Annotated in this window: 45 protein-coding genes, 4 pseudogenes and 1 riboswitch (2 of these 50 only partly in view); of the genes and pseudogenes, 18 read left to right on the forward strand and 31 right to left on the reverse strand. The window is 73.0% G+C overall.

Going from position 1 to position 57,022, the window contains the following annotated elements; translation table 11 throughout:
• Together ACWDX6_RS07295 and ACWDX6_RS07300 are read right to left on the reverse strand one after the other, a co-directional pair.
• Positions 1–767, reverse strand: partial view of an MBL fold metallo-hydrolase gene (locus ACWDX6_RS07295; RefSeq protein WP_451483954.1) — the 5' portion only. 52 nt of this gene lie to the left of the window's left edge; only the first 767 of its 819 coding nucleotides appear in the window; the start codon lies at positions 765–767; its stop codon lies off the left edge, out of view.
• Between the two features lie 171 nt (positions 768–938).
• The gene (locus ACWDX6_RS07300; RefSeq protein WP_451483955.1) at positions 939–3,068 is read right to left on the reverse strand and encodes an ATP-binding SpoIIE family protein phosphatase; all 2,130 of its coding nucleotides are present in this window, start codon (positions 3,066–3,068) and stop codon (positions 939–941) included.
• 136 nt (positions 3,069–3,204) lie between these two features.
• Between ACWDX6_RS07300 and aspS the strand changes: the two genes are divergently transcribed.
• Both aspS and ACWDX6_RS07310 read left to right on the forward strand, forming a co-directional pair.
• Positions 3,205–4,980: an aspartate--tRNA ligase gene (gene aspS / locus ACWDX6_RS07305; RefSeq protein WP_451483956.1), complete on the forward strand. Its 1,776-nt coding sequence runs from the start codon at positions 3,205–3,207 to the stop codon at positions 4,978–4,980.
• Between the two features lie 149 nt (positions 4,981–5,129).
• The gene (locus ACWDX6_RS07310) at positions 5,130–5,696 is read left to right on the forward strand and encodes a Uma2 family endonuclease (protein ID WP_451483957.1); all 567 of its coding nucleotides are present in this window, start codon (positions 5,130–5,132) and stop codon (positions 5,694–5,696) included.
• Positions 5,697–5,833: 137 nt separating this feature from the next.
• Here ACWDX6_RS07310 and metG read toward each other — a convergent pair whose 3' ends face one another.
• The gene (gene metG / locus ACWDX6_RS07315; protein WP_451483958.1) at positions 5,834–7,450 is read right to left on the reverse strand and encodes a methionine--tRNA ligase; all 1,617 of its coding nucleotides are present in this window, start codon (positions 7,448–7,450) and stop codon (positions 5,834–5,836) included.
• A 124-nt stretch (positions 7,451–7,574) separates the two neighbouring features.
• Between metG and ACWDX6_RS07320 the strand changes: the two genes are divergently transcribed.
• Positions 7,575–8,228: a response regulator transcription factor gene (locus tag ACWDX6_RS07320; protein WP_451483959.1), complete on the forward strand. Its 654-nt coding sequence runs from the start codon at positions 7,575–7,577 to the stop codon at positions 8,226–8,228.
• Positions 8,225–9,334: a sensor histidine kinase gene (locus ACWDX6_RS07325; protein WP_451483960.1), complete on the forward strand. Its 1,110-nt coding sequence runs from the start codon at positions 8,225–8,227 to the stop codon at positions 9,332–9,334. The genes ACWDX6_RS07320 and ACWDX6_RS07325 overlap by 4 nt, the downstream gene beginning before the upstream one ends.
• A 29-nt stretch (positions 9,335–9,363) precedes the next feature.
• On the opposite strand, the gene ACWDX6_RS07330 is transcribed toward ACWDX6_RS07325, so the two are convergent.
• A complete protein-coding gene (locus ACWDX6_RS07330) occupies positions 9,364–10,863 on the reverse strand; it encodes a VWA domain-containing protein (protein WP_451483961.1) in 1,500 nt (499 codons plus the stop codon).
• A 403-nt stretch (positions 10,864–11,266) separates the two neighbouring features.
• Here ACWDX6_RS07330 and ACWDX6_RS07335 point away from each other — a divergent pair, with 403 nt between their 5' ends.
• A complete protein-coding gene (locus ACWDX6_RS07335) occupies positions 11,267–13,318 on the forward strand; it encodes a PhoX family protein (RefSeq protein ID WP_451484024.1) in 2,052 nt (683 codons plus the stop codon).
• 51 nt (positions 13,319–13,369) lie between these two features.
• Here the strand turns inward: ACWDX6_RS07335 and ACWDX6_RS07340 are convergent, their stop codons facing one another.
• The 7 genes from ACWDX6_RS07340 to ACWDX6_RS07370 all read right to left on the reverse strand — a co-directional run bounded on the left by ACWDX6_RS07340 (position 13,370) and on the right by ACWDX6_RS07370 (position 20,146).
• A complete protein-coding gene (locus ACWDX6_RS07340) occupies positions 13,370–14,350 on the reverse strand; it encodes a hypothetical protein (protein ID WP_451483962.1) in 981 nt (326 codons plus the stop codon).
• A gap of 44 nt (positions 14,351–14,394) precedes the next feature.
• Complete coding sequence (locus ACWDX6_RS07345) at positions 14,395–15,867, reverse strand: APC family permease (protein ID WP_451484025.1); 1,473 nt, start codon at positions 15,865–15,867, stop codon at positions 14,395–14,397.
• A 207-nt stretch (positions 15,868–16,074) separates the two neighbouring features.
• Positions 16,075–18,033 carry an FUSC family protein gene (locus ACWDX6_RS07350; RefSeq protein ID WP_451483963.1) on the reverse strand — a complete coding sequence of 653 codons (1,959 nt, stop codon included), beginning with the start codon at positions 18,031–18,033 and terminating at the stop codon, positions 16,075–16,077.
• 64 nt (positions 18,034–18,097) lie between these two features.
• A complete protein-coding gene (locus ACWDX6_RS07355; protein ID WP_403292964.1) occupies positions 18,098–18,334 on the reverse strand; it encodes a DUF2630 family protein in 237 nt (78 codons plus the stop codon).
• 114 nt (positions 18,335–18,448) lie between these two features.
• Positions 18,449–18,874 carry a hypothetical protein gene (locus tag ACWDX6_RS07360; protein ID WP_451483964.1) on the reverse strand — a complete coding sequence of 142 codons (426 nt, stop codon included), beginning with the start codon at positions 18,872–18,874 and terminating at the stop codon, positions 18,449–18,451.
• Complete coding sequence (locus tag ACWDX6_RS07365) at positions 18,871–19,308, reverse strand: DUF7144 family membrane protein (RefSeq protein ID WP_451483965.1); 438 nt, start codon at positions 19,306–19,308, stop codon at positions 18,871–18,873. Before ACWDX6_RS07365 ends, ACWDX6_RS07360 begins: the two co-directional genes overlap by 4 nt.
• Before the next feature lie 37 nt (positions 19,309–19,345).
• Positions 19,346–20,146: an alpha/beta fold hydrolase gene (locus ACWDX6_RS07370; RefSeq protein WP_451483966.1), complete on the reverse strand. Its 801-nt coding sequence runs from the start codon at positions 20,144–20,146 to the stop codon at positions 19,346–19,348.
• A 93-nt stretch (positions 20,147–20,239) separates the two neighbouring features.
• Between ACWDX6_RS07370 and ACWDX6_RS07375 the strand changes: the two genes are divergently transcribed.
• Positions 20,240–21,664 carry an aminotransferase-like domain-containing protein gene (locus ACWDX6_RS07375; protein WP_451483967.1) on the forward strand — a complete coding sequence of 475 codons (1,425 nt, stop codon included), beginning with the start codon at positions 20,240–20,242 and terminating at the stop codon, positions 21,662–21,664.
• Between the two features lie 479 nt (positions 21,665–22,143).
• Here ACWDX6_RS07375 and ACWDX6_RS07380 read toward each other — a convergent pair whose 3' ends face one another.
• Positions 22,144–25,536 carry an AfsR/SARP family transcriptional regulator gene (locus tag ACWDX6_RS07380; protein WP_451483968.1) on the reverse strand — a complete coding sequence of 1,131 codons (3,393 nt, stop codon included), beginning with the start codon at positions 25,534–25,536 and terminating at the stop codon, positions 22,144–22,146.
• Positions 25,537–25,650: 114 nt separating this feature from the next.
• On the opposite strand from ACWDX6_RS07380, the gene ACWDX6_RS07385 reads away from it, so the two are divergent.
• From ACWDX6_RS07385 to ACWDX6_RS07395, 3 genes are all read left to right on the forward strand, one after another.
• Entirely contained in the window at positions 25,651–26,409 is a 759-nt protein-coding gene (locus ACWDX6_RS07385; RefSeq protein ID WP_451483969.1) for an SDR family oxidoreductase, read from the forward strand.
• Between the two features lie 236 nt (positions 26,410–26,645).
• A complete protein-coding gene (locus ACWDX6_RS07390) occupies positions 26,646–27,614 on the forward strand; it encodes an ATP-binding cassette domain-containing protein (RefSeq protein ID WP_451483970.1) in 969 nt (322 codons plus the stop codon).
• Entirely contained in the window at positions 27,611–28,477 is an 867-nt protein-coding gene (locus ACWDX6_RS07395; RefSeq protein WP_451483971.1) for an ABC transporter permease, read from the forward strand. Before ACWDX6_RS07390 ends, ACWDX6_RS07395 begins: the two co-directional genes overlap by 4 nt.
• A gap of 19 nt (positions 28,478–28,496) precedes the next feature.
• Here ACWDX6_RS07395 and ACWDX6_RS07400 read toward each other — a convergent pair whose 3' ends face one another.
• The 3 genes and pseudogenes from ACWDX6_RS07400 to ACWDX6_RS07410 form a co-directional block, all read right to left on the reverse strand.
• Positions 28,497–29,021, reverse strand: coding sequence for a DinB family protein (locus ACWDX6_RS07400; RefSeq protein ID WP_451483972.1), 525 nt, complete (start codon positions 29,019–29,021; stop codon positions 28,497–28,499).
• A 72-nt stretch (positions 29,022–29,093) separates the two neighbouring features.
• The gene (locus tag ACWDX6_RS07405) at positions 29,094–29,720 is read right to left on the reverse strand and encodes an FMN reductase (RefSeq protein WP_451483973.1); all 627 of its coding nucleotides are present in this window, start codon (positions 29,718–29,720) and stop codon (positions 29,094–29,096) included.
• Positions 29,721–29,723: 3 nt separating this feature from the next.
• Positions 29,724–30,800 (reverse strand): annotated as a pseudogene (locus ACWDX6_RS07410) (LLM class flavin-dependent oxidoreductase).
• Between the two features lie 218 nt (positions 30,801–31,018).
• Here ACWDX6_RS07410 and cbiE point away from each other — a divergent pair.
• Both cbiE and cobM read left to right on the forward strand, forming a co-directional pair.
• On the forward strand, positions 31,019–32,263 hold the full coding sequence (gene cbiE, locus ACWDX6_RS07415) for a precorrin-6y C5,15-methyltransferase (decarboxylating) subunit CbiE (RefSeq protein WP_451483974.1): 1,245 nt from the start codon (positions 31,019–31,021) through the stop codon (positions 32,261–32,263).
• Positions 32,260–33,009 (forward strand): precorrin-4 C(11)-methyltransferase, encoded by a 750-nt coding sequence (gene cobM, locus ACWDX6_RS07420; RefSeq protein ID WP_451483975.1) that lies wholly within the window; start codon positions 32,260–32,262, stop codon positions 33,007–33,009. Before cbiE ends, cobM begins: the two co-directional genes overlap by 4 nt.
• Before the next feature lie 46 nt (positions 33,010–33,055).
• Here cobM and ACWDX6_RS07425 read toward each other — a convergent pair whose 3' ends face one another.
• Positions 33,056–34,201: a cobalt-precorrin-5B (C(1))-methyltransferase gene (locus tag ACWDX6_RS07425; RefSeq protein ID WP_451483976.1), complete on the reverse strand. Its 1,146-nt coding sequence runs from the start codon at positions 34,199–34,201 to the stop codon at positions 33,056–33,058.
• A 12-nt stretch (positions 34,202–34,213) separates the two neighbouring features.
• Between ACWDX6_RS07425 and ACWDX6_RS07430 the strand changes: the two genes are divergently transcribed.
• Positions 34,214–35,017, forward strand: a complete 804-nt coding sequence (locus ACWDX6_RS07430) for a cobalt-precorrin-6A reductase (RefSeq protein WP_451483977.1) — start codon at positions 34,214–34,216, stop codon at positions 35,015–35,017.
• 173 nt (positions 35,018–35,190) lie between these two features.
• Here the strand turns inward: ACWDX6_RS07430 and cobJ are convergent, their stop codons facing one another.
• From cobJ to ACWDX6_RS07445, 3 genes are read right to left on the reverse strand one after another with little or no spacing between them, the layout of a single operon-like run.
• Positions 35,191–36,624 carry a precorrin-3B C(17)-methyltransferase gene (cobJ, locus tag ACWDX6_RS07435; RefSeq protein WP_451484026.1) on the reverse strand — a complete coding sequence of 478 codons (1,434 nt, stop codon included), beginning with the start codon at positions 36,622–36,624 and terminating at the stop codon, positions 35,191–35,193.
• A gap of 47 nt (positions 36,625–36,671) precedes the next feature.
• On the reverse strand, positions 36,672–37,307 hold the full coding sequence (locus ACWDX6_RS07440; protein WP_451484027.1) for a precorrin-8X methylmutase: 636 nt from the start codon (positions 37,305–37,307) through the stop codon (positions 36,672–36,674).
• Positions 37,308–37,321: 14 nt separating this feature from the next.
• Positions 37,322–38,584, reverse strand: coding sequence for a cobalamin biosynthesis protein CobG (locus tag ACWDX6_RS07445; protein ID WP_451484028.1), 1,263 nt, complete (start codon positions 38,582–38,584; stop codon positions 37,322–37,324).
• 65 nt (positions 38,585–38,649) lie between these two features.
• A riboswitch (cobalamin riboswitch) is annotated at positions 38,650–38,787 on the forward strand.
• A gap of 38 nt (positions 38,788–38,825) precedes the next feature.
• Here ACWDX6_RS07445 and cobN point away from each other — a divergent pair.
• Entirely contained in the window at positions 38,826–42,452 is a 3,627-nt protein-coding gene (gene cobN / locus ACWDX6_RS07450; protein WP_451483978.1) for a cobaltochelatase subunit CobN, read from the forward strand.
• 284 nt (positions 42,453–42,736) lie between these two features.
• Here cobN and ACWDX6_RS07455 read toward each other — a convergent pair.
• A pseudogene (locus tag ACWDX6_RS07455) lies at positions 42,737–42,988 on the reverse strand (tylosin resistance protein TlrC); the annotation flags it as partial.
• 29 nt (positions 42,989–43,017) lie between these two features.
• Positions 43,018–43,365, reverse strand: coding sequence for a DoxX family protein (locus tag ACWDX6_RS07460; RefSeq protein ID WP_451483979.1), 348 nt, complete (start codon positions 43,363–43,365; stop codon positions 43,018–43,020).
• A 92-nt stretch (positions 43,366–43,457) separates the two neighbouring features.
• Here ACWDX6_RS07460 and ACWDX6_RS07465 point away from each other — a divergent pair, with 92 nt between their 5' ends.
• The gene (locus tag ACWDX6_RS07465) at positions 43,458–43,901 is read left to right on the forward strand and encodes a MarR family winged helix-turn-helix transcriptional regulator (RefSeq protein WP_451483980.1); all 444 of its coding nucleotides are present in this window, start codon (positions 43,458–43,460) and stop codon (positions 43,899–43,901) included.
• A 55-nt stretch (positions 43,902–43,956) separates the two neighbouring features.
• On the opposite strand, the gene ACWDX6_RS07470 is transcribed toward ACWDX6_RS07465, so the two are convergent.
• The 9 genes and pseudogenes from ACWDX6_RS07470 to ACWDX6_RS07510 form a co-directional block, all read right to left on the reverse strand.
• Positions 43,957–44,919: a nucleoside hydrolase gene (locus ACWDX6_RS07470; protein WP_451483981.1), complete on the reverse strand. Its 963-nt coding sequence runs from the start codon at positions 44,917–44,919 to the stop codon at positions 43,957–43,959.
• Between the two features lie 226 nt (positions 44,920–45,145).
• Positions 45,146–45,889 (reverse strand): PP2C family protein-serine/threonine phosphatase, encoded by a 744-nt coding sequence (locus ACWDX6_RS07475; protein WP_451483982.1) that lies wholly within the window; start codon positions 45,887–45,889, stop codon positions 45,146–45,148.
• 112 nt (positions 45,890–46,001) lie between these two features.
• Positions 46,002–47,459 (reverse strand): hypothetical protein, encoded by a 1,458-nt coding sequence (locus ACWDX6_RS07480; RefSeq protein WP_451483983.1) that lies wholly within the window; start codon positions 47,457–47,459, stop codon positions 46,002–46,004.
• A complete protein-coding gene (locus ACWDX6_RS07485) occupies positions 47,456–48,382 on the reverse strand; it encodes a hypothetical protein (RefSeq protein WP_451483984.1) in 927 nt (308 codons plus the stop codon). The genes ACWDX6_RS07480 and ACWDX6_RS07485 overlap by 4 nt, the downstream gene beginning before the upstream one ends.
• Positions 48,383–48,521: 139 nt before the next feature.
• Positions 48,522–48,848, reverse strand: a pseudogene (locus ACWDX6_RS07490) (MerR family transcriptional regulator); the annotation flags it as partial.
• Positions 48,849–49,128: 280 nt separating this feature from the next.
• Entirely contained in the window at positions 49,129–49,440 is a 312-nt protein-coding gene (locus ACWDX6_RS07495) for an SCO5918 family protein (RefSeq protein WP_451483985.1), read from the reverse strand.
• A 50-nt stretch (positions 49,441–49,490) separates the two neighbouring features.
• On the reverse strand, positions 49,491–49,964 hold the full coding sequence (locus tag ACWDX6_RS07500) for a CBS domain-containing protein (RefSeq protein ID WP_451483986.1): 474 nt from the start codon (positions 49,962–49,964) through the stop codon (positions 49,491–49,493).
• Between the two features lie 48 nt (positions 49,965–50,012).
• Positions 50,013–51,527: a DEAD/DEAH box helicase gene (locus ACWDX6_RS07505; protein WP_451483987.1), complete on the reverse strand. Its 1,515-nt coding sequence runs from the start codon at positions 51,525–51,527 to the stop codon at positions 50,013–50,015.
• A 304-nt stretch (positions 51,528–51,831) separates the two neighbouring features.
• On the reverse strand, positions 51,832–52,035 hold the full coding sequence (locus ACWDX6_RS07510; protein ID WP_030693997.1) for a cold-shock protein: 204 nt from the start codon (positions 52,033–52,035) through the stop codon (positions 51,832–51,834).
• Between the two features lie 386 nt (positions 52,036–52,421).
• Between ACWDX6_RS07510 and ACWDX6_RS07515 the strand changes: the two genes are divergently transcribed.
• The 4 genes and pseudogenes from ACWDX6_RS07515 to ACWDX6_RS07530 all read left to right on the forward strand — a co-directional run bounded on the left by ACWDX6_RS07515 (position 52,422) and on the right by ACWDX6_RS07530 (position 54,905).
• Positions 52,422–52,832 (forward strand): VOC family protein, encoded by a 411-nt coding sequence (locus ACWDX6_RS07515; RefSeq protein ID WP_451483988.1) that lies wholly within the window; start codon positions 52,422–52,424, stop codon positions 52,830–52,832.
• A 28-nt stretch (positions 52,833–52,860) separates the two neighbouring features.
• Positions 52,861–53,182, forward strand: a pseudogene (locus tag ACWDX6_RS07520) (iron chaperone); the annotation flags it as partial.
• Positions 53,183–53,330: 148 nt separating this feature from the next.
• Positions 53,331–53,789 (forward strand): MarR family winged helix-turn-helix transcriptional regulator, encoded by a 459-nt coding sequence (locus ACWDX6_RS07525; protein WP_451483989.1) that lies wholly within the window; start codon positions 53,331–53,333, stop codon positions 53,787–53,789.
• Positions 53,790–53,987: 198 nt separating this feature from the next.
• A complete protein-coding gene (locus ACWDX6_RS07530; protein ID WP_451483990.1) occupies positions 53,988–54,905 on the forward strand; it encodes an SCO2400 family protein in 918 nt (305 codons plus the stop codon).
• A gap of 142 nt (positions 54,906–55,047) precedes the next feature.
• Here the strand turns inward: ACWDX6_RS07530 and ACWDX6_RS07535 are convergent, their stop codons facing one another.
• Positions 55,048–57,022: the 3' portion of a heavy metal translocating P-type ATPase gene (locus ACWDX6_RS07535; protein WP_451483991.1), read on the reverse strand. 212 nt of this gene lie beyond the right edge of the window; only the last 1,975 of its 2,187 coding nucleotides appear in the window; the start codon falls outside the window, past its right edge; its stop codon occupies positions 55,048–55,050.

A 57,022-nucleotide genomic window follows, 5' to 3' on the forward strand; every position in this document is an offset into this window, starting at 1 on the left:
AGCGCCGCCTGGTCCGGGCCCACGAACGGGTCCGAGTCCGGCGCCATCGAGATCGTCTCGGTCATCCTGTCCGTCATCCGCACGGCGGGCGGCAGATGCGTGCTGAGCAGGATGTCCGGGTTCATCGCGCGGATCGGATCGATCGTCGCCCGGTACTTCTCCGCGTCCACCACGTGCACCCACGGGCTGTCCAGCGTCGCCCACAGGAGCTGGGCGGCCCGCAGTTCGTCCGGCTTCAGATCGCTCGCGTGCCCGCTCTGCGCGAGCTCCGCGGTCGGCATCGGTCCGCCGAAGCAGTCGGAGCTGAAGCAGATCCGGGTCCTGTCGTCGTAGAAGCCGACGGTGGCCGGATTGTCGAAGAGCGGCGGCCTGAAGGCGTGCAGGGAACGGTCACCGACGTCCAGGGACTGGCCGGGGTTGAGGAAGTAGACGCGGTCCATGGGCAGCGGGCGTTCGGTGGTCATGATCCCGGCGCCGATGAAGGTGGTCACCACCCGCGCCCGGGGAGCGGCGACGAGCAGGTCGAAGATGCCGCCCGTGTGGTCGCGGTCGGGGTGGGTGAGCCAGATCCAGAGGATGTCGGCGGGGTCGACGACTCCGGCGACGGCGGTGACGAAGTCACGGTCGGAGAGGGAGAGTCCGGTGTCGACGACGACCGGCTCCTCGGCGGTGAGGACGTAGGCGTTGACGGGGATGTGGCCGACCCCCGGCGCTTCGAGGCTGTCGGCCAGGACGGTGGTGTCGCTCCCGACCTTGTGGATGTCCATGGCGTACTCCGTGGTCCCCCCGGCGGCCGTACGGCTCCAGTCTCCTCCCGTCCCGCGCACGGCGCGCGCCCGACCCTCGAAGCGCCCCGAAGCGGCCCGCGCCCGGCACCCGAAGCGCCCCGAAGCGCCACGCACCCCACGCCCGCGCCCGCGTCATGCCCCTGCCCCCCGCTACTCGCAGCAGCCCTTCCCCGACGGCGGCTCGTTCAGTTCGAACCAGATCGACTTGCCCTCGCCCCGCGGGTCCACGCCCCACGCGTGCGCCAGCATCTCCATCAGGACCAGGCCGCGCCCCGACGAGGCCATCTCGCCCGGCTGCCGCCGGTGCGGCAGCTCGTCGCTGGTGTCGGCGACCTCCACCCGCAGGCGGCGCGCCTCGTCGTCGCAGGTCACCTCGGCGACCAGCAGCGCGTCGCCGTCCGTGTGGATGAGTACGTTGGTGACCATCTCCGAGACCATGAGGACCGCCGAGTCGACCTGGTCCTCGTCGGTCCAGTCGTGCAGCAGCTGGCGCAGATGCCGGCGCGCGGTGGCGATGCGCTCCGGCTCGGCCTGGGCGACGGTCATCATCGTGCGGCGCGGGGCCCGGCGCACGGCGCTGCCCTGGCGGGAGACGAGCAGCAGGGCGATGTCGTCCTCGCGGCGGTCGGCGAGCGGCCCGGTGGAGTGATGGGAGCCGGGGCCGTGGACGGCTTCGACGAGCCGGTCGGCGAGGCCCTCCAGGGAGTCGCCGTCGTGCTCTTCGAGGAGCGCACGGACGCGTTCCCAGCCGCTGTCGAGGTCGTGGCCACCGGTCTCCAGGAGCCCGTCGGTGCAGATCATCAGGGTCTCGCCCGGCTCCAGGGTGAACCGGGTCGTCGGATAGTCGGTGTCCGGGACGATGCCCAGGGGCAGCCCACCGGCGGTCGGTCGCAGCAGAACCGTTCCGTCAGTCAGCCGGACCGCCGGGTCGGGGTGCCCGGCCCGGGCGATGTCCACGACACCGGTGACCGGGTCGATCTCCAGGTAGAGGCAGGTCGCGAAGCGCGGCCCGCCGTTCTCCTCGGCCCCCTGCCCGCCCCCGTCGCCGTCGGTGATCCCGTACAGGAAGCGGGAGGCGCGCGAGAGCACCGCGTCGGGCCGGTGGCCCTCGGAGGCGTACGCGCGCAGGGCGATCCGCAGCTGCCCCATCAGCCCGGCGGCCCGGACGTCATGGCCCTGGACGTCGCCGATGACGAGGGCGATCCGCCCGCCCCCGTGGCCTGCGGCGCGGGAGGTGCCGCCCGGGAGCGGGATCATGTCGTACCAGTCGCCGCCGACCTGGAGCCCGCCACCGGTGGGGACGTACCGGGCGGCGACGTGGAGGCCGGGGATGCCGGGGCCGAGGACCGGCATCATCGTGCGCTGGAGGCCGAGCGACAGCTCGCGCTCGGACTCGGCGACGCCGGCGCGGGCGAGCGCCTGCGCGAGCATGCGGGCGACGGTGGTGAGGACGGAGCGCTCGTCGGGGGTGAAGGCGACCGGGTGCTTGAACGCGGCCATCCAGGCGCCCATGGTGCGGCCGGCCACGATGAGGGGGAGGTAGGCCCAGGACTGCCTGCCGAACTGCCGTGCCAGCGGCCAGGTGACCGGGAAGCGCCGCTGGTACTCCTCCGGCGTCGGCAGATAGATCGCCCGGCCGGTCCTCGCGACCTCGGCCGCCGGATAGTCGGTGCCCAGCGACATCGAGCTGAAGGGCCCCTCGTCGCCGGCGTTGTGCCCGTGGTGGCCGATGATCGTCAGCCGGTCGCCCGCCATGCCGAAGACGGCCAGCCCGTCCGGCGAGAAGCCGGGCATGGAGAGGGAGGCGGCGACGCGCAGGACCTCGGCGGTCGACCGCGCCTCGGCGAGCGCCCGGCCGGCGTCGAGCAGGAACGCCTCGCGCGAGCGGCGCCAGTCTCCGGTGACCGGGGTGCGGGCCGCCGTGCCGGGCTGCGGCTCGGCGACCTCCTGGAGGGTGCCGACGAGCTGGTAGTCGTCGCCCTCGATGAGCGGCTTGGACCGGCTCCGTACCGTACGGATCACCCGGCCGTGCTCGTCCATGATCCGCAGCCGGGCCTCGGCGAGGGTTCCCTCCGCCACGGCCAGGTTGACCACCCCGTCGATCTCGTTCCAGTCGACGGGATGAAAGCGCGAGCGCACGGCCGCCTCGGTGAGCCGGGCGGGTTCGGCGGGCAGCCCGAGGAGCCGGGCCGCCTCGGCGTCGAGCGTGACGATCCCGGACCCGTTGTCCCAGCGCCACAGGCCGGTCGCGATCGCGGCCAGGACGTCCTCGGTGCGCATTGACCTACTTTATGAATATCGGACTCCAGGTCGCCACCGAGAGTATTCGAAAAGGGATCTCGGGTGGCCCGGTACCCTTGACGGGCCCGGATGATTCCGGGCTCCCCACCGATTTCCGAAGACTGGATGAACGACGATGCATCGGTACAGGTCCCACACCTGCGGCGAGCTCCGCGCCTCTGACGTCGGCACCGACGTCCGGCTGAGCGGCTGGCTGCACAATCGGCGCGACCTGGGCGGCATCCTCTTCATCGATCTGCGCGACCACTACGGCATCACGCAGCTCGTCGCCCGGCCCGGCACCCCGGCCGCCGAGGCCCTGGACAAGCTGACGAAGGAGACCGTCATCCGTGTGGACGGCAAGGTCGTCTCGCGTGGTGCCGAGAACGTCAACCCGGAGCTGGCGACCGGCGAGATCGAGATCGAGGTCTCCGAGGTCGAGGTCCTGGGCGCGTCCAAGCAGATCCCGTTCTCCGTCAACCACGACGACGGAGTGAACGAGGAGCGGCGCCTGGAGTACCGCTTCCTCGACCTGCGCCGTGAGCGCATGCACCGCAACATCATGCTGCGCTCGGCCGTCATCGCCGCCATCCGCTCGAAGATGGTGGCCCTGGGCTTCAACGAGATGGCGACGCCGATCCTGGCCGCGACCTCCCCCGAGGGCGCCCGCGACTTCGTCGTTCCGTCCCGTCTCAACCCGGGCAAGTTCTACGCCCTGCCGCAGGCGCCGCAGCAGTTCAAGCAGCTGCTGATGATCTCCGGTTTCGACCGCTACTTCCAGATCGCGCCCTGCTTCCGCGACGAGGACGCGCGCGCCGACCGCTCGCCGGGCGAGTTCTACCAGCTCGACGTCGAGATGAGCTTCGTCGAGCAGGAGGACGTCTTCCAGCCGATCGAGAAGCTCATGACGGAGATCTTCGAGGAGTTCGGCGGCGGCCGCCACGTCACGTCGCCGTTCCCGCGGATCCCGTTCCGCGAGGCGATGCTCAAGTACGGCTCCGACAAGCCGGACCTGCGCGCCAAGCTGGAGCTCGTCGACATCTCCGACGTCTTCGAGAACTCCGAGTTCAAGGCCTTCGCCGGCAAGCACGTGCGCGCCCTGGCGGTGCCGGACACGGGCGACCAGCCGCGCAAGTTCTTCGACGGCCTGGGCGACTACGCGGTCGAGCAGGGCGCGAAGGGCCTGGCCTGGGTGCGCGTGGGCGAGGGTTCGGCACTGACCGGCCCGATCGCCAAGTTCCTCACCGAGGAGAACGTCAAGGTCCTCACCGAGCGCCTCGGCCTGCAGCCCGGCCACGCGGTCTTCTTCGGCGCGGGCGAGTTCGACGAGGTCTCGAAGATCATGGGCGCGGTCCGCGTCGAGGCGGCGAAGCGCGCCGGGCACTTCGAGGAGGGCGTCTTCCGCTTCTGCTGGATCGTCGACTTCCCGATGTACGAGCGGGACGAGGAGACCGGCAAGATCGACTTCTCGCACAACCCGTTCTCGATGCCGCAGGGAGGCCTGGAGGCCCTGGAGACCCAGGACCCGCTGGACATCCTCGGCTGGCAGTACGACATCGTCTGCAACGGCGTCGAGCTGTCCTCGGGCGCGATCCGGAACCACGAGCCCGAGATCATGTTCAAGGCGTTCGAGATCGCCGGCTACTCCCGCGAGACGGTCGAGCACGAGTTCGCGGGCATGCTGCGCGCCTTCGAGTACGGCGCCCCGCCGCACGGCGGCATCGCCCCGGGCGTCGACCGCATCGTGATGCTCCTCGCCGACGAGCCGAACATCCGCGAGACGATCGCCTTCCCGCTCAACGGCAACGCCCAGGACCTGCTGATGGGCGCCCCCACGGAACTGGACGAGGCGCGCCTGCGGGAGCTGAACCTCCAGCTGCGCAAGCCGGTGGAGAAGTCCACGGAGAAGTAGTAATCCCCCAGAGTGAAGGGCCCGGAATCCACGGATTCCGGGCCCTTGGCATATGCCAAAGTGCCGCCATGGCAACAGCGACGAACCCGGCCGCGCGGGCCGGCGACCACGTACCGTGGAAGGCACCACCGATCCGGGAGGAGTCTGCCGTGAGCGTCCTGACTCAGGAAGGGTTCGAAGAACTCGCCCGTCTTGGCGAACGCGTGGACGAATCTCTGCGTCTGGAGTTCATCGACGGGAAGATCGGGGAGAAGGCTTTGCCGGACGGCGACCACGGGCGAATCATCGAGTGGCTGACGCGACTGTGTATCCAGACCGACGCGGGCTGGTGGCTCTACCCCGACCAAGGACTGAGGATCGAGCAGTACAGGAAGGGCAATGCCCGCCCCGACGGCTGCCTCGCGCCGAGCGGCACATTCGTCGGCCAGGGTGAGTGGGCCAGTGCCGACGGCGTCCTCATGGTCGTCGAGGTGACCTCCGGCGACTCCGACACCGGCCGCCGCGACCGCGTCGAGAAACCGCGCGCCTACGCCGAGACCGGCATCCCCGTCTACCTCCTGATCGACAGGACCACCGGCGAGGTCAAGGTCCACTCGCAGCCGGACGGGGAGCGGTACGAAATGGTGGCGACGGTGCCGTTCGGCAAGACGGTCACGCTGCCGGAGCCGGTGGGCATGGAACTGGACACCGAGCCGCTGAAGAACTGGGTGCACTGAACCATCGTCGGCGCCCGATGACGTGGATCCGGCCAGCGCTCCGATCGCACCCGTCATTCGCTCACCGGGGCCGAGAACCACCGCGGCTGCCGCCCCCGAGGGAGCGGCAGCCGCGGTGGTTCGTGCGGGGCAGGGCGTCAGTCCTTCTTCGGCTCCTCCAGGCGCGGGAAGAGCACCGCGCCCTTCGTCACCTTCGTGCCCGCCGGGAGCCGGCCCCACGTGGCGGCCGACTGGACCGGCTGGGTGGGGAGGGCGCCCAGGGAGGCTTCGGCGCCCAGGGAGTCCCAGAGGCGCTCGGAGGTCTCCGGCATGATCGGGTTCAGCAGGACCGCGACCGCGCGCAGGGACTCGGCGGCCGTGTACAGGATCGTCGCCAGGCGGGCGCGGCCCTCGGCGCTGTCGTCCTTCGCGACCTTCCACGGCTCCTGCTCCGTGATGTAACCGTTGACCTGCTTCACGAAGTCGAAGATCGCCAGGATGCCGCCCTGGAAGTCCAGCTCCTCGCCGATCTTCCGGTCGGCGTCCGCGACCGCCTTCGCCAGGCCCTCGTGGATCGCCGTCTCCGCGTCGCCCTCGGCCGCCGCGGCCGGCAGCGCGCCGTCGAAGTACTTGCCGACCATCGCCGCCACGCGCGAGGCGAGGTTGCCGTAGTCGTTGGCGAGCTCGGAGGTGTAGCGGGCGGTGAAGTCCTCCCACGAGAAGGAGCCGTCCTGGCCGAACGCGATCGCCCGCAGGAAGTACCAGCGGTACGCGTCGACACCGAAGTGCGAGGTCAGGTCCTGCGGCTTGATGCCGGTCAGGTTCGACTTCGACATCTTCTCGCCGCCGACCATCAGCCAGCCGTTGGCCGCGACCCTGCCCGGCACCGGCAGGCCCTGCGCCATCAGCATCGCGGGCCAGATGATCGCGTGGAAGCGCAGGATGTCCTTGCCGATGAGGTGCACGTTCGCCGGGAACGTCTCGTCGAACTTCGCCTGGTCGGAGCCGTAGCCGACCGCCGTGGCGTAGTTCAGGAGCGCGTCGATCCACACGTAGATGACGTGCTTGTCGTCCCACGGGACCGGAACGCCCCAGTCGAAGGTCGAGCGCGAGATCGACAGGTCCTCAAGGCCCTGCCGGACGAAGTTCACGACCTCGTTGCGGGCCGACTCCGGCTGGATGAAGCCCGGGTTCGCCTCGTAGAACTCGATCAGCTTCGGGCCGTACGCGCTCAGCTTGAAGAAGTAGTTCTCCTCCTTGAGGATCTCCACCGGCTTCTTGTGGACGGGGCACAGCTTCGTGCCGTCCTCCGCCTCGATGAGATCGCCCGGGAGCTTGTACTCCTCACAGCCCACGCAGTACGGGCCTTCGTATCCGCCCTTGTAGATCTCGCCCTTGTCGTACAGGTCCTGCACGAATTCCTGGACGCGGTCCGTGTGGCGCTTCTCCGTCGTCCGGATGAAGTCGTCGTTCGCGATGTTCAGGTGCTCCCAGAGGGGCTTCCACGCCTCCTCCACGAGCTTGTCGCACCAGGCCTGGGGCGTGACGTTGTTCGCCTCGGCCGTGCGCATGATCTTCTGACCGTGCTCGTCCGTGCCGGTGAGGTACCACACCTTCTCGCCGCGCTGACGGTGCCAGCGCGTGAGCACGTCGCCTGCGACGGTCGTGTAGGCGTGGCCCAGGTGAGGAGCGTCGTTGACGTAATAGATGGGGGTCGAGACGTAGTAGGACTTCACGTCGCTCGCCCCCTGCTTCTCGGATCCAGTGGCCGCCATGGTCGAAATCCTAACGGCCCGTTCAAGATCCACTCACATCGATAAAGGGCCCCCGGGAGACGGAGAGGTCCGCGAAACGTTTCCCGGCGTAGAAAGCACCGTGCACAGCAGCGAGGAAGAGAGCATGCGAGTACTGGTCGCCGAGGACGAGGAGGTCCTCGCGGAGCTGGTCGCCACCGGACTGCGGCGGGCCGGCTTCGCCGTCGACACCGTCTACAGCGGCGACGCCGCCCTCGCCTACCTCGGGCTGCACGACTACGACGTCGTCGTCCTCGACCGCGACCTGCCCCGCGTCCACGGCGACGACGTGGCGCGGGCCCTCGTCGCCGGGGCCGCCAGGACCCGGATCCTGATGCTGACCGCGGCCGCCACCCTGGAGGACCGCGTCGAGGGGCTCGACCTGGGGGCCGACGACTACCTCGCCAAGCCCTTCGAGTTCCCCGAGCTCGTCTCCCGGGTGCGCGCCCTGCGGCGGCGCAGCGCCCGTCCCGTACCGCCGCTCCTCGAACGGAACGGGCTGTGCATGGACACCGTCCGGCGGACCGTGACACGCGACGGGCGGGACCTCGACCTCTCCCCGAAGGAGTTCTCCGTGCTGCAGATCCTGCTGGAGGCGGACGGCGCGGCCGTCTCCGCCGAGGAGCTCCTGGAGCGGGCCTGGGACGCGCACACCGACCCCTTCACCGGCGCGGTACGGGTCTGCATGAGCAAGCTGCGGGGCAAGCTCGGCGAGCCGCCGCTGATCCGTACGGTGCAGGGCGTGGGGTACGCGCTGTGAACGGCGGTCCGATCGGTTCGGGCTCCACGATCCGGACGCGCGTCGCGCTCGTGTACGGAGCGGTCTTCGTCGTCCTCGGCGGGTGCCTGCTGGGGGTCGTGAACCTGCTCTCCCGCGCCGGTACGGAGGGCGAGGCGGAGGCCATAGCGGCGCGCGTGCGGGTCGCGGAGCCGTTCGAGACGGTCACCGTCCACCGGCTGAGCGACGACGTCAGCAGGGCCGCCGGCGAGCAGATGCTCATGTGGTCCTGCCTGGCGCTCGTCGTCATGGCCTTCGTCGCGGTCGTGGTGGGCTGGTGGACGGCGGGGCGGGTGCTGCGGCCGGTCCACGAGATGACGGCGCGGGCACGGAGGCTGTCCGAGCGGAACCTGCACGAGAGGATCGCGGCGAGCGGGCCCGACGACGAGCTGAAGGAGCTCGGCGACACGATCGACGCGCTGCTCGGCCGGCTGGAGACCGCGTTCGACAGCCAGCGGCGGTTCATCGCGAACGCCTCCCACGAGCTGCGGACGCCGCTCGCCACCCAGCGTGCGGCCATCCAGATCGGGATCGACGACTCCTCGGAGGTCAAGCAGGTCCTCCTCGACAGCAACCGGCGCAGTGAGCGGCTCATCGAGGGGCTGCTGATGCTGGCCCGGAGCGAGCGGGGGCTGGAGGAGCGGGAGGACGTGGACCTCGGGGCGGTGGTGGCGGAGGAGTGCGAGCGGTACGGGGTCGTGATGACGGGCGTAGGCGGCGGGGTGCGCGGAAACCGGGTGCTGCTCGCCCAGGCGGTACGGAACCTGCTCGCGAACGCCGTCGCCCACAACGTGCCCGGCGGCACCGTGGAGGTGACGGTGGCCGGCGGCGCGGTGACCGTCGTCAACACCGGGCCGGTGGTGGCCGCCGGGGATGTGCCGGGGCTCTTCGAACCGTTCCGGCGGGGCGAGGGGCGGGACCGGATGGGGCCGGGGGCGGGGCTCGGTCTGTCGATCGTGCGCTCGATCGCCGACGCGCACGGGGGGAGCGTGGAGGCGGTGGCGCGCGGGGCCGGGGACGGGGGCGGCCTGGTCGTGACCGTGACGTTGCCCGTCACGGTCACCGACCAGGCCGTGGCCCGGCGTTAGAACGGCGGCGGTGGAGCCGCCGCCCGGGGTCAGATCCGCCAGTCGGCGAGCAGCCCGCGGAAGAAGGCGGGGTGCGCGGTCTCGGCGGGGGCCGGTCCGGCGAGGAAGGTGCCGGTACGGGGGGCGGTGAGCTTACGGAGGTAGTCGAAGGCCTTGTTGTCCTCGTCGCCCCAGGCCACGAACTGCCAGTGGATCGGGCGCTCGGCGGCCTGGGCCAGGGCCTGGGTCGCGGCGGTCTTCGACTCGGGGGCGCCGTCGGTCTGGAAGACGACCAGCGCGGGGCGGGTGGGGTCGGTCTTCTCGTGGTGGGCGAGGACCTCTTCGACGGCGCGGTGGTAGTTGGTACGGCCCAGGCGGCCGAGGCCCGCGTTGATCTCGTCGATGCGGCCCTCGATGCCCTGGGGGCGGAGTTCGGCGGTGCCGTCGATGTCCGTGGAGAAGAAGACGGCGGTGACGGTGGCGCCCTCGTCGAGGTGGGCGGCGAGGGCGACGGTCTGCTCGGCGAGGCGCTGGACGGAGCCGTCCTTGAAGTACCCGCGCATCGACCCGGACCGGTCGACGACCAGGTACACGGCGGCCCGCGCCCCGAGAAGCCCCTGCTTCTTGAGCACGGCCCCGGCGGCCTTGTACGCCTCGGCGAGCTGGGGCGCGTCCGCCTTGACCTTCGCGAGCGGCGTGGCGGACCCGGCACCGGCGTCTGCGGGGGTGGGGGCGGGGGTGGCGTCGGTCTCGGGCGACTCGGCCTCGGTGGCGTCGGCCTCGGGGGCGGTGGCGTCGGGCTTGGGTGCCTCCGACTCGGTGGCGTCGGCCTCCGGTGCGTCGGCCTCGGCGGCCAGGGCCTCGGGTGCCTGCGCGTCGGTGGCGGCGGCCTGGGGCGCCTCCGCCTCGGGTGCCTCAGCCTGGGTGGCGACGGCCTCCGGCTCGGTGGCCTGCGGGTCGGCCTCCGACTCGGTGGCGTCGGCCTCCGGTGCGTCGGCTTCCGTGGCGGGCGCCACGGCCTCGTCCGGCTCCTCCTCGGCGGCGGCTTCCGCCTCCGCCGGGGCCTCGGGCTCGTCCACGACAGGCTCGTCCACGACAGGCTCCGCCTCCGCCGGGGCCTCGGGCTCGTCCGTGACGGGCTCCGCCTCCGGTGCGGGCGCCTCGGTGGTGGCGCCGGCCCCGGCAGGTGCCTGCGGCTCCGCCGCGACCTCGTCGTTGTCCGGCGCGGCAGTGGAGGCGTCCGCCTCCGGCTCGTCCACGACGAGCACCGCCTCCGCGTCAGGCGTGGGCGCCTTCGGCGCGTCCGGCTCGGCGGTCTTGTCAGCGGCCGCCGTCACGTTCTCCGCGGGAGTCTGCTCAACCTCGTCCCGACCGGCGCCCCGCGCCGGAGTCGAGGCCCTCGCTCGCGTCTCCCCGGCCGTCGGTACCTCCGCCAGGGTCTTCGACGTGCGGGCCTGGGGGACCTTCGGGTTGTCGAAGGCCGCTGCCACCAAGTCGTCCGCCGCGCGCTTCGCCGCGTCGTCGCCCGACGTCGGGGACGGGACCGTCACCGACCGGGGCTCCTGAGGCGTGGTCGCGCGTTCCGGCGCCGACTGGGGCGGGACGGAGGTTGCCGGAGTTTCGTCGTGCTGGTCCGCACGGTCGCGTCCGAACACCTTACGCAGCAAGCTCCGAATGCCCATGGGCGAGGCCTTTCGCATGAGTTGGGTGCGGTGAATGTCCGTACTGGGAGGATCATCCCTGGCCAGGGCGGACACGTAAGGTTAGCGGCCCCCGGTGTGTCGCCTTCGGCGCCCCGACACGCGGTGTCGGCGGCACCTGTCACCCCCGGTCGCCGCGCATTCATCCATCGTTCACCCCGACGCCTCCCCTCTGCACAGAGGCACACATAGCGTCGCCGCCGAACGTATTCCCGACAGCATGTCGGCGCAGGCTGCGCCGGAGGAGGACGAAGTGCGCAAACTGCTGCCGCTGCTGAGCACCAACCCGCACGGAGGCGGCCGTTCCGCCCTCACCTGCCGGTTCCGCTGTGGTGACGCCTGCTTCCACGAGGTGCCCAACACCAGCGACAACGAGTACGTCGGCGACGTCATAGCCGGCGCCCTCTCGCGCCGCTCCATGATGCGCGCCGCCGCCGTCGTGACCGTCGCCACCGCCGCCGGGACCGGCGTCGCCGTCGGCAGCGCCCCCGTCGCCGAGGCCCTTCCGCAGGGGCGTCCGCAGGCGCCCGGTCGTGCCGACGGCGCTCGTGGACTGCGCTTCGCGCCGGTTGCGCCCAACACCGCGGACCGGGTGACCGTTCCCACCGGCTACTCCCAGAACGTGGTCATCCGCTGGGGCGAGCCGATCCTCCGCGGCGCCCCGGCCTTCGACGCCGGCAAGCAGACCGCCAAGGCGCAGGCCGGCCAGTTCGGGTACAACAACGACTTCCTCTCCCTGCTGCCGCTGCGCGGGGAGCCGGGGCGGCAACTGCTCGTCGCCAACCACGAGTACACCGACGAGATCCTCATGTTCAAGGGGTACGACTCCGAGAACCCGACCCGCGAGCAGGTCGAGATCGCCTGGGCCGCCCACGGTCTGTCCGTCGTCGTGGTCCAGGAGGAGCACCGCTCCGGCAGGCTCACACCGGTCACCCGCCACCCGCTCAACCGCCGCCTCCACACCACCACCGAGTTCGAGCTGAGCGGCCCCGCCGCCGGCTCCCCCCTCCTGCGCACCTCCGCCGACCCCGCCGGCCGCACCGTGCTCGGCACCCTCAACAACTGCGCCGGCGGCACCACCCCGTGGGGCACGACGCTGCACGGCGAGGAGAACTTCAACCAGTACTTCGCCTACGGCTCCAGCGCCACCGACAAGCGGTACGGCATCGGCACGGGCGCCTCCGAGCGCAAGTGGGAGCGGTTCGACAAGCGCTTCGACCTGCGCCAGGAGCCCAACGAGGCGCACCGCCAGGGCTGGGTCGTCGAGCTCGACCCGTACGATCCCGACTCCACGCCCCGCAAGCGCACCGCGCTCGGCCGCTTCAAGCACGAGGCCGCGCAGCCCCGTCTGACCGAGGACGGCCGTCCCGTCGTCTACATGGGGGACGACGAGCGTTTCGACTACTTCTACAAGTTCGTGTCGTCGAAGCGGATGAAGAAGGGCAGTTCGCGGGCCGCCCGCGAGCACAACCTCACCCTGCTCGACGAGGGCACGCTGTACGTCGCCAAGCTGACCGGCGACAGCCCCCAGGACATCGACGGGACCGGGAAGCTTCCCAGCGACGGCGAGTTCGACGGCTCCGGCGTCTGGATCCCGCTCGCCACCGGCGACGTCTCGCACGTGCCCGGCATGACCGCCGACGAGGTGTACGTCTTCACCCGCCTCGCCGGTGACAAGGTCGGGGCGACGAAGATGGACCGCCCCGAGGACGTCGAGCCGTCCCCGCGCTCCGGCCGCGTCTACGTCGCGCTCACCAACAACTCCAACCGCGGCAAGGGCGCCAACCCGGGCGCCGACGAGGCCAACCCGCGCAACCTCAACAAGCACGGGCAGGTCCTGGAGCTCGCCGAGCACTGGGACGACCCGGCCTCGGACGGCTTCGCCTGGCGTCTCTTCCTCGTCGCCGGCGACCCGAACGACCCGGCCACGTACTACGCGGGCTACCCGAAGGAGAAGGTCAGCCCCATCTCCTGCCCGGACAACATCGCCTTCGACCCGTACGGCAACCTGTGGCTCTCCACCGACGGCAACGCGCTCGGTTCGCACGACGGCCTGTTCGGTGTCGCCACGCACGGCGAGCGGCGCGGTGAGCTCAAGCAGTTCCTGACCGTCCCGAAGGGTGCCGAGACCTGCGGCCCGATCATCCAGGACCGGCGGGTCGTCGTCGCCGTCCAGCACCCGGGCGAGGTCGACGGCGCGTCCGTCGAGAAGCCCGCCTCGGCCTGGCCCGACGGGCCCGGCAAAATCGTCCGCCCGGCCGTCGTCGCCGTGTGGCGCGAGGACGGTCGCGACATCGGCGTCTGATCCGGCGTACGACCGATGAGCCGGTGGTGTGAGGGGCCCGGGGGGTGCCCCTCACACCACCCCGAAGCCCTCCCGGAACCGTACGAACTGCTCGGCCGGCTCTCCCGTGTACGACCACGGCACCCACGAGGCGCGTGGGCCGAGCATGCCGAGGAGTTCCCGTGCCATCTCCGCCTGACCCGCGTAGCAGGCCGCGTGGGCGAGGTGGTTGAGGTCGGGGACCTCCTCGGGCGCCACCGGCCGGCCCGGCTCGCGGCCGCCGATCCAGCGGGCGTACGTGCGGCGCAGCTCGGTCACCGCCAGCTCGTGTTTCCAGTGCTGGTCGAAGCCGCGCACCGGGCCCCGGCCGAGCGCTCCGTCCGCGATGTAGCGGTACTCCTCCACGCGCGCCACCTGGACCAGGATCGGCAGCGGGGAGCCCGGCGGCGCCACGCCGGCGGCGTCCCGCGCGAAGTCGTACATCGCCCCGTGCGTGCCGTGCCACCGCGCCGACAGGTAGCGCAGCAGTTGCGCGTGCGCCTCCGTGTTGTACGGGTCGCGCCGCCGCACCTCGTCGAACCACCGGCGCAGTTCGCGGCGCGGCACCCCGCCCTCGTAGAGGCGGGCCACCGACAGCAGGGAGACCCAGGGCATCGGGTCGGCGGGCGCGGCGTCCGCAGCGCGCAGGCAGGCGTCGACGGTCGTGTCGAGCCTGCCCCGGTCCACGGCGTTGCCCCGGCCGGCCGCGATGGCCGTGTCGAAGACCCGTACCACCTCGGTCGCAGCCCGCAGCACCGCCGCGTCCGGGCTGTCCGGCTCGGCGGCCCGCCAGGCCTCGACCGCGGAGCTGCCCGCGGCGGCGTGCGCGAGGAGCCGCAGCCGGTGCGTGCGGCGGGTCCAGTCGTCGCCGGTGGCTGCCAGGAGATCCCGTACGCCCTGCCAGCGTCCGATGACGATGTCGTGCCGGGCCTCGGTGAGTGCGCGGTCCCCGAAGTCCGGGTCGAAGTCGGGCGTGAAGCGGGCCGATCGGGACGCGCGGCGGCGGACGGCCATCAGTCTCCCTCCTTCGGGTCGGCGCTCGGGCGTATCGGGTGACCTCAGAAGTCGGTGGCGAGCGACTCGTCCGGGCGGCGGGCGCGCGGTGTGCTGGGCGCGAAACGCTCCGCCGCCGCCAGGGCGCGTACGGCGTCGAGCCGGGCGGGGCGGTAGTACGCGCTCCCCTTGCGCCAGTACACGATCATCGGGACCAGGCCGACGAGGAGCCCGCCGATGCCGATCGTCAGCGCGGTCCTCGACAGTTCGGTGAGGGACTCGACGAACGCCCAGAGCATGAACACGGCGCCGAACAGCGGCCACACCCCGCCGAGCAGGAAGTTCCGTACGGAGGTCAGCAGCAGCGACTTGTACGCGACGACGGCGGCGATGCCCGCCAGCCCGTAGTAGAACGCGATCTGCAGGCCGATCGCGGCCACTCCGTCGCTGAGGACGCGCCCCACCGAACCGGCGGTCGCCGCCGCGCCGAACATCAGCAGCGCGGCAAGACCGACGGCGGCGATCGCCACCCACGGGGTGTTCCAGCGGCGGTGGACGGTTCCGAGGGCGGCCGGCATGGTGCGGTCGCGGCCCATCGCGAACAGGGAGCGGGTGACCTGGATGAGGGTGGTCTCCAGGGTCGCGACCGTGGACAGCAGCACCGCGACGATCAGCAGTTTGCCGCCGACGCCCGGCCAGATCTCCTGGCCGAGCACCGCGAGGACGTTGGCGCCGGCGGACTCGATCTGCCCGGCGCTCAGCAGCACGTTGACCGAGATCGTGAACGCCTCGAAGAAGAGGAAGACGACACCGACACCGACGAGCGCGGCGAGCCCGGCGGTGCGGCGGCTGTCGCGGGTCTCCTCGCTGAGGTTGCTGGTGACGTCCCAGCCCCAGTAGTAGAACGCGGCGATCAGCGCGCCCGACGCGAAGCCGGCCGGCCCGTCGAAGTGGCCGAAGCCGAGCCAGGACCAGTCGAAGGCGGTGGCGTGGCCGCGGTGCGCGAGGGCGGCCAGGACGAAGACGACGAGGATGGCGATCTCGACACCCGACATGAGGAGTTGGGCCCGTACGGTGAGCCGGGCGCCGCCCAGGACCACCAGCAGCATCATCAGGAACCAGCCCGCGCCGACGGCGGCGGCCAGCGGGGTGTTCTCGGCGAGCGCGGGGTCGATCAGGGAGAGCGTCAGCGCGCCCGCCGGGAGGGATCCGGCGACCATGAAGACGGTCGCGGAGACGACGAGGGCCCAGCCGGAGAGGAAGCCGAGGAACGGGTGGAGGGTGCGGCCCACCCAGGAGTATCCGGCGCCCGCGTTGACGTCGATCCGGCCGAGCCGGGCGTAGGCCAGGACGATGCCGAGCATCGGCACCGCGCAGTAGAGCAGCGCGGCGGGTCCGGCCAGGCCGACCGCGCCGAAGAGCACGGCGGTGGTGGCGGCGAGCGAGTAGGCGGGGGCGCTGCCGGCCACGGCCATGACGATGGTGTCGAAGGTCCCGAGGACATTGGGCTGGAGCCCTCTGCCGGTGGTGGTGCGCATGGCGATGTCCTTGGGTGGCACGGGGAGATGGCGCAGGACGAGGCGACCGTGCCGGTCGGGTCGGATCTCCCCGGTGGAAGCACGGGTCAAGGTGAATCGAGCGCATCGTAGTCGCACGAGTGGGTTCCGGTAACGGCGGTATGGAAGGTTCCACTCGGTGACCGCCGGTAAGTGCGACCGGGTGACTCGGGGCGGTGGGGCGCGGGTTCAGCCCGGGTCCTTCCGGGGCGTGGCGATCGCGCGGGCGGCCCGTACCTCCTGGCGCAGCGGTGCGAGGACGCCGTCCTCGTCCCCGGTGAGTTCCGTCCCGACCTCCACCAGGACGTCGCTGCGCCGCAGTCCGTCCGCGAGCTCGCGCAACTCCCGTGCCAGGGTCTCCGCTTCTTCCGCTTCCGGGGCGGGCGCTCCGTGGTCGACCCGGACCCGGGCGGCGGTCGTCGCGTCCACGATCCGCTCCACGGCGACGACCAGCGGCCACCAGGCGGCGGCCCGGGTGCCGGCCGGCGGCGGCTCGGTCAGCGCCCGCTGGAACTCCGAGCGCACGGTGGACAGGTCCCGGTAGAGCGCGCGCCGGGCCCGCACCCGGGCCGCCTGGTCCTCCGCTTCCGGCGGGCCGAACGCCCGCGCCACGTACGCCGCGGTGTCCGCGACCGCGTCCGCGAGCCGGTCGCCGATCCGGGTGTGCCAGGACTCCGGCCACAGCAGGTACCCGGCGACGAGGGCGATCCCGCAGCCGATGAGCGAGTCGTACAGCCGGGGCAGCACCAGGTCGAAGCCCTGCCGGTTGAGCAGGTCGGAGAGCAGCATGATGACGGGCGTGATCGCCGCGGTCTGGAAGGCGTACCCCTTGGCCGAGAAGGCGGGGATGAGCGCGGCGAGCAGCACCATCACCGGCACGTCCCACCAGCCGCGGGGCACCTGGGCGAGGACGAGCGCGGCGACGACGAGCCCGGCGGCGGTGCCGAACGCGCGCAGCACGGCGCGGGAGAAGACCGATCCGAAGTCGGGCTTCATCACGAACGTGACGGTGAGGGCGACCCAGTACGAGCGGGGTACGGCGATGAGCGAGACGAGCGTCTGGGCGAGTCCGATGCAGAGCGCGAGCCGCAGCCCGTACCGCCAGGACGCCCCGGAGAACAGCACGGCGCGGGCGGAGCGGCGGGCCCGGACGCGCAGCGCGGCGGGGCGGCCGAGCCGGTCGTCGGCGGCGAACGGCTTGGGCTCGGGTTCGTGGACGACGGCCGCGGCGTGGCGCAGGGCGTGGTCCACGGCCTTCTCGGAGGGACGGGACGGCTCGGGCAGGCGGGGGAGAGCGGCGTCCGTCCGGCCCTCGTCGACGGCGTCGGCCAGCGCGCGCACGGCCGCCGGGACCTCGGCGGGCAGCGGCCGGTGGAACCGTACCGCCGCCAGATGGGCGGCCGGGGCGGCCTCCACCAGCGGGATGACGACGTTCAGCTGGGCCAGCAGCCGCACGAGGGCGGGGGTGCGGCCGTGGTGGCGGGCGCGGCGGGCCAGGACGAGGTCGTACGCCTGGTTGAGGGAGGTGGTGACGGCCTGGCGTTTCTCGTCGTACGCGGGTGAACCGGCGGCTTCGAGGAGGTCGGCGACGGCCCGGTAGGTGCCGGCCACGGCCGCGCGTTCGGGCACCCCGCCGCGCAGGGGCCAGCCGAGCAGGGTCAGGACGAGGACGACGGCCCCGCCGAGGGTGAGCAGGGCGGGCGCCTTCCACCAGGGTTCGGGCATGGGCAGGCCCGCGCCGACGACGGCGTTGAGGAGGAGCAGGAGACCGGAGACGGAGGCGACGGCGCCGATCGACGAGATCATCCCGGAGGCGAGCGCGACCAGTGTGAGGGCGGCGACGGCGAGCCAGCCCTGGCCGAAGACGAGGCTGCCGAGGGTGACCCCGAGCGCGCCGAAGAGCTGGGGGACGGCGATGTTGTAGAACCGCATGCGGTACGCGTCGGCCGTGTCGCCGATGACCCCGGACAGGGCGCCCATGGAGACCAGGGCGCCGTGGACGGGCCGGTCGACGGCGAGGCCGACGGCGAGCGGCGCGGAGAGCGCGACCGACGCGCGGACGACGGCGGCCCAGGGCACGGGCGCGGCCTGCGGCCGGAGCCCGGCGGTGAGCCAGGGGGGCGGGGAGAGCCGTGAGGTGCGCGCCATGCGACCAACGTACGGGGGAAGGCGTGGCGCACGGGGAGCCGGCAGGTCCTTCGGCCCGGTCGCCTCAGCTGCGGTAGTTCTCCACCTCGGCCGCCGGGCGGACGGCGGCGGTGTCGGGATCCTCGCCGAATTCGGCCTTGGCGCGGCGCTGGCGCAACAGGTCCCAGCACTGGTCCAGTTGCACCTCGAGTTCGGCGAGCCGGGAGCGTTCCTCGGGGAGCAGCCCGCCCGTGCGTTGCCGCAGGGCGCGTTCCTCCTCGACGAGGGAGCTGATGCTCTCCAGGATCTGGTCGTCGTCCATGCGGTCCATGTGGTCCATGACATCCAGCGTGGCCGATCGGCGGCTCTCGTGCAGGTCGAGCGGGAGTGGCCCGGTCCGAAGCGGCCCTCTCGCACGGGCCGGCTCCGGCTGGTGTCAGTGGCGCAGGGCCTGGCCGATCTCGGCCTTCGTCGCGCCCGAGAGCGTCCGGTTGCTGCGTGCCGTGGCCGTCTTGGACGTACCCGGGGCGACGCCGCCGATGTTCACGACGACCGAGTCGAGCAGGCCACCGCCGTCGTCGCGGAAGTCGACCATGACCGTGTAGTCGGCGTTCCCGCCCTCGGGGTTGGTCGCCGTCACGTCGGCGGCGGTCCGGTTCCCCTCCGCCCTCACCGGCCCGGCCTCGACGTCGGCGGTGGCGTTCACGCCGTCCGTGATCTCGCCCATCCTCGACGCCGCCGCGGCGGTGGCGGACGAGACGGCGTCCCCGACCTTCGCCCTGTCCTCCTCCGTGCAGGCGGTGGAGGACAGGGCGAGGAGAGCGGTGACGGTCACGAGGGCCCGGGCCGGGGCACGGCTCATCGGGCCGCCGCGGGGCCGTAGCCGTCGTCCGTGGCGAGCGCCCAGATCACGAAGACGGAGACGGCCATGGAGAACAGCGCCCACCACGGGTGGTAGGGCAGGAAGAGGAACTGGGCGACGACGTTCAGCGCGGCGAGCGCGATACCGGCGACCCGGCCCCACTCGGCGCCCTTGAGGATTCCGTAACCGGTGATGGCGACGACGACGCCCAGGACGAGGTGGATCCATCCCCAGGCGGTCAGGTTGAACCTGAAGACGTAGTCGCCGACGTGGGCGTAGATGTCGTCCTCGGCGATTCCGGCGATGCCCTGGAGGATGTCCATGACGCCGGTGACCAGCATCAGGACGCCGGCGAAGAGGGTGCCGCCGGCGGCCCAGCCCGCCTTGGGACCGGTGTCGCGCTTCGGGGGTGGCGTTGCGGTGTTCTGGCTCATGGGCCCATCGTCCGGGCGGCGGTCCGGAAGCGATCGTTCAGCGGGGCCGAACGAGTGAGCGGAGGAACTGCGCGAGGGCCGCGTCGAACTCCTCCGGCCGCTCCAGGTTGGGCAGGTGGGCGGCCCGTTCGACGACCACCAGCGTGGAGTCGGGCAGGGCGGCGTGCATCGCCTCCGCGTCCGCGACCGGGGTGTACGTGTCGTCGCGGCCGACGACCACGAGTGCCGGCACGGACACCGTGGTGAGGAGCGCGCGGTAGTCCGGGCGCTCGGCGCGGCCGCGCAGGGCGGCGGCCGCGCCCGCCGGGTCGGTCGCGCACATCATCCGGTGCACATGGGCGGCGGCGTGGGTGTTGTACGGGGCGACCATCCGGTCGAGCACCTCGTCGGCGTACCGGCGCATGCCCGCCGCGCCCTCCGCGAGCAGCCGGTCGGCGAGGGCGTTGCGGCCCGCCTTCCCCTCCTCGGTCTCGGCGGCCGGGAAGGTGTCGGCGAGGACGAGGCCGAGGATCCGCTCGGGGAAGAGGCGGTAGCACTCCATGGCGATCTGGCCGCCCATCGAGAGCCCGGCGAGGACGAACTCCTCGATGCCGAGCCGGTCGAGGAGGGCGGCGAGGTCCCCGGCGAAGGCGGAGAGCGGGGTGGTGCCGGGGACGACGTCGCTCGCTCCGTAACCCCGGAGGTCGGGGGCGACGACCCGGTGCGTGGCGGAGAACCGGTCGATCTGGGGCTGCCACATGGTGCGGTCGAAGGGATGGCCGTGGACCAGGACGAGCGCGGGGCCGGTGCCCTTGTCCTCGTAGCCGATGACGACTCCGTCGAGCTCTGCGGAAAGCATGCCTGGAGGCTAGGCAGCCCCTCGGCATCGGTGCAATAAAATCTTTGCTCTCGGTGCAATCGTGGTCTCGGTGCAATCGTGGAGGTGGCCGACGTGGGCGAGGACTATCGCGGGCTCGCCGACCGGGTGGCGGAGGCGATCGCCGACGGGCGGCTGCGGCCCGGTGACCGGCTGCCTCCGCAGCGGGTCTTCGCCCGTCGCCACCGGATCGCGGGTTCCACCGCGATCCGGGTGTACGGCGAGCTGCGCCGGCGTGGCCTGGTCGTGGGCGAGGTGGGGCGCGGCACGTTCGTACGGGCGGCTCCGCCGCTGCCCGGCCCCGCGCTCGCCGAGGCGACGGGGGCCGCGCCCGTCGATCTCCAGCTCAACTACCCGGTGGTGGAAGGACAGCCGGAGCTGATGGCCCGCGCGCTCGCGTCGCTGGCCAGGCCCGATGTGCTGGCCGAGGCGACCCGGCGGCCCACGGCGGCGGTGGGGACCGCGGAGGCGAGGGCGGCGGCCGTGGGCGTCCTCGCGCGGGGCGGCTGGAAGCCGGACCCCGAGGCGGTGCTCTTCGCGGGCAACAGCCGCCAGGCCATCGCGGCCGCGGTCTCCGCGCTCGTACCGCCCGGTGGCCGGCTTGGTGTCGAGTCTCTGACGTATCCGCTGGTCAAGGCGGTGGCGGAGCGGCTCGGCGTCCAGCTGGTGCCGATCGCGCTCGACGCGGAGGGGATGCGGCCCGACGCGCTGGCGGCGGCCCACCGGGCAGCCCCGCTCGGCGCGGTGTACGTCCAGCCGACCCTGCACAATCCGCTTTCCGTGACGATGGGTTCGCGGCGGCGGGCCGAACTCGCGGCCGCGCTGCGGGAGTCCGGCCTGACGGCGATCGAGGACACGACCTGGGCGTTCCTGCTCCCGGACGGGCCGGACGGGTCAGATGAGTCGGGCTGGGCGGGTGGGTGGCCTTTGGCAGGCGGGTCGGGTGGGTCGGCCTCGCCGGACGGGGCAGGCGCTCCGGCGCCGTTGGCCGCGTACGCTCCCGAGCGCGTGGTCCTCGTGGACAGCCTCTCCAAGCGGCTCGCTCCCGGTCTCACGGTCGGTTATCTCGTCGCTCCGGAGGCGCGACGGGCGGATCTCGCGGACGCCTTGCGCTCCGGGGCGTGGACGGCGGGCGGTCTGGCGCTGGCCGCCGCCACGCGGTGGGCGGGCGACGGCACGGTCGCGGCGGTGGTGGCGGCCAAGCGGGCGGACCTCGCGGCCCGGGGCGACGTGGTGCGGCGCCGGCTGGGCGGGTACGCGATCCGTACCTCGCCGCTCTCCGCCTACTGCTGGTGGGACCTGCCCGCTCCGTGGCGGGCGGAGACCTTCGTCGCGGCGGCCGCCGAGCGCGCCGGGGTGGCGGTGACGCCGGGCAGCGCCTTCGCGGTCGGGCCCGGATCGGCTCCCGACGCGGTACGGGTGGGGCTGGCCTCACCGGCCCTGCCGGTCCTGGACGAGGCCCTGGGCGCGCTGTCGTCGCTCGCCGCCGGAGGACCCTGAGCGGGGCACGCATGTTCGGCAAGGCGCTGCGCGCGGCCTTCGGGGACGGCGTTCTACCTCCTCTACACCCACGAGGACGCGGCGGGCGGCCGTTGCCACGCCCGTAGCGGCCGGCGCGGCGGCGGTGGTACGCGACCGCCACGGTCGCGAGCAGCGGGCCCCAGGCGAGCAGCGGCAGGTAGCGGACGTACAGCAAGGACCTGCTGGGCCGGGCCGTCGGTGTGGGTACCGAGAGTTCTCACCGAGCCCCGCGTGAGGGAACCAGCCCACCAGCGCGAAGAGCGCGACCGCCCCCGGCGAGCGCGGCGGAGGTCGCGGCCGCCGCGCCGACCGGGTTTCCGCCGACGACCGGGCGTCCGCCGACGAACGGCGGTCGGCGCGGGAGCACCTCACCCCCGGAGGTAGGCGAGAGACGTGCGTCAGCGGGAGAGCGCGGAAGGCCGTTCCCCGCCACATGCGAGGCCGGAGAGAGGCGTGCGTCAGCGGGAGAGCGCGGAAGGCCGTTCCCCGCCACCGGCGAGGGAGGAGAGACGGGCCTCGATACGGGCGACGTCCCGTCGCTCCGCCGGGGCCAGCGGCGCCCCCGCCCCCGCCCGCAGACCGGCCGCCGCCGCCAGCAACCAGACCGCCCGGGAGACGCCCCCGGCGAGCGACTCGGCTCCCGCGAGGCCCTCCAGCGCGAGGGCGCGGGCGCGCGGGTCGCGGGTGGCGCGCGCCGCCGTGAGGGCGCGCAGATGCCAGGTGCGGGCGGTCGCCGCGTCGCCGCGGAGTTCGGAGACGAAGCCCAGCTCGGCGAGGATCAGGTGGTTGCCCTCCTCCGAGGAGACCTCCCGGTACCACTCCCGGATCCGCAGCAGCCGCTCCTCCGCCTCGTCCAGGCGCCCGGCGCGCCGCGCCCCCAGCGCGAGCCCCATCTCCGCGTAGATCTCGCCGAACTTGTAACCGTGCTCGGCGGCCCCCTGCCGCGCCCGCTCGTGCAGCTCCGCCGCCTTGTCCACGTCACCCGCGAGCAGCGCGAGCCGGCCGAGGCCCGAGAGGCGGGCGGACCGCTCGGCCGCGAGGCCCAGCTCCTCGGCGAGCCGCAGCCCCTCCTCGTGGAGCCGGGCGGCCCGCGCGTAGTCGCCGTCGATCTCGGCGAGCGCCGCCAGCGGGGAGACGGACTGCGACTCGCCCCACCGGTCGCCCAGCGCGCGGAACAGCGCCCTCCCCTCCCGCCCGTGCCTGCCCTGCGCCGCCAGGTCGCCCCGCAGCAGCGCCTGCGCCGCCCGCAGCGCGTGGACGGCGGCCCGCGCCCACGGATCCGCGGCGCCGACCTCCGCCACGAGCCGCTCGCTCTCGGCCAGGTCACCGGTGTTGAAGTGACCGTAGGCGACGAGCCAGCGGGCCCGGGCGCGGGCGCCCGGGTCGCCGATCGAGCCGTACGGCAGCTCCGACGTCCCGGCCTTCTCGCCGCACAGCAACGCGAAGGCGGCCGCGAGGACCCGTGCTTCGGGGCTTCGCGCCGCCGCCAGCTGCCGGCGGCCCTCCCGCAGCCGCCCCGACAGCAGCCAGTACCACGCCAGGGCGACCGCGAACCGGTCCGGGGCGGCGTCGAACGCGGCCCGCAGATTGGCGTGTTCGGCGTCGAGCCGCCGCAGCCACTCCCGCTGCGCGGGGCCGCGCAGCAGGGGAGCGGCGCGCTCGGCGAGGTCCAGGTAGTAGGCGCGGTGCCGTTCCCGTACCGCGTCGCCGTCGCCCATCTCCTCCAGGCGCTCGGTGGCGTACGCGGCGATCGACTCCAGCATCCGGTACCGCTCCCCGTCGCGGATCACGAGCGAGCGGTCCACGAGCCGGCCGAGCAGCTCCACCACGTCCAGGGTGGTGCCGCCGCCGCAGACGGCTTCCGCCGCGTCGAGGGTGCAGCCGTCCCGGTGCACGGAGAGGCGGCGCAGCACGATCCGCTCGGGGGCGGAGAGCAGTTCCCAGCTCCAGTCGATCACCGCGCGCAGCGTCTGCTGGCGGGCCGGAACGCCCCGGCGGCCGGTTGCCAGGACACGGAACCGGTCACCGAGCCGCTGCGCCAACTCCCCCGTACTCAGGGCGCGGAGGCGGGTGGCGGCCAGCTCCAGGGCGAGCGGGATGCCGTCGAGGCGGGCGCAGATCTCGGCGACGTCGGCGCGGTTGGCGTCGGTGAGGGCGAAGGAGGGGGTGGCGGCGGAGGCCCGGTCGGCGAAGAGGCGTACGGCGTCGGCGGGCGGGAGAGGGCCCAGCGGGCGTACGACCTCGCCGGGGACGGCGAGCGGTTCCCGGCTGGTGGCGAGGATCCGCAGGCCCGGCACGGCACGCAGCAGGCCGCTCGCCAACTCGGCGACGGCGTCGACGACATGCTCGCAGTTGTCGAGGACGAGGAGGGCGGGCCGGTCGCGCAGTGCGGCGGCCAGGCGCTCGATGGCGTCGCCCTGGGCGGCGTAGGCAGCATGGCGCGGGAGGGTGGCGGCGGTGTCCTCCCGGATGCCGAGGGCCGCGGTCACGGCTTCCGCCAGTTCGGCGGCGTCTCCGCGGTGACCGGCGAGCTCGACGAACCAGCCGTCACCCGCCACCTCCTGCGCGAGCCGGGTCTTGCCCACTCCGCCGGGCCCGGTCAGGGTCACCAGCCGGCCGGTGCGGAGGAGTCCGCCCAGCTCCCGCACCTCCCCGGCGCGCCCCACGAGCCCACCGAGCGGGCTCGGCGGGGACGCGGAGAGACGGGCGGTCCCACGCCCGAGCCAGGGACCCGCGCCGGCGTGCGCGCCACCGGCCGCGTCCGGGCTGGGGACGGCATCCGCACCGCCCACCGGGTCCGCGCCGCTCGCCGAGTCCGCACCGCCCACCGCGTCCGCGTCGCTCGCCGCGTCCGCACCGCCCACCGGGTCCGCGTCGCTCGCCGAGTCCGCACCGCCCACCGCGTCCGCGTCGCTCGCCGCGTCGTCGGCATCCGCTTCGGCGCCCGCCACCGCGCCCGCCACCGCGACCGCGTCCGCGTCGCCCGAAGGCGGCCGCGAGGCCGTGCCGCCGACCGCCGGTATGCCCGTGTCCGGGCCGGGACCGCGGCCCGCTCCCGGCCCGGAAGCCGGGGCGCCCGTCCTCGCCCCGCCGATGTGCTCCGGGGGCGTCACCGAAGGGTCCTGGCGGAGGATCGCGGTGTGGAGCGCGGCGAGTTCGGGGCTCGGGTCGACGCCCAGCTCCTCCGCGAGGCGCAGCCGCAGGGCCTCGTAGGAGGCGAGGGCCTCGCTCTGCCGGCCAGCGCCGTACAGGGCTCTCAACTGTGCCGCGCGCAGCCGCTCGCGCAGGGGGTGCGCGGTGACGAGCGGGGCGAGGTCCGCCGCCAGGGCGCCCAGGGCCGTGCGGTCACCCGACTCCCATCGCGCCTCGGCCCTTTCCTCCTCCGCGACGAGCCGTTCCTCCCCCAGCCGGTCCGCCTCCTCCCGTACGACGGGGTGGTCGGCGACGTCCGCGTACGCCTCGGTCCCCCGCCACAGGCCGAGCGCCTCGTCGAGCAGCGCCGCCCGCTCCCGGGGCCCCGGCGTACGCCCGGCGCGGGCGACGAGCGCGCGGAACCGGGCGGCGTCCGGTTCCCCCTCGTCCAGGACGAGCAGATAGCCGGCCGGCCGGTGCACGATCCGGTCGCGGCCGAGGGCGCGGCGGAGCACGGAGACCTTGACCTGGAGGGCGTTCGCGGCGCGGGCCGGCGGGCGGTCGCCCCAGAGCGCGTCGATCAGCAGACCCGTGGCGACGGGCCGCCCGGCCCGGGCCAGCAGACAGCCCAGCAGGACGCGTGCCTTCGCCTCCGGAACGCTGACGGGCCGGCCGGCTCCGTCCCGTACGGACAGTGGACCCAGCACCCCGAACCGCATGCCGGAACCGTAACCCACCGCCTGGCCCTCAGCGTTCCCTCAGCGGACCGTCAGCGGCCCCGCGCAGAGTCGTTCCTGTCACCCGGAGTACCGAACACAGGGAGCTGTGCGCACATGAGCAAGTACGCAGGACAGAAGGCCGTGATCATCGGCGGCACCATGGGCATGGGGCTCGCCATCGCCAAGCGTCTCGTCGAGGGCGGCGCGGAGGTGCTGCTCACCGGCCGCAACCCGAGGAACCTCAAGGAGGCCGCCGGCGAACTCGGCCCGGCCGCCCACGTCATCTCCTCGGACCTGGCCGACCTCGACGCCGTATGGGCCCTGCCGGCGATCGTCGATGAGCGGCTGGGCGGCGTGGACCTGCTCTTCGTCAACGCGGGCATCTCGGAGCTGGGCCCGATCGAGAAGATGACCGAGGACCAGTACGACCGGATGTTCGCGGTGAACCTCAAAGGGCCGTACTTCACCGTGCAGGGGCTGCTGCCGCTGCTGCGGGACGGCGGTGCGGTCGTCTTCACGACCTCGGTCGCCGATGTCACGGGCACGCCCGGCATGAGCGTCTACGCGGCGACGAAGGCCGGGCTGTGGTCCTTCGCGCAGGGGCTCGCCGCCGAGCTGGTCGGGCGCGGGATCCGGGTCAACGCGGTCTCGCCGGGCTACATCGACACCCCCGGGGGCGGGGTCCAGGGGCTCACGGAGGAGGAGCACCGGGCGTTCAAGGCGGCGGGTGACGCGGCCACGCCGATGCACCGGCACGGCACGGCCGACGAGGTGGCGAAGGCGGCGCTGTTCCTGGCCGTCGACGCGACGTTCACGACCGGGGTCAAGCTGGCCGTCGACGGAGGCCTGGTGCAGCAGATCGTGTCCGTGTAGACCGGGGCGCGCCGCCGTCGCAGACTGGTGAAAGCGGTTGAAACGGCACACGTCGGAAACGGCGGCACGCGTCGGAAACGGCGGCACGCGTCGGAATCGGCACGCGTCGGAGAAGGGCGCCCGCGTCCGGCAGGGTCGGCGGCCGGCAGGGCCCGCGTCGGGCACGGCCCGCGTCGGCACGGCGCACGCGTCCGACGCGGCCCACGGCACACGTCCCCGGACCCCGGAGGAATCGCATGACCGACCTCGCCATCGAGACCGAGAGCCTGGTCAAGGTCTTCGGCAAGAACCGTGCCGTGGACGGCATCGACCTCCGGGTTCCGGCCGGGACCGTCTACGGCGTCCTCGGCCCCAACGGCGCCGGCAAGACCACCGCCGTGAAGATGCTCGCCACCCTGCTCCGCCCGGACGGCGGCCGGGCCCGGGTCTTCGGCCTCGACGTGGTCGGGGACGCCGACGCGGTACGGGGCCGGGTCAGCCTCACCGGGCAGTACGCCTCCGTGGACGAGGACCTGACCGGCACCGAGAACCTGGTCCTGCTGGCCCGGCTCCTCGGCCACTCGCGGCCGGCCGCCCGTGACCGCTCCGCGCAGCTGCTCGCCGCGTTCGGGCTCGCGGAGGCCGCCGACAAGCAGGTCAAGCACTACTCGGGCGGGATGCGGCGCCGTATCGACATCGCCGCGTCCATCCTCAACACCCCCGACCTGCTCTTCCTCGACGAACCGACCACCGGCCTCGACCCGCGCAGCCGCAACCAGGTCTGGGACATCGTCCGCGCGGTCGTCGCCCAGGGCACCACCGTCCTGCTCACCACCCAGTACCTGGACGAGGCGGACCGGTTGGCCTCCCGTATCGCCGTGATCGACCACGGGAAGGTGATCGCCGAGGGCACGAAGGGCGAGCTGAAGGCGTCGGTGGGCTCGGGTTCGGTCCACGTACGGCTGCGCGACCCCGAGCAGCGCCCGGCCGCCGAACGGGTCCTCGCGACCGCCCTGAACGCCTCCGTGCAGCTCGACCCGGACCCGGTCGCCCTCACCGCCACCGTCAACGGGCACGGCACGGACCTCGGCGCCGCCGAACAGGCCGCCCGGGCGCTCGCGGAGCTGGCTGCGGAAGGGATCACGGTCGACAGCTTCGGTCTCGGACAGCCCAGCCTCGACGAGGTCTTCCTCGCCCTCACCGACCGGAAGGGATCGACGGCATGAGCACCGTCACCACCGGCAAGGACACGCGGCAGAGCGACGCCCTGGCCTTCGAGGCCCCGAAGGCCGAGGAGCTGGCCGCGCTCCTCGTCGGCCAGGAGCGGCCGACCCGGCCCGGCGCGCTGTCGGCGTCGCTGACCTTCGGCTGGCGCGCCATGCTGAAGATCAAGCACGTGCCGGAGCAGCTCTTCGACGTGACGGCGTTCCCGATCATGATGGTGCTGATGTACACGTACCTCTTCGGGGGCGCGCTGGCCGGTTCGGTCTCGGCGTACGTCCAGTTCCTGCTGCCCGGCATCCTGGTGCTGAGCGTCGTGATGATCACCATGTACACGGGGGTCTCGGTCAACACCGACATCGAGAAGGGTGTCTTCGACCGCTTCCGCACGCTGCCGATCTGGCGGCCGGCTCCGATGGTCGGTTATCTCCTCGGGGACGTGGTGCGCTATCTGATCGCCTCGGCGGTGATGCTCACCGTCGGCCTGATCATCGGCTACCGCCCGGGCGGCGGGGTCCTCGGCGTCCTAGCGGGTGTGGCGCTGCTGCTGGTGTTCTCGTTCGCCTTCTCGTGGATCTGGACGATGTTCGGTCTGCTGCTGCGCAGCGAGAAGTCCGTCATGGGCGTCTCGATGATGGTGATCTTCCCGCTGACGTTCCTGAGCAATGTCTTCGTGGACCCGAGGACGATGCCGGGCTGGCTCCAGGCCTTCGTCAACAACAACCCGGTGACGCATCTGGCGACGGCGATACGGGAGTTGATGGAGGGGCGCTGGCCGGCAACCGACATCGGCTGGTCGCTGGGGTGGTCGGCGGTGTTCGTGGTGGTCTTCGGCGCGGTGACGATGCGGCTCTACAACCGCAAGTGATCCGGCGTGATCAATACACCTAGCGCTGGGCGGTGGAGCTCGCGCCGTCCAACGCCTCGCGGATGACGTCCGCGTGACCGGCGTGCTGGGCCGTCTCTTTGATCAGGTGCAGCAGGATGCGGCGCGCGGACCAGCGAACGGGCTCCGTGTCCCAGGGAGTGACGGGGAGGGGGACGGTCCGTTCCAGGTCCGGCAGCGCCGCTACGGCGTCGTCCGTCGCCCTGGCCGCGGAGGCGTACCGCTCGAGCAGTCCGGCGAGCGTGTCGCCGGCGGCCATCCGGTACTGGTCCATGTCCAGCATGCCCTCGGGGAGTGCGCCGTCCCCCGCGGACAGGATGCGGGTCCACACCCGCTCCCCGGTCGCCAGGTGCTTGAGGATGCCCCCGAGGGTCAGCTCGCTGACGGTGGTGCGCTGTGCGGCCTGGCCGTCGGTGAGCCCGCGGAGCGTGATCAGGAACAGCTCGCGCTGTTCCGCCAGCGCGTGGAGGACCTCCCCGCGCTCACCGGGAAGCGGACGGCCCTGGCTCTCCGAAGAAGTGGTCATGACGCGGACCCTAGGCGGGATATAGGACGGGTTGTGTCCTAGTGCAGCCTGTGTCCTGGTGCGACCTGGGTCCTAGTCCAGGCGCAGATCGGCGAGCTGCTGCTCGAACGGCACGACCTCGGCCTCGTCCGCGTTCCCGGCCGGGCCCCGCGCCGCAACCGCGTCCGCCAGCTCGCGGCCCGCGCGGGTGATCCGGGCCGGCAGGCCGTCGGTGTACTCGTCGCCGCCCGAGCCCCAGTCCTCCGAGGCGGCGTAGACGGCCGTCGGCAGGACGAGCGCCCGCAGGTAGGCGAAGAGCGGCCGCAGGGCGTGGTCGAGCGCGAGCGAGTGGCGGGCGGTGCCGCCGGTCGCGCCGATCAGCACCGGCGTGCCGGTCAGCGCGTCGGGGTCGACCAGGTCGAAGAAGGACTTGAACAGGCCGCTGTACGAGGCGGTGAAGACGGGGGTCACCGCGATGACCCCGTCCGCGCCGGCCACCGCGTCGATCGCGGCCCGGAGCCGCGCCGAGGGGAAGCCGCTGACGAGGTTCTTCGCGATGTCGACGGCGAGGTCGCGCAACTCGACGACCTGGACCTCGACGGCGTACTCCCGCTCGGTCAGCCGCTCCTCGGCGGCCTTGGCCAGCCGGTCGGCGAGCAGCCGGGTCGATGAGGGCCGGCTGAGCCCTGCCGACACGGCTACCAGCTTGAGCGTCCGCATGGCTCACGCCTCCTGAGTGCGTACGGCGGGGTGGAGCGGGGCGGTGGCCGGGACGCCGGCCGGCCGCAGGTTGGCGAACTCCTTGCGCAGCACCGGAATCACTTCCTCGCCGAGCAGATCGAGCTGTTCCAGGACCGTCTTCAGCGGCAGGCCCGCGTGGTCCACCAGGAAGAGCTGACGCTGGTAGTCGCCGGCGTATTCCCGGAACGACAGCGTGCGTTCGATGACTTCCTGGGGCGAGCCGACGGTCAGCGGGGTCTCCCGGGTGAACTCCTCCAGGGACGGACCGTGGCCGTAGACGGGGGCGTTGTCGAAGTAGGGGCGGAACTCCCGTACGGCGTCCTGGGAGTTCTTGCGCAGGAAGACCTGGCCGCCGAGGCCGACGATGGCCTGTTCGGGGGTGCCGTGGCCGTAGTGCGCGTACCGCTGGCGGTAGAGGCGGACCATCTTCTCGGTGTGCTCCTTGGGTCAGAAGATGTGGTTGGCGAAGAATCCGTCGCCGTAGTACGCGGCCTGTTCGGCGATCTCGGGGGAGCGGATCGAGCCGTGCCAGACGAACGGCGGTACGCCGTCCAGCGGGCGGGGGGTCGAGGTGAAGCCCTGGAGTGCCGTACGGAAGCGGCCTTCCCAGTCGACGACGTCCTCCCTCCACAGCCTGTGGAGGAGTGCGTAGTGCTCGATGGCGAGCGGGATGCCCTGACGGATGTCCTGGCCGAACCAGGGGTAGACGGGGCCGGTGTTGCCGCGTCCCAACATCAGGTCGACGCGCCCGTCCGCGAGGTGCTGGAGGGTGGCGTAGTCCTCGGCGATCTTCACCGGGTCGTTGGTGGTGATCAGCGTGGTGGACGTGGAGAGGAGCAGCTTCTCCGTCCGGGCGGCGATGTGTCCGAGGAGCGTGGTCGGGGAGGACGGCACGAACGGCGGGTTGTGGTGCTCGCCGGTCGCGAACACGTCGAGCCCGACCTCCTCCGCCTTGAGCGCGATGGCGACGGTGTTCTTGATCCGCTCGTGCTCGGTGGGGGTGCGGCCGGTGGTGGGGTCGGTCGTGACGTCACCGACGGTGAAGATCCCGAACTGCATCGTGCTCACCTCTCGCGGGGGCCGGCCCGCTCGGCCGGTGTGGTCGAAGCCTGACGTCGAAGCCTGATGGTCGAAGCCTGGCGTCGAGGTCTGATGATCGAAGCCTGATGGTTGAAGTTTAAATCACCGCGTTCAACGGCGCACCCCTTCGTCCTATTCCGCCCTCTCAGAAGAGGTCCCGGGGTTCGCCCATCAGGGCTCCCGTAGAGTTCGCGGACGTGAGCACCGTTCCCCTGCCTGCGATATCGGTCGTCGGAATCGGCGCGGACGGCTGGGACGGACTCCCCGAGAACTCCCGCCGGAGCCTGCGTACCGCCGACGTCCTGATCGGCGGCCCCCGCCAGCTGCACCTGCTGCCCGCGCCCGACGTCTGCCCCGGCGAGCGCGTCGCCTGGCCGTCCCCGCTGCGTCCCGCCGTTCCCGGTCTGCTCGCCGCGTACGAGGGCCGCCGGATCGCGGTCCTCGCCAGCGGCGACCCGACGTTCTACGGGATCGGCCGCACCCTCGCCGAGACGGTCGGCGCGGACCGGCTGCGCGTCCTGCCCCACCCGTCCTCCGTCTCGTACGCCTGCGCCCGCCTCGGCTGGGCCCTGGAGGCCGTCGAGACGGTCACCCTGGTCGGCAGGCCGCTCGCCTCCCTCACCGCGGCCCTCCACCACGGCCGGCGGCTGCTGGTCCTCAGCGCGAACCGCCACACACCGTCGCGGGTGGCCGCACTGCTCCGCGAGAAGGGGTACGGCGGCAGCCGCATGCGGGTCCTCGAACAGCTCGGCGGGCCCTCCGAGCGGCTGGTCGACGGCACCGCCGCCACCTGGTCCGAGTCCGAACGGCTCGACGACCTGAACGTTCTCGCCCTCGACTGCGTCCGCGCCCCCGACACGCCCCGTCTCGGCGCCGTACCCGGCCTGCCGGACGAGGCGTACGAGCACGACGGTCAGCTCACCAAGCGGTACGTCCGCGCCGCCACCCTCGCCGCCCTCGCGCCCGCGCCCGGGGAGCTGCTGTGGGACATCGGCGGCGGGTCGGGCTCGATCGGCATCGAATGGATGCGGACGCACCGCACCTGCCAGGCGGTCTCCGTCGAGAAGGACCCGGAGCGCGCCGCCCGGATCGGGCGCAACGCCGTCGCCCTCGGCGTACCGGCCCTGCGGATCGTCACCGGCCCGGCGCCCGGCGCCCTCGACGGGCTGCCCGCCCCCGACGCGATCTTCATCGGCGGCGGGCTGACCGCCCCCGGCCTGCTCGACGCCTGCTGGGCGGCGCTGCCCGCCGGCGGCCGGCTGGTCGCCAACACCGTGACCCTGGAGTCCGAGGCGCTGCTCGCCGACCGGTACCGCCGGCACGGTGGCGAACTGGTCCGGCTCGCCGTCGCCGCCGCCGTCCCCGTCGGCGGCTTCACCGGCTGGCGGCAGGCGATGCCGGTCACACAGTGGTCCGTAACGAAAGGTTCTGAAGAGGGATGACCGTCTACTTCATCGGCGCGGGCCCCGGGGCCGCCGACCTGATCACCGTGCGCGGCGCGCGGACGCTCGCCGCGTGCGGGGTGTGCCTGTACGCGGGCTCCCTGGTCCCCCGCGAGCTGCTGGCCGAGTGCCCGCCGGACGCCCGTCTCGTCGACACCGCCGATCTCGACCTGGACCGGATCGTCGCCGAGATCGTCCGCGCGCACGAGGAGGGGCACGACGTGGCCAGGCTGCACTCGGGCGACCCGTCCGTGTTCAGCGCGGTCGCCGAGCAGATGCGCCGCCTGGACGCGGTGGGCATCCCGTACGAGGTCGTACCGGGCGTCCCGGCGTTCGCGGCGGCCGCGGCGGCCCTGAAGCGGGAACTGACCGTCCCCACCGTGGGCCAGACGGTCATCCTCACCCGCATCGCCCAGCAGGCCACCCCGATGCCGGAGGGCGAGGACCTGGCGACCCTCGGCCGCAGCGGCGCGCTGCTGGTGCTGCACCTGGCGGCCCGTTACGTCGACCGGGTCGTCGACGAACTCCTCCCGCACTACGGCGCCGACTGCCCGGCCGCCGTCGTGGCGATGGCCAGCCGACCGGACGAGGTGATCCTGCGGGGCACGCTGGACGACATCGCGTCCCAGGTGAAGGCGGCGGGGATCACGAAGACGGCCGTCATCCTCGTGGGCCGCACCCTGGCGGCCACGCAGTTCCGCGACAGCCACCTCTACGACCCGGACAGGGACAGGCACGTCTGCTGAGGACGCCCGGGGACGGCTCCTCGCGCGGCGGGCCGCAAACGGCCGGCTATCCGCCCCCCGGCCCCCCCGGCCCCCCCGGCCCCCGCGGCGCCGAGCGGCCCACCACCGTGCCCGCGCGGTCGACGCAGACGACGTCGACCACGACCGGAGCGCCCCTCAGGACGGCCAGGGCCTCGTCACGGGCCGTCGCGGCGACCAGGTCCCCGAGGGGGACGCCGGCCGCCTCGCACAGCCGGAGGGCCTCCAGGCCCGTGTTGGCGCCGGCGACCCGCGCGGCCAGGTCCTCGGACGCGCCGCCCGAGCGGGCCAGGCCGGCGAGGAAACCCTTGTCGACCTGGGAACGGGCGGAGTGGAGGTCGAGATGCCCGGCCGCCAGCTTGGAGAGCTTGGCGAAGCCGCCGCAGACGGTCAGGCGGTCCACGGGATGGCGGCGGACGTACTTCAGGACGGCGCCCGCGAAGTCGCCCATGTCGAGCAGGGCGATCTCGGGCAGGTCGTAGAGCGTCGTCACGGTCCGCTCGGACGTGGAGCCGGTGCAGCCCGCCACATGGGTCAGGCCGGCCGCCCGCGCGACGTCCACACCCCGGCGGATGGAGTCGATCCAGGCCGAGCAGGAGTACGGGACGACGATCCCGGTCGTGCCGAGGACGGACAGGCCGCCGAGGATGCCGATGCGGGGGTTCCAGGTGGAGCGGGCGATCTCCTCGCCGTGGTCGATCGAGACCGTGATCTCCACGTCGCCGGGGGCGCCGTGCGCGGCGGCCACCTCGGCGACGTGCTCGCGCATCATCCGGCGCGGCACCGGGTTGATCGCCGGTTCGCCGACGTCCAGGGGCAGGCCGGGCAGGGTGACCGTGCCGACGCCGGGCCCGGCACGGAAGACGACGCCGGAACCGGCAGGGAGGATCCGTACCGTCGAGCGGACCAGCGCGCCGTGGGTCACGTCCGGGTCGTCGCCCGCGTCCTTCACGATCCCCGCCATGGCGTGGTCGCCGGTCCGCTCCTCGGCCGCGAGCGCGAACGCCGGCCGGTCCCCCTTCGGGAGGGTGATCGTCACGGGGTCCGGGAACTCGCCCGTGAGCAGGGCCGTGTACGCCGCCGTGGTCGCGGCCGTCGCACAGGCGCCGGTCGTCCACCCGGGCCGAAGACCCGTGTGCTTGAGTTGGGCCTCGCGCCCGCCGCCGGAACTCATGAACGGACTCCCATGCACGTACTCATCCTCGGGGGCACGACCGAGGCCCGCGCGCTGGCCGAGGCGCTCCACCCCGGCACGCGGGTCACCAGCTCCCTCGCCGGGCGGGTCGCACGGCCCCGGCTGCCGGTGGGCGAGGTCCGCATCGGCGGGTTCGGCGGGGCGGAGGGCCTCGCGGACTGGCTGCGCGCGCACCACGTGGACGCGGTCATCGATGCCACCCATCCCTTCGCACGGACCATGAGCTTCAACGCGGCCCGGGCGGCCGCCACGGCCCATGTTCCCCTGCTGGCCCTGCGCCGCCCCGGCTGGGTCCCGGTCGAAGGCGACCGCTGGCACTCGGTCGCCTCGCTGGAGGAGGCCGCGGCCGCCCTGTCCGGCCTGGGGGCGGAGCGCGTGTTCCTGACGACCGGCCGGATGGGGCTCGCGGCCTTCGCCGCCTGCCCGCAGTGGTTCCTCGTCCGCTCGGTGGACGCCCCGGCCCCACCGATGCCGGCGCGCACCGAAGTCCTCCTGGACCGAGGCCCGTTCACCCTCCCCGGCGAACGCGCCCTGCTGAGCCGCCACCGCGTCGACCTGCTGGTGACGAAGGACAGCGGCGGCGCCGCGACGGCCCCCAAACTCCACGCGGCCCGCGAGGCGGGCATCCCGGTCCTCATCGTCCGCCGCCCACCCGTACCGGAGGGCGTCCCGGTGGCCACGACCCCGGAGGAGGCGGCCGCGTGGGTGGGTTCTCACTGTCCCGGCGGGAGAGCGGCGCCTGTACCAGAAAGGATCGCACCTCTTTCAGGGCTGCCCGGCTTCCCGAGGGGCTGAACGCGGCTGCGCCAGGCCCCCGGGTCCCGGCGCCGATGCCCCCTCCCACCATGCCGGACCCTGCCGCATCGCGGGGCCGGTTCGCGGGAGCCGGGCCCTGACCAGGCGGACCCGCCCGCCCCGGGTGCGGCTGCTGGCCAGAGCCGCCGGCAGCCGCACCCGCTGCGGGACGGTCAGCCGTACCGCCGCGGTGTCCAGGTGATCGTGCCGCCGTCGGGGCGGTCCACCGCGCGGGTCTGGGACGAGCCGATCAGGAGCAGGGTGCGCATGTCGACCTCCGACGGCTCCAGCGTCTTCAGGGTCACCACGCGGACCGACTGCTCAGGGCCGCCGACGTCCCGGGCCACCACCACCGGGGTCTCCGGGGAGCGCAGTTCGAGCAGCAGGTCGCGGGCGGCCGCCACCTGGTGGGTGCGGGACTTCGAGCCCGGGTTGTAGAGCGCGAGGACCAGGTCCGCCTCCGCCGCCGCCCGCAGGCGCCCGGCGATCACGTCCCAGGGCTTGAGGCGGTCCGAGAGGGAGATCGTGGCGTAGTCGTGGCCCAGGGGCGCGCCCGCCGCCGCGGCGGCCGCGTTGGCCGCGGTGACACCGGGCAGGACGCGCACGGGCACGTCCGCGTACGCCGGATCGGACGCCACCTCCAGTACCGCCGTCGCCATCGCGAACACCCCCGGGTCGCCGCCCGAGACGACCGCGACCCGCCGGCCGCGCCGCGCCAGGTCCAGGGCGAACTCGGCCCGCTCGGACTCCACCTTGTTGTCGGAGCCGTGCCGCCGCTGGCCGGGTCGCAGGGCCGGCACCCGGTCGAGGTAGGTGGTGTAGCCGACCAGGTCGTCGGCGTTGACCAGGGCGCCGCGCGACTCCGGCGTCAGCCAGGGCGCGCCCGCCGGTCCGGTGCCGACGACGACGACCTCGCCCCGCTCCCGTACGGGGGGCTGCTGGTCGATACGGGAGGGCAGCACGGCCACCGAGAAGTACGGGACGGACTCCGGGTCGACCTCGGACAGGGCCTCCGTACGCTCGCCCGCCATGAACGCCCGCTCCACATAGCGCGCGTCCTCGAGACGGCCCGCCCGCTCCAGGGCGCGCCGCACGGCCGGGAACGTCCGGCCCAGCTTCATCACGACCGCCGAGTCCGTACCCGCGAGCCGGGCCGTCAGCTCGTCCTCCGGCAGCGTGCCGGGGATGATCGTCAGGACCTCCTCGGCCTCGCACAGCGGCTCGCCGAGCCGCGCGGCGGCCGCGCTGACGGAGGTGACACCGGGGATGACGGTGGTGTCGTAGCGGTGTGCCAGACGCTTGTGCATGTGCTGGTACGAGCCGTAGAAGAGTGGGTCGCCCTCGGCGAGGACGGCGACCGTGCGGCCCGCGTCCAGGTGGGCGGCGAGCCGCGCCGACGCCTCCTCGTAGAAGTCGTCGAGCGCGCCGCGGTAGCCGCCGGGGTGGTCGGTCGTCTCCACCGTGAGCGGGTACATCAGCCGCTCCTCGATGTGGTCCTCGCGAATGTGCTCCGCCGCGATGGACCGGGCGATGGACCGGCCGTGCCGGGCCGAGTGGTACGCGATCACGTCCGCTGCGGCGATGGCCTTCACCGCCGCCACCGTCATCAGGTTCGGGTCGCCGGGCCCGAGGCCCACGCCGTACAGCTTTCCGGTCACTGCTGGATCTCCGCTTCGTGAGCGATCGCGTTGATCGCGGCGGCCGCCATCGCGCTGCCGCCGCGCCGGCCCCGTACGACGAGGTGGTCGAGGCCGAGCTCCTGGGCGGCGAGGGCGTCCTTGGACTCGGCGGCGCCGATGAAGCCGACCGGTATGCCGAGGACGGCCGCGGGGCGGGGGGCGCCCTTGGCGATCATCTCCAGGAGGTGGAAGAGGGCGGTGGGGGCGTTGCCGATGGCGACGACGGAGCCTTCGAGGCGGTCGCGCCAGAGTTCGAGGGCGGCGGCGCTGCGGGTGGTGCCGAGCTCGGCGGCGAGCGCGGGCACGGAGGGGTCGGAGAGGGTGCAGATCACCTCGTTGTCGGCGGGCAGCCGCTTACGGGTCACGCCGCTGGCGACCATCTGCGCGTCGCAGAGGATCGGTGCCCCGGCGCGCAGGGCGGCGCGGGCGCGGGAGACGACCTGCGGCGAGTAGGCGATATCGCGTACGAGGTCGGTCATGCCGCAGGCGTGGATCATGCGGACCGCGACCTGGGCGACATCGGCGGGCAGACCCGCGAGGTCCGCCTCGGCGCGGATCGTGGCAAAGGACTGGCGGTAGATCTCCGCGCCGTCCTTCTCGTAGGCGAACATCGTGTCGTTCTCGCTCATCTCGTTGTGCGGGCGGTGGTGCGGGCCGTTGCGACTGCTTCGGTGAGGCGTGTACGGGGCGTGGGGACGCCGTCGACCAGGTAGGCGCCCTCGGCGGTCGCGACGACGTCCACCCAGGTGCCGTGGGGGCCCTGGGGGTGGCCGCAGCGGCGGGCGCACCCGGAGAAGTGGACGGGGAGGCCGCGGGAGCGCCCGGGTACGGCGTCGGCGCGGACGTCGGCCAGGGACTTGGCGCAGCCGGGGCGTCCGGTGCAGGCGCCCACCCCGGCCCAGGGGGAGTCGGGGTCCGTGATCAGCCCGTACGCGTCGAGCTCGCGCAGCCGCCGCGCTGCGGCCGGCCGGTCCGGGAAGCCGGTGACGACGGCGCCGCGCCAGGGGGTGAGCCGTACCTCTCCGCCGGTGGCGGCCAGGGCCCGCAGCTGTTCGGCCGTCAGCCGGCCGAGGGGCGCGAGGACGGAGACGGCGCTCTCGCCGAGCACTCCGGGGGCGGGGGGTTCCCCGTGCGGGAGTTCTGGTGCCGGTACGGGTTCCGCCGCGATCCCGGCCCGGGCGAGCGCCCCCGCCAGGTCCGGCTCGTGCCCCTCGGGCAGCTCACGGACCCGCCAGGCGCCGTTCCCCGCGGCTCGGGCGGCGGCCAGGAAGGCCTCCGCGGCGGTGAGCGCGGCGCCGGGCGCGTCCGCGGCGCCCAGCTGGAAGACCTGGTCGCCGACCCGGAGCCGTACCGTCGGCCCTTCTGCGATCAAGGTCACATCTCCGCCGAGCCCGGCCACATCCCCGCGCCCGTCGTCCAGGACGAAGAGGAAACGGCCAGAAAGGGCTGCCGTCCCTTCCCGGGCGCACAGCAGCGCGTCGAGTTCGCGGGCCCACAACTGCACGTCACCGCAGCCGAGTCCGTCCAACCCGGCCGCCGGTGAGGCCACCACGTTCCGGACGCGTTCATGGGTCGGGGACGGCAGCAGACCGGCTGGTGCCAGCAGCTCCGCCAGCTCCGCGCCGCAGCTCTCTCCGAGGCCCCGCAGCTCCACGTTTCCCCGGGAGGTGACACTGACCCGTCCGTCGCCCAGAACCTCTGCCGCGGTGGCCAGAACCTCGACCTGACGTGTCGTCAACAAGCCTGCGGGCACGCGCAGTCGGGCCAGGCGGCCGTCGTCGGCGGGGTGCAGCCGTAGCGCCCCGGGGCAGGCGTCGCCACGGTCCCGTATGACGGATTCGCCCGGGTTGGGCGGGGTGGGTGGGGTGGGCGGCATGGCGGCGAGCATACCCACGGGAATCCTCGCGACCACCGGCTGTGATCCGGCCAACCCCCCAGCCCGGCGGGGGCAGGATCTACTATGCACAACGGCATGGGGTCCCAGGGCCCCGGGGAGGAAGCCCGGTGAGAATCCGGCGCGGTCCCGCCACTGTGAGCCAGGTCGCACCAGCGTCCCGGTGAGTCAGGAACTCCCGCCGTCCACACGACCACCCGGGGCGCGGACAACCCCGAGGAAGGCCTGCGCTCGCATGCGAATTCTGTTGCTGTCGCACTCCGACACCGACCTGCTCAGCGCCCGCGCGGCCGGCGGCCCGGTGGCGTACCGGTTCGCCAACCCCTCGCGCCTCGCGCTCGACGACCTCCCCGGTCTCCTGGACGGTGCGGACCTCGTCGTCGTACGCCTCCTCGGCGGCCTGCGGGCCTGGGAGGACGGGCTCCAGACGCTGCGCGCCGCCGGCAAGCCGCTGGTCGTGCTCTCCGGCGAACAGGCCCCGGACGCGCAGCTCATGGAGACCTCCACGGTCCCGATCGGCGTCGCCACCGAGGCTCACGCCTATCTCGCGCACGGCGGGCCCGGCAACCTGGAGCAGCTCGCCCGGTTCCTCGCCGACACCGTGCTGCTCACCGGCCACGGCTTCGAGGCCCCGGCCCCGGCCCCCACCTGGGGTCCGCTGGAGCGCACCCCCCGGAGGACCGACGGCCCGACCGTCGCGGTGCTCTACTACCGCGCCCACCACATGAGCGGGAACACCGCCTTCGTCGGCACCCTCTGCGACGCCGTCGAGGACGCCGGAGCCCAGGCCCTGCCGCTCTACGTGGCCTCCCTGCGCGCCCCCGAACCCGAACTGCTGGCGCGGCTGCGCGGCGTCGACGCGATCGTCACCACCGTCCTGGCCGCCGGCGGCACCAAGCCCGCCGAGGCCCAGGCCGGCGGCGACGAGGAGGCGTGGGACGCGGGCGCGCTCGCCGCCCTCGACGTACCGATCCTGCAGGCGCTCTGCCTCACCGGTTCACGTACGGCCTGGGAGGAGAACGACGAGGGTCTCTCCCCGCTCGACGCCGCCAGCCAGGTCGCCGTCCCCGAGTTCGACGGCCGGCTCATCACCGTCCCGTTCTCCTTCAAGGAGATCGACGAGGACGGGCTCCCGGCCTACGTCGCCGACGCCGAGCGCGCGGCCCGCGTCGCCGGGATCGCCGTCCGCCACGCCCGCCTGCGGCACATCCCGAACGCCGAGAAGCGTCTGGCCCTGGTCCTCTCCGCGTACCCGACGAAGCACTCCCGGATCGGAAACGCCGTCGGCCTCGACACCCCCGCCTCCGCCGTGGCGCTGCTGCGCCGGCTGCGGGAGGAGGGCTACGACTTCGGGCCCGAGGACGAGATCCCCGGCCTGGTCTCCGGCGACGGCGACGAGCTGATCTACGCGCTCATCGAGGCCGGCGGCCACGACCAGGACTGGCTCACCGAGGAGCAGCTGGCCCGCAACCCCGTCCGTATCCCGGCCGCCGACTACAAGCGCTGGTACGCGACGCTGCCGGAGGAGCTCCGCGAGCAGGTCGAGGAGCACTGGGGGCCGCCGCCGGGCGAGATGTTCCTGGACCGTTCCCGCAACCCCGAGGGTGACATCGTCCTCGCGGCGCTGCGCCGCGGGAACCTGCTGATCCTCATCCAGCCGCCGCGCGGCTTCGGCGAGAACCCGATCGCGATCTACCACGACCCCGATCTTCCGCCGTCCCACCACTATCTGGCCGCCTACCGCTGGATCGCGGCCTCCCGGGCCGACGGCGGTTTCGGGGCGGACGCCATGGTCCACCTCGGCAAGCACGGCAATCTGGAGTGGCTGCCCGGCAAGAACGCCGGTCTGTCCGCCGCCTGCGGCCCGGACGCGGCGCTCGGCGATCTGCCGCTCGTCTACCCGTTCCTGGTCAACGACCCGGGCGAGGGCACCCAGGCCAAGCGGCGCGTCCACGCGACGCTCGTCGACCACCTGGTGCCGCCGATGGCCCGCGCCGACTCCTACGGCGACATCGCGCGCCTGGAGCAGCTCCTCGACGAGTACGCGCAGATCTCCTCCATGGACCCGTCGAAGCTGCCGGCGATCCGCGCCCAGATCTGGACGCTGATCCAGGCCGCCAAGCTCGACCACGACCTGGGGCTGGAGGACCGGCCCGACGACGACGGCTTCGACGACTTCCTGCTGCATGTCGACGGCTGGCTCTGCGAGGTCAAGGACGCGCAGATCAGGGACGGTCTGCATGTGCTCGGCGGGGCGCCGGAGGGCGAGGCGCGGGTCAACCTCGTCCTGTCGATCCTGCGCGCCCGGCAGATCTGGGGCGGCACGCAGGCGCTGCCGGGCCTCCGCGAGGCCCTGGGCCTCGACGAGTCGGCGGCGACGCTGCGGACCGCCGACGAGGCGGAGGCGAAGGCGCGCGAGCTGGTCGAGGCGATGGAGGCCGCGGGCTGGTCCGTGGACGCCGTCCCGGCGGTCGCCGACGCGTACGGCCCCGATGTCGTGGCCGTCCTGCGCTTCGCGTGCGAGCAGGTGGTGCCGCGGCTCGCCGGGACGACCGACGAACTCACCCACGCCGTCCACGCGTTGAACGGCGGCTTCGTGCCGGCGGGTCCCTCGGGTTCCCCGCTGCGCGGCCTGGTCAACGTCCTGCCGACCGGCCGCAACTTCTACTCCGTCGACCCCAAGGCCGTGCCGTCCCGCCTCGCCTGGGAGACCGGCCAGGCGCTCGCCGACTCCCTCCTGGAGCGCTACCGCGCCGACAACGGCGAGTGGCCGACCTCCGTCGGGCTCTCCCTGTGGGGGACGAGCGCGATGCGCACGGCGGGCGACGACGTGGCGGAGGCGCTGGCCCTGCTCGGTGTCCGCCCGCTGTGGGACGACGCCTCGCGCCGGGTCAACGGCCTGGAGCCGGTGCCGCTGGAGGAGCTCGGCCGCCCGCGCATCGACGTCACGCTGCGCATCTCGGGCTTCTTCCGTGACGCGTTCCCGCACGTCATCGGGCTCCTCGACGACGCGGTACGGCTCGCGGCCTCGCTCGACGAGCCGGCCGACGCCAACTTCGTACGGGCGCACGCGCAGGCCGACCTGGCCGAGCACGGCGACGAGCGGCGCGCCACGACCCGGATCTTCGGCTCGCGGCCGGGCACGTACGGCGCCGGCATCCTCCAGCTGATCGACTCGCGTGACTGGCGCACGGACGCGGACCTGGCCGAGGTCTACACCGTGTGGGGCGGGTACGCCTACGGCCGCGGTCTCGAAGGCCGGCCGGCCCGGGCGGAGATGGAGACGGCGTACAAGCGGATCGCCGTAGCGGCGAAGAACACGGACACGCGCGAGCACGACATCGCCGACTCCGACGACTACTTCCAGTACCACGGCGGGATGGTGGCGACCGTCCGCGCGCTGAAGGGCACGGCCCCCGAGGCGTACATCGGTGACTCGACCCGTCCGGAGACGGTCCGTACGCGCACCCTGGTCGAGGAGACCTCCCGTGTCTTCCGGGCCCGTGTGGTCAACCCGAAGTGGATCGAGGCGATGCGCCGCCACGGCTACAAGGGCGCGTTCGAGCTCGCGGCGACGGTCGACTACCTCTTCGGCTACGACGCCACGACCGGCGTGGTCGCCGACTGGATGTACGACAAGCTGACGGAGACCTACGTCCTGGACCCGGAGAACCGCGCCTTCCTCCAGGAGGCCAACCCCTGGGCGCTGCACGGCATCGCGGAGCGTCTGCTGGAAGCCGAGTCCCGGGGCATGTGGGAGAAGCCGGACCCGCAGACCCTGGCGGCCCTGCGGGAGGTCTTCCTCCAGACGGAGGGCGACCTGGAGGGCGGCGCGGACGACGGCGAGGGCGACGAGGGCTGAGCCGCCGTCCACAGGGACCGCTGGTGACGATCCCGGTCCGCCGCAGGCGTGTGCGGGCCGGGACGTGGTCGGGGACGTGGTGGGGGACGGGTCCGGGGCGTGGTCCGGGGTGTGGTGCGGGGTGCAGCATCGGGGGCGGACGTCGTCGTGGTTCCGATGCCCGCCTTCGCCCGGCCGCCGTTCATGCCGGGCACCGTGCGGCAGCCCACGGGGCCAGTCCCAGGCCGTGGCCCCGGAAGCCGTTCCGGATACGGCGGTCGTGGGTGACGATCACCAGGGTGCCGCAGCGTGGTCTTCCCCGCGCCGTTCGGGCCGGTGACCAGGAGCCGCTCGCCTTCGTCCAGCCGCAGCGAGTCCAGCCGCAGCGAGTCCAGGCGCAGCCGCCCTTCCACCCGTACGTCGGTCAGGACGACCGGCCCTGCCGCGCCCTCCATCCGTGCCGTGAAGCGCAGCGGTTCGGGGGGCGCCGCGACCGGGTGCTCTGTGAGCCGCTGGAGCCGCTCCCGTGCCGCCCGGATATGTAGCCCTTTGCGCCGATCGTCGCAAGACGTTGCGTCTCGCCAGTTCAGGCGGAGGCTATGCGCAGGATGAGGGCGGCCGCCGCGACCAAGGTCAGGGCCACCGCCGGCGCCATCGCGTAGTCCTTCGCCCGTATGTGGGTGATCACGGCGCCCACGAAGTAGAGCGCCACGCCGGTCGCCGCCGCGACACCGAGGGGTGCCACGACCAGTCCGGCGAGCAGGCCGATGGCGCCCGCCGCCTTTGCCGTACCGAGCCATGGGAGCCATGAATCAGGGACTCCCACCTTGGTCATGCTCTCGACCACCTGGGGATTGCGGGTGAAGGACAGGAAGGCGGAGGCGGAGATCGTGAGGGCCAGGATCGTGGCGACGACGGCATGGGCGATGAACATGGAGAGACTCCGATAGTAGACTCGGCGGAACCATTGAACTGTATCAACGATTTCCTGCGCTCCACAATAGAGTCACTGTTACGGTGAGTGGCATGGCAGCTTCACCCTCCGACAGCCTCGGCTTCCTCCTCTCCTTCCGCGGTGAACTCACCGGTGCTCGCATCCGGGCCGCCCTCGGCGTCTCCGGGCTGCACCCCCGCCACGCGATGACGCTGATGCAGCTCGCGCCGGGCGCGATGAGCCAGCGGGAACTGGCCGCGGCGATGGAGATCGATCCGAGCCAGCTCGTCGCGGTCCTCAACGAGCTGGAGGGCGAGGGGCTGGCCGAGCGACGCCGCGACCCCGCCGACCGCCGCCGGCACATCGTGAAGATCACGGACGCGGGCGCGGCGGCGCTCCAGCGCGTCGAGGCGGCGGTGAGCGAGGCGGAACGAGAGCTGTTCGCGGATCTCTCCGAGGCCGAGAAGGCGCTGCTGCGCGGCCTGTTGGACCGGGTCAGCGTGGAGAAGGGCGACCACGACTGCTCGGCGGACTGAACGGCGCAGCGACCGGGCGCCCTGCGCCCGGAAGAGAGCCGGGGGGGAAGGGCCGCTAGGGGGCGGTGGGTTCCGCGCGAGCGCCCAGTACCCGCACCGCCTCGACGATCAGGTCCCAGAACGCCGGGACATCGACCTCCATCCCCACCTCCGCGTTGGCCGGGCGGCCCGTCACCCCGTCGAGGTCCACGACCGTCGCGCCCCGCGTGTACGTCCCCGCCAGTTCGACCGTCACCGCCGCCCGCACGAGGCTGACCAGCGACGGGTCGATCAGGTGCGCCACGGTCAGCGGATCGTGCAGGGGCGGGGCGTCGAAGCCGTACACCTCGCGGTAGGCGGTGGTGAAGTAGGTCAGCAGCTGGACGCAGAGCCGGGAGAGCGGCGTGCCGAGCGCCGCGATCCGGGAGACGACATCGGGTGTCGCGCGGACCTGGTGGGTGGCGTTCAGGCCGAACATCGTCACCGGCCGCCCGCTGCTGAAGACGATGTCCGCGGCCTCCGGGTCGCAGAGGATGTTGAACTCCGCGGCGGGAGTGGTGTTCCCGCGCCCGGTCGAGCCGCCCATCAGCACGATCCGCTCGATGCGATGGCCCAGCTCCGGATGCGCGAGGAGAAACGTCGCGACGTTCGTCAGCGGGCCCGTCGGAACGAGGGTCACCGGAGCGGGATGGGCGAGCAGGGTGTCCCGGATGAGGGTGAGGGCGTCGCGCGGATCCTGCGGCACGTCGGGTTCCCCCTCGCCGAAGCCGGGCCCGTCGAGCCCGGAACCGCCGTGGATGTTCTCGCCGGCCAAGGGCGCTCCGTGCAGCGGCCGGCTGCGGCCGGCCGCGATCGGCACGCCCTCGATCCCGGCGACGGCACAGACGCGGCGGGCGTTGAGGGTGGTCTTCTCGACCGTCTGATTGCCCGCCACAGTGGTGATGGCCAGCAGGTCGACGGCCGGATGGGCGGCGGCCAGCAGGATGTTGAAGGCGTCATCGTGACCGGGATCGCAGTCGAGGATCACGGGTACGGCCATGTCTCCACCGTCCCACACGACCGCCGGGGCCGTCACTCACCGCGGCCGTGACGGGTACCGGTCCGTCGCCTGTACGGCAGTCACTCGTGCCGGTCCGTCACCCGCACCGGCTGTCCCTCGTGCCGGTCGCCCGCACCGGCAGCCCCTCGTGCCGGTCCGTCGCCCGCACCGGCCGTGACCGGTGCCGATCGTCACCTGTACCGGCTGAGACCGACCCAGGCTCGGCCTACTCCTCGGCGACGCGTACCAGCGCCAGCGTGATGTTGTCCGGGCCTCCGGCGTCGATGGCGGCCTTCCACAGTTCGAAGGCGGCCCTGCCGTCGTCGTACACCCGTAGCAGACCGGCGATCTCCTCGTCCGGTACGGCGTCGGTCAGCCCGTCGCTGCACACCAGGCGCCGATCACCGACGGACAGGCCGGCGGCCGTCACGTGCGGCGTGACGGCGCTGAAGGCGGGCCCGCCACCGAGGGTCTGCGTCACCGCCGACGTCGTCCGCCGCCCCGGCGGCGGGGGCGGGCTGTCGTCCACGCTCACCTGGCGGAGCCCGTCACCGGTGGCGTCGTACACCTTGCTGTCGCCGACGTTGAACGCCAGCATCGATTCCTCCGTGACGACCACGCCCGCGACCGTGGTCCCCATCGTGAACAGCTCCGGGTCGTCGTCGGCGGCCGCGTACACCGCGCGGTTGCACAGGTCGAGGGCGTCACGGACCGCGTCCTCGCCGTCCAGCGAAGGGCCGAGCCAGGAGAGCCGCCGCGCCACCAGCCCGCTGGCGACCTCCCCTGCGGGCTGCCCGCCGAGTCCGTCGGCGACGGCGACGAGGAGCGGTCTGCTGAGCGGGAACACGAGGGTCTGCGGGTTCTCGGTGACGGTGCCGCACAGCATCCACGGCCCGACGACCAGACTGTCCTCGTTGTGCTCGCGCACGAGCCCGACATGGCTCAGCGCGGTCACGGCTATATAGGCCACGCCTCCATTGTCCCGCCTCCGTCCTCCCGCCGCGCCCGCCGGCCGGCCGGCCGCTCGAGTTCAGCCGCTCTCGCGGCCGCGCTTCCGGGCGTTGCCGCCCGGCAGGGTGCGGTCACCAGTTGGGGTCGAGGACAAGTGGGGCGTCGTCGGCCGTCATCCAGGTGTGGAACTCCTCCGGGGTCGTGAAGATCGGGCGGCCCGCGACCGCGTCGGTCAGGGTCGCGAGAGCGGTCGGGGCGGTCGTGGGGTCGTGCTCGGCCAGGCTCTTGCGTACGGCGGCCAGGCGCGGCAGCACCACGGCGGTGGAATGGGTGGCCGGGCCCAGGGAAGCGGTGGCCGAGTCCAGCAGGCCGGTGGTCAGAGCCGCGGTGAGCAGTTCCCGTTCGAGGAGCTCCGCACCCGTGCCGGTGTCCCTGCCCGCTCCGCCGTGCCCGCGCACCGCCACCAGCGCGGTCTGCAGGCCGTGGGTGATCAGCGTGCCCACCGCCTGGCCCACGAGGCCACCGACCAGCCCTCCGACCACCGGCACCGGGATCACGGTCTGGGCGAACGCGCCGCACGCCCACGCCAGGCCCACGCCGAGCGTCGCGGCGCTGCTTCGTGCGGCGAACTCTCCGGGGTCGATCCGCCCCAGCGCCAGCTCGAATCCGGCTTCCGCGACCGCGTAGGCGGCCCCCGCGGTGGCGAAGGAAAGGTCCCCGCCGCCCAGTACTCCCGGCAGTTTCCCGGCCCTGGCCGCGTTACGGACGAGGGATCCGAGGCCCGCCACGCTCCCCGAGCGCACCGCGCCCCGGGCCGCGGCGGCGGTGGCCGTGAGAGCGGCCGCGGCGGCCGAGGTCTCACCGGCTCGGACCCGGGCCAGTTGCTCGCCGGCGGCCCAGGCCCCGGCGACGAGACCACCCACCGCCGCACCGGTGGCCCCGGCGGCCAGCGCCTCGGCGCCCGCGGCGCGCGCCGCCTCGCCACGTACCCAGCGCATCGGGTCGCGGGCCGAGCGGTGCGCCTCGTCGAGATCCACCGGGGAGGAGGAGATGCGGCCGTGCTGGAGCCGGTCGGTGAGATGCGCCCGGGCGTCGGAGTAATCGGCGTACCGTACGCCTTCGGGAGTCATCGTCAGACGGCGTTCCAGCAGGTCGTCCACCGCCGCTACCCGGTCGCCCGCCACGAGCCGCGCCATCCGGCCGTAGCGGGGATGGGCGACGGCGTGGGCGGTCGCCGTGGCACGGCCCATCAGCTTCGCCTGCGCGCGGCCCACCACCCGCCCTCCGTCGACCAGATGGAGATCGGCGGCGGCGGTCTGCGAACCTCCCTCGGCCCATTCGGTGACCACGGCCCGGACCGTCGCCCCGGTACGGATCGCCCGCTGGTTGAAGGAGAGCGCGTGCTGGAGCTCGAAGAGATGGCCGGCGCGCTGGGGGTTGCCGTGGTTGGCGTACCGCAGGGCCAGCCGCTCGACCGTCTCCAGGGTGTTCAGCGTCTCCACGGTGGCGGCGGCCAGCCGCCGGGTCGTGGCGTCGGCCAGCGTCCAGGCGGCGTGGTCGGCGGCGCCGGGGACGTCCGCGCGCTTCACGCGGCGGGCGCCAGGTCGCCCAGCCGGGCCCGGGCATCCGCGAGCACGCGCGCGGACAGCTCGCCCGCCCGGCCGTCCTCCCCGGCGGGCGGCGTGCTCATGACGGCGACGGTGGTGCAGGCCAGCTCGAACATCTCCCTGACCTGAGCGCGCCGGCGCTCGTCGTACGAGCCGTAGTCGTCGGACGCGTCGACCAGGGCGACGAAGGCGGGGAGCCGCTGCTCCATCGCCGCGGTGAGTTCCTTCAGGACGAGCCGGATCTCTCTGCTGCGCTGGAACACCTCGGAGAGGATCCGGCGGGCCTCGGTCAGCTGGGTGTCGGCCTGCTCCAGCCGCGTGGCGAGTTCCCGCTGGTCCTGCCGGGCGCTGCGGCCGCGCCATTCGAGGAGAGCGGCGGCCGCGGCGATCGCGGGGAGCGCGAAGGCCAGGGCCAGTACGGTCGTCCCGGCGGCGACCCCGCCGCCGCCCGCCGCGAGGGAACCCCCGCCCAGCCAGGCGAGGGTGGCGCTGCTGGCGGCAGCGCCGGAGAGGCCGGAGATGGCGGTTCCCGTGGAGGCGGTGGCGAGGGCACCGACCGTCAGATAGGTGGCCGCCGTGACACCGGCACCGGTGGCGGCGCCTCCGGCCAGCGCCCCGACGGAGGAGACGGCGATGTGCCGCAACTCCCGCAGTTCGACATCGGCCAGGGCGGGCCCGGCGGGTTCGACCGGGGCCAGCTCGGCGAGATCCACACGCTTGAGGAGCCGGAAACTGTCACGGAAGGGAATGAGCGCCCGCTCGTAGACCGCGCGTCTTCGTTCCTCCTGCCAGGCGGTCTCCTGAGCGATATGCCGTTCGAGCTTCCTTCTGCGGCCGCGAAGGCGCTCGCAGTGCCGCTCGTTCTTCCTCGCGAGCATGATGGCGCCGTACATGGCGACGGCCATGGTCCCCTCCCCGCAGCCCGGTTGGGCTGATCGACGGTCAGGCTAGCGCGCGCGGCGAAGGACGCGGTCAGGCCGGAGGTCGCCCTTCGGCCGGCGGTGACGGTTCGGCCGCCGGCGGTTCGGTCGACGGAGACGGTTCGGCCGCCGGCGGGTCGGCCGCCGCGCGGCGGTACTCGGCGTTGATGCGCTGGGCTTCCTCGAGCTGGTCCTCAAGGATGATGATGCGGCACGCGGCCTCGATGGGGGTCCCCTGGTCGACGAGTTCCCGCGCCCGGGCCGCGATGCGGAGCTGGTAGCGGGAGTAGCGCCGGTGGCCGCCCTCGGAGCGGAGCGGGGTGATCAGCCGGGCCTCCCCGATGGCGCGCAGGAAGCCTGGAGTCGTCCCGAGCATCTCGGCGGCCCGGCCCATGGTGTAGGCCGGGTAATCGTCGTCTTCGAGACGGCCGATCGGATCATCTGCTGTCATTCTCACCTCTCCGTGGGACGCGTGCGGCCCTGGCGTCGTACGGCACCAAGGCCCCGAGGCACGTGCCCACGTGTACCGCCGGCCGGCGGTCCATCTCCGCCTGCCGATTCTCGCGTGTCCAGCGATCAGGTTACGACTCCGGCCCGCGGGCGCCCGAGGGGATCCCCGTGCGAACGGCATACGCGAAGGGCCCGGCCGGTGCGTACCGGTCGGGCCCTTCGCGTTTTTCGGGCTGTTCAGCTGTTCGAATGCGGTGTACGGCGAGGGTCGCCGTCGCCGGTCACACCGGCACGGGAACCCCGAGCATGGCGGACGCGTGCTGGAGCGGGGTGAGAGCGGGCGCCGGGGCGGCGGCCATCGGGAGGGCGCGGCAGGTGAAGCCGAGCCGGGTCATGGCCCGGAGGACCTCACCGGCGGTGAAGTCGCGCCGGTCCTGGCGGGTGACGATCTCACCGACCTGCTTGACGGGGTAGGAACGACGACCGATGATCACGGACTCGCCGGTGATCGGCTCGGGCTTGACGCCCTTCATCGTTTCCAGCACGCCGCTCTTGGTGAGTTCGAACGGGAAGCGGGCGATGACGCAGCGCATGGGACCTCACAGGGAGAAGAGGGAGGAGCGGTCCGACCGGGTGAGGCGGATCAGCGGGAGGGGTGCAGTACGCCCAGGGCGCGGCCGTGCTCGTCGACCAAGGGCAGCGCTCCCCCTGGGCGGTGGCGCATGGCCCGCTCGGCTTCGGCCATCGTGGTGACGGGCGAGGTGAACGGTCCGTGTGCGCCTGTGATCTCGCGCAGGCGGAGACGGTCGGTGTAGGCGGAGCTGCCGTGGACAGCGGCGAGCTGGGCCCGGGTGACGAGTCCGGTGCACCGGCCGTCGTTGTCGCGGACGACCAGGTGCGCCGCGCGGGCGCTCGCCATGACGGAGAGGGCCACCTCGACGGTCATGTCGTCCCAGACCTGCGGCACGGTCTCACCCATGGCGTGGTGCATGGCGTCTTCCATGGCGTGGTGCATGGCGGCCTCCATGGTCCCCTCCATGGCGTCGGCCATGGCCACCGTCCTGACCGTGGTGGAGGCGGTGCTCATGGGGCGGGGATGCGTCTGAACCGGTGTCACACGTGCCTCCTGCGGAAGTGGGCGGGCCATGACCTGCGAGCGGATGTTCTAGGCCGCCGGGTCGTAGGCGGACCGCCGCTGGGCGGCACGGCGCATCGCCTGCGAGGGGCGGTTGCGCCGGGAGCGGGCGCCGGCCTCGCGCTTGGGGCGCTCGGTCACGGGGGCCGTGATGACGACCGGTACGCCCGAAGGGGCCTGCGCGCCGGTGATGCGGTTCAGTTCCGCCTCGCCGGAGCGGACCTGCGTGACCCTCGGACTGATCCCCGCGTCCGTCATGAGACGGGCCATGCCGCGGCGCTGGTTCGGGGTGACGAGGGTGACGACGCTGCCGGACTCGCCCGCGCGGGCGGTACGGCCCCCGCGGTGCAGGTAGTCCTTGTGGTCGGTCGGCGGGTCGACGTTGACGACGAGGTCGAGGCTGTCGACGTGGATGCCGCGGGCGGCGACGTTCGTGGCGACGAGCACGGTGACGTGCCCGGTCTTGAACTGCGTCAGCGTGCGGGTGCGCTGCGGCTGGGACTTGCCGCCGTGCAGCGCGGCCGCCCGTACACCGCTGGCCAGCAGGTCCTTGGTCAGCCGGTCGACGGCGTGCTTGGTGTCCAGGAACATGATCACCCGGCCCTCGCGCGCGGCGATCTCGGTCGTGGTGGCGTGCTTGTCGGCCGTGTGGACGTGGAGCACGTGGTGCTCCATCGTCGTGACGGCGCCCGCCGAAGGGTCGACCGAGTGCACGACGGGGTCGGTCAGGTAACGGCGGACCAGCAGGTCGACGTTGCGGTCCAGGGTGGCGGAGAACAGCATCCGCTGGCCCTCGGGGCGTACCTGGTCGAGCAGCGCGGTGACCTGCGGCATGAAGCCCATGTCGGCCATCTGGTCGGCCTCGTCGAGCACCGTGATGGCCACCTGGTTCAGCCGGCAGTCGCCGCGCTCGATGAGGTCCTTGAGCCGTCCGGGGGTGGCGACGACGACCTCCGCCCCGGCGCGCAGCGCCCCGGCCTGCCTGCCGATCGACATGCCGCCGACGACCGTGGTCACCCGCAGCCTGACGGCGCGGGCGTACGGGGTGAGCGCGTCGGTCACCTGCTGGGCCAGCTCACGGGTGGGGACGAGGACCAGGGCGAGCGGCTGCCGGGGCTCGGCGCGCTGCCCGGCGGTACGGGCGAGCAGCGCCAGTCCGAAGGCCAGCGTCTTGCCGGAGCCGGTGCGGCCGCGGCCCATGACGTCACGGCCGGCCAGCGTGTTCGGCAGGGTCGCACCCTGGATCGGGAACGGCACGGTCACGCCCTCGGCGACGAGCGCGGCGAGCAGTTGCCCGGGCATCTCGAGGTCGGCGAAGGCCTGGACGGCGGGCAGCGCGGGAGTGATCGTCCGGGGGAGCGTGAACTCACCCTGCACCGCGGCGGGACGGCGGCCGTAACCGCCGGAACGGCTGGGCGCGCCGGAGCGGCCGGGAGCGGCGGAGCGGCTCGGGGCCGAAGAGCCGAACCTGCTGCCCCGTCCGGCGCCGCCGCCGGAGCGGGTACGGGTGTCGGAAGAGCGGTCGTTCGTGCGTGTGCGGTTCATACGGAACCTTCCTCGATGCGGCGCATATCAAGGAATTCCCGCAGCGGATGTGCAGCACGGAGAATTGCAAGAATGGCCGATATGGAACGCGAAAAGCGAAACTGGCCGGCGTGATCATGCGGGCGCAGATGCTGAATGTGGCGGTGCGGCTCTGAAAAGGAGTGCATGGCCGGAAGGGTGCCCGCGTGCGTCGATGCAGCGGGGCCCGGTAGTCATCCGCAGGAGAAACCACTGCGGGAAACACGTGCAGCTGGGGCCCGCACCCCGAAGGATGCGGGCCCCAGCTACGTAGTACGCGTCAGCGTCAGGCGGGAACGATGTTCTCGGCCGTCGGGCCCTTCTGGCCCTGCGCGATGTCGAAGTTCACCTTCTGGCCTTCCTGCAGCTCGCGGAAGCCCTGGGCGGCGATGTTCGAGTAGTGGGCGAACACGTCGGGGCCGCCACCATCCTGCTCGATGAAGCCGAAGCCCTTTTCCGCGTTGAACCACTTGACGGTGCCAGATGCCATGTCATATCTCCTTCGGGGCAAACCGGCATCCACACTGCGCGGATGCCGTGTCGCCGTGATGATTACCCCACCCGGAAATGACCGGAAATACATAAGCACTCTCAGCGGCGTGAAACCGGCCGAGGGCACTCGAAGTTTTTGGGAACCACAACTGCAACTGAGATCGACAGTAGCACGCCGTGGCGGCGAGTGCGCGTGAAATGAGCCCGCTATGTCGTTGCGGCAAAAACTCTCACCGGGTGGTCCGGCAAACTCTCATCTCGCGGACACAGATATTTATTCGTGCGGAAGGAAGTCCGGGCGCGAGTCCCTCCGTGCCCCAGGGCCTGGAACCCGGTCAGGAATGGAGAAGCGCCGGCCCGTGAGCCCCGACTAGCGTGACGGCCATGGACATCACCATTCACGCGAGCGCCCTCCCGCACGACGACCCGGACGCCGCCCTGGTCTTCTACCGGGACATCCTCGGCTTCGAGGTCCGCAGCGACGTCGGCCAGGGCGAGATGCGCTGGATCACCGTCGGGCCCGCGGGCCGGCCCGACACGTCCATCCTCCTGGCGCCGCCGGCCGTCGACCCCGGCATCACCGAGGACGAGCGCCGCACCATCACCGAGATGATGGCCAAGGGCACCTACGGCTGGATCCTCCTGGCCACCCCGGATCTCGACGCCACGTTCGAGAAGGTGCGGGCCGCCGGCGCCGAGGTCGCCCAGGAGCCGACCGAGCAGCCGTACGGAATCCGCGACTGCGCCTTCCGCGACCCCGCGGGCAACCTCGTCCGCATCCAGCAGCTTCGCTGACCCGCCCGCCCACACCGGGGCGGACAAGGAGGGCGAGGTGCTCGCGAAGATCGCCGAGATGCCGGAGGCGGACCGCGTCCTCGCCGAGCGGATCCACGCCATCGTCACGACGCGGGCGCCGTCCCTCGCACCGAAGCTCTGGTACGGCATGCCCGCGTACGCCGGACGGCAAGGTCGTCTGCTTCTTCCAGAGCGCGCAGAAGTTCAAGTCGCGGTACGCCACCCTCGGCTTCAGCGACCTGGCGCACCTCGACGAGGGCACCATGTGGCCGGCCGCCTACGCCCTGACGGACCTGACCGCCGCCGACGAGGACCGGATCGCCGCCCTCGTCGAGAAGGCGGTGAGCTGACCCCGGCCCGCCCGACGGCCGGGGCCGGTCGACCCCGGGCGGATGCGCCCGGGCCGGTCGCCCGGTCGAAGTGGCTTGACCTCAAGTCCGGTTGACTTTCTACGGTCGCTCCCGTCGAACCAGCTACCGCACAGACGGAGGACCGGCCATGGAGTACTCGCACAGCGACGCCGAACTGATCCAGCAGCCCATCGGTTACTGGAGTTGGGCGGCCTACGACGCCGTCGTCACACGCACCCGGAGCGCCCTCGCCGGGATCGGCGTCAGCCAGCCGCAGTGGTGGGTCCTCGCACAGGTGGCGCGCAGCGAGGCCGTCAGGACCCGCGAGGAGGTGACTCGCCTCCTGCGGAACTACCTTGACACGGGCGCGCAGACCATGGACGCGGAGATCGACGACGCCATCGTCCAGGGCTGGATCACCGAGGACGCCGAGGGGCGTCTGGGCCTCACGGCGGAGGGCACGGCGCTCTACGGCAAGGCGGCGGCGCTCCAGGACGAGCTGTGGGCGGAGCGCCACGCGGGTATCTCCGACGAGGAGTACGTGATGACCCTCAAGGTGCTCCAGCGATTCATCCACAACACGGGCGGGCGCGCCTGGCACCACTAGGTCTTCCGTTCGGATCGGGCCGGAGGAGTGGCGTTCACGTTCGCCGCAGCACCCACGCAAACCTTTGCAGCGGCATCACAAGGGCTGCGCACCGCCGTCCTTGTGTGCCGCTAGCGTTACTGGCCGTTCGATCCCGCGTGCGAACTCGAGAAGGTCGCCGGCGTCCTTGGCGGCGCAGTCACCACAGGAAGATCGCAGATGGACTACTGCTCCTCGTGCCGTCGGACCCTCAACGGGGCTCTCGTGTGTCCGGGTTGCGGGGCCTACGCTCCGGACATCGCCCCGCCCGACCACCGCGTGCACAGCACGGTGCCGTCCGCCGCGACGACGCACGAGGTATGGCCGACGACGGAGGTGCTCGCTCCCGGGCCCTCCGCCGGCGCCCGTCACTCCGCCGCCGCGGCGATCGCCGACGCCGCTTCCGACGCCGCTTCCGGCGCCGCTTCCGAAGGCGCGGTGGCGACCGCCTCGGACGGTGACGCCTCGGCTGAGCTCGAAGGAAGCGCCCGTACGGGGCAGGGCCGGGCGGCTCGGCGGCGGCAGCTGGCGCGCTGGAAGAAGCACCGGCGCCGGGCGGTGGCCGCGACGGCCGTCGCCCTGGTCGGTGGCGGCCTCACCATCGCCGCGATGCCGTCCACCCGGCCCTCCACCAGCCACGCGCTCGCCGCCCCGCCGCCGGAGCCGGTCACCAAGCCGGCCGCGCCGCAGACGGCGGCTGCCGTCCCGCCGCAGGAGCGGCCCGACAGGCCGGGGTCGCAAGAGCCCGCCGCCCCTTCCCGTACGACCGCACAGGAGCGGAACACGGCCGTCGCGACGCCGGCCGCTTCGACGACGGTCCGGCAGCCGGGAACGGTCGCCGCGGCCGAGCCGTCCGCGCCCGGGGGTGCGGCGCCGCGCACCGGACCCGCGTCGGGCGCGAGGACGGGAGCGGCGACGGGCGCGGGGACGGACACCGGGACCGTCGACGCCCCGGCCCCGGAGACGACGGCGCCGGTCACCGCCGAGGAGCGCCCCGCCGGCTCCGGATCATCGCTGCTGGGCCTCGTGCCGACCACCTCGGGGACGGACCCGGCATCGCCGACGCAGGTCTGCCTGATCGGTGTGTGCCTCGGCTGACCGCCCCGCCGCTGACGCGCTGACGCGCTGACGCGCTGACGCCGTGACATGGTGATCTGAACGACGACGAAGGCCCAGGTTCGTGACCTGGGCCTTCTCGCGTGGATCAGCTTGATCGGCTTGATCGACTTGATCGGCTGGATCAGCGCACCCGGTGGTCGTCCAAGGGCGCCGCCCGCAGGATGTCGTCGCCCACCCGGGGCAGGTGCGGGGTGTGGTTGACCAGGCGGGCGGAGTTCCCGACGACCGCGATGCTGCTGGTGTTGTGCAGCAGGGCCGCGAGCACCGGGTTCATGGATCCGCCGGCTCCCGCGACCAGGCCGAGCAGGTTGACGCCGATCGCGAGGCCGTAGTTCTGCCGTACGACGCGCAGCGTGTGCCGGCTGAGTTCGACGACGGCGGCCACCTGGCGCAGGTCGTTGCCGGCCAGGGCGATGTCGGCGGTCTCCAGGGCCACGTGGGAGGAGTGTTCGCCCATGGTGATGCCGACGTCGGCGAGCGCGAGGGCGGGGGCGTCGTTGGTGCCGTCGCCGACCATGGCCACGGTGTGCCCCTCCGCCTGGAGGTCCCGGATCAGCTGGAGCTTGGCCTCCGGGAGGGCGTGCGCGTGGACCTCGGTGATGCCGAGGGCGTCCGCGACGACCTGTGCGGTCTCCGGTGCGTCTCCGGTGAGCAGGATCAGGCGGGAGACGCCGAGTCGGCGCAGCTGCTGGATGACGGTTTCGGCCCCGGCGCGCACGGCGTCGGAGACACCGAGCATGCCGATCAGGTCCTCGTCGTGGGCCAGGCAGATGACGGTCTCCCCGCCGCCGCGCAGCCGTTCCGTCCAGCCCTGGGCCTCCTCGGTCAGGCCGACGCCGTGCTGCCGCAGCAGTGCGGGGCTGCCGACCAGGAGGCGGGTGCCGTCGAGTTCGGCGCGCATGCCCATGCCGAGGACGACCTCGCACGCCTGGTGGATGGGGATGTGGAGGTGCTGTTCCTCGGTGCGGGCCACGATGGCCTGGGCGAGCGGGTGGCGGGCGTGCAGCTCGCCCGAGGCGGCCAGGCTGAGCACCTCGTCGGCGGTGACGCTGTCGGTGAGGGTGACGACGCTGGTGACGAGGGGGCGGCCGAAGGTGAGGGTGCCGGTCTTGTCGAAGACGACGGCGGTGACCCGGCCGACGCCCTCCAGGTGCGTACCGCCCTTGATGAGCGTGCCGCGGCGGGCGCCGTTGCCGATGGCGGCGCTGATGGCGGTGGGGGTGGCGAGCCCGGCCGCGCAGGGGCAGGCGATCAGCAGCATGGTCATGGCGCGCCGTGCGTCGCGGGTGACCGCGTACGTCACGGCGGCCAGGGCGAAGGAGACGGGGACGAAGCGCTGGGTGAAGCGGGTGGCCACGGTCTGGATCGGGGCCCGGTCCTGCTGGGCCTCCTCGACCCGGCTGATGATGCGGCCGACGGTGGTGTCGCTGCCGACCGAGTCCGCGCGCACGGTGAGCGAGCCGGAGGTGACGATGGTGCCGGCGTAGACGTGGGAGCCGTCGCGGGCGTAGACGGGCAGGGCCTCACCGGTCACGGCGGCCTGGTCCACCAGGGCCTCGCCGGTGAGCACGTGGCCGTCGACCGGGATGCGGTGGTGTTCGTACACGGCGACCACGTCGCCGGGCTCCACCGTCTCCAGATCGACCTCCACCTCCACGCCCTCGCGTACCAGCCAGACGCGTTCGTCGCCGATGGTGAGCAGCTCCTCGATGGCGCGGCGGGTGCGGCGCAGGGTGAGGGTCTGGAGGAACTCGCCGATGTTGAGCAGCCACAGGACGGTGAGGGCGACCACGTTCTCCCGGAGTACGAGCGAGATGACCGTCGCCGCCGTGACCAGGGTGTCCGTACCCGGGCTGCCGCGGCCGCGCAGGGTCCGCAGGGCGCCGCGGAAGAACGGCAGACCGGTGAAGACCGTCACCACACCGAGAAAGCCCGAGGAGCCGACGGTGATCCTGGGCCTGGCCAGGAGGCGCCGTAGGGCGACCACGGCCAGTACGGCCCCGCCGACCACCAGCCGGGCCACCTCGCCGGTGGAGGTGTCGGGCAGGGAACGGGACGGCTTGACCGCCACGACGGCGGCGGGCGGGGCCTCTTCG

The sequence above is a fragment of the Streptomyces sp. NPDC003027 genome (assembly GCF_053591435.1).

Bases quoted from the DNA above. Each gene is read 5' to 3' on its own strand.
- ACWDX6_RS07300 (WP_451483955.1), bottom strand. From the start codon at position 3,068: ATGCGCACCGAGGACGTCCTGGCCGCGATCGCGACCGGCCTGTGGCGC.
- aspS (WP_451483956.1), top strand. From the start codon at position 3,205: ATGCATCGGTACAGGTCCCACACCTGCGGCGAGCTCCGCGCCTCTGAC.
- metG (WP_451483958.1), bottom strand. From the start codon at position 7,450: ATGGCGGCCACTGGATCCGAGAAGCAGGGGGCGAGCGACGTGAAGTCC.
- ACWDX6_RS07320 (WP_451483959.1), top strand. From the start codon at position 7,575: ATGCGAGTACTGGTCGCCGAGGACGAGGAGGTCCTCGCGGAGCTGGTC.
- ACWDX6_RS07340 (WP_451483962.1), bottom strand. From the start codon at position 14,350: ATGGCCGTCCGCCGCCGCGCGTCCCGATCGGCCCGCTTCACGCCCGAC.
- ACWDX6_RS07345 (WP_451484025.1), bottom strand. From the start codon at position 15,867: ATGCGCACCACCACCGGCAGAGGGCTCCAGCCCAATGTCCTCGGGACC.
- ACWDX6_RS07350 (WP_451483963.1), bottom strand. From the start codon at position 18,033: ATGGCGCGCACCTCACGGCTCTCCCCGCCCCCCTGGCTCACCGCCGGG.
- ACWDX6_RS07355 (WP_403292964.1), bottom strand. From the start codon at position 18,334: ATGGACGACGACCAGATCCTGGAGAGCATCAGCTCCCTCGTCGAGGAG.
- ACWDX6_RS07360 (WP_451483964.1), bottom strand. From the start codon at position 18,874: ATGAGCCGTGCCCCGGCCCGGGCCCTCGTGACCGTCACCGCTCTCCTC.
- ACWDX6_RS07365 (WP_451483965.1), bottom strand. From the start codon at position 19,308: ATGAGCCAGAACACCGCAACGCCACCCCCGAAGCGCGACACCGGTCCC.
- ACWDX6_RS07370 (WP_451483966.1), bottom strand. From the start codon at position 20,146: ATGCTTTCCGCAGAGCTCGACGGAGTCGTCATCGGCTACGAGGACAAG.
- ACWDX6_RS07380 (WP_451483968.1), bottom strand. From the start codon at position 25,536: ATGCGGTTCGGGGTGCTGGGTCCACTGTCCGTACGGGACGGAGCCGGC.
- ACWDX6_RS07385 (WP_451483969.1), top strand. From the start codon at position 25,651: ATGAGCAAGTACGCAGGACAGAAGGCCGTGATCATCGGCGGCACCATG.
- ACWDX6_RS07390 (WP_451483970.1), top strand. From the start codon at position 26,646: ATGACCGACCTCGCCATCGAGACCGAGAGCCTGGTCAAGGTCTTCGGC.
- ACWDX6_RS07395 (WP_451483971.1), top strand. From the start codon at position 27,611: ATGAGCACCGTCACCACCGGCAAGGACACGCGGCAGAGCGACGCCCTG.
- ACWDX6_RS07400 (WP_451483972.1), bottom strand. From the start codon at position 29,021: ATGACCACTTCTTCGGAGAGCCAGGGCCGTCCGCTTCCCGGTGAGCGC.
- ACWDX6_RS07405 (WP_451483973.1), bottom strand. From the start codon at position 29,720: ATGCGGACGCTCAAGCTGGTAGCCGTGTCGGCAGGGCTCAGCCGGCCC.
- cobM (WP_451483975.1), top strand. From the start codon at position 32,260: ATGACCGTCTACTTCATCGGCGCGGGCCCCGGGGCCGCCGACCTGATC.
- ACWDX6_RS07425 (WP_451483976.1), bottom strand. From the start codon at position 34,201: ATGAGTTCCGGCGGCGGGCGCGAGGCCCAACTCAAGCACACGGGTCTT.
- ACWDX6_RS07430 (WP_451483977.1), top strand. From the start codon at position 34,214: ATGCACGTACTCATCCTCGGGGGCACGACCGAGGCCCGCGCGCTGGCC.
- cobJ (WP_451484026.1), bottom strand. From the start codon at position 36,624: ATGACGGTGGCGGCGGTGAAGGCCATCGCCGCAGCGGACGTGATCGCG.
- ACWDX6_RS07440 (WP_451484027.1), bottom strand. From the start codon at position 37,307: ATGTTCGCCTACGAGAAGGACGGCGCGGAGATCTACCGCCAGTCCTTT.
- ACWDX6_RS07445 (WP_451484028.1), bottom strand. From the start codon at position 38,584: ATGCTCGCCGCCATGCCGCCCACCCCACCCACCCCGCCCAACCCGGGC.
- cobN (WP_451483978.1), top strand. From the start codon at position 38,826: ATGCGAATTCTGTTGCTGTCGCACTCCGACACCGACCTGCTCAGCGCC.
- ACWDX6_RS07460 (WP_451483979.1), bottom strand. From the start codon at position 43,365: ATGTTCATCGCCCATGCCGTCGTCGCCACGATCCTGGCCCTCACGATC.
- ACWDX6_RS07465 (WP_451483980.1), top strand. From the start codon at position 43,458: ATGGCAGCTTCACCCTCCGACAGCCTCGGCTTCCTCCTCTCCTTCCGC.
- ACWDX6_RS07470 (WP_451483981.1), bottom strand. From the start codon at position 44,919: ATGGCCGTACCCGTGATCCTCGACTGCGATCCCGGTCACGATGACGCC.
- ACWDX6_RS07485 (WP_451483984.1), bottom strand. From the start codon at position 48,382: ATGGCCGTCGCCATGTACGGCGCCATCATGCTCGCGAGGAAGAACGAG.
- ACWDX6_RS07495 (WP_451483985.1), bottom strand. From the start codon at position 49,440: ATGCGCTGCGTCATCGCCCGCTTCCCGTTCGAACTCACCAAGAGCGGC.
- ACWDX6_RS07505 (WP_451483987.1), bottom strand. From the start codon at position 51,527: ATGAACCGCACACGCACGAACGACCGCTCTTCCGACACCCGTACCCGC.
- ACWDX6_RS07510 (WP_030693997.1), bottom strand. From the start codon at position 52,035: ATGGCATCTGGCACCGTCAAGTGGTTCAACGCGGAAAAGGGCTTCGGC.
- ACWDX6_RS07515 (WP_451483988.1), top strand. From the start codon at position 52,422: ATGGACATCACCATTCACGCGAGCGCCCTCCCGCACGACGACCCGGAC.
- ACWDX6_RS07525 (WP_451483989.1), top strand. From the start codon at position 53,331: ATGGAGTACTCGCACAGCGACGCCGAACTGATCCAGCAGCCCATCGGT.
- ACWDX6_RS07530 (WP_451483990.1), top strand. From the start codon at position 53,988: ATGGACTACTGCTCCTCGTGCCGTCGGACCCTCAACGGGGCTCTCGTG.